We start from the raw sequence: 56519 nt of genomic DNA, 5'->3' as shown, positions 1-56519 counted from the left end.
CATTTCAGCAGTGTCCGCGACTGCGTACTGGCACAGGTTCCGTCCGCGATCTGCCAGGACGCTTTCGATGATGCCCGCGAGCGTGGAGAGCTGATAGCGCCGCGTTATCTCGACCTGCAACGCTGTGAAGACGACTTCTTCGCGGGCAACTGCATGGTGTCCAGAGACAACCGCGCCTACGTGCCGATTGCCAAGGGCCTCGCCCTGACCACCCAGCGCACGGTGCCGGTTCAGCCCGAAGACGAACAACCCGAGCAGGCCAGCTCCAGCAGTTCGGGTGGTGGTGGTGGTGGTGGTGGTGGTGGTGGTGGTGGTGGTGGTGGTGGTGGTGGTGGTGGTCACTCCTATGGCGCCCGCGCAGGTTCCAGCTTCTGGCGCTGGATCGGCCTGGATTCCACGCCCGAGCCGCGCTATTTCAGCGAGACGCTGTACAAGGAGCGTGACGGTCGGGGCGGCTCGCAACTGAGCACCCTCAGCCAGCAGGTGGAGGCCGGCAAGACCTTCTCCGGCGCCAACGGTGGACGCTTCGGCATTTCCAGCCCGGACCACTTCACCAGCGCCGGCAATCCCCTGGCCGGTGCCCATGAAGTGGTCAGTCGTGGCGGCTTCGGTTCCTCCAGCCGCAGCAGTTGGAGCTTCGGTTCTTGAAGCGCATCGCCAGCACCCCGCGCGCGGATTGGCAGGCCACGGCTCAGCAGTTGGGCTTTGCCTTCCACACTTTCGACGGCGAGCCGTACTGGGACGAGTCGGCCTACTACCGCTTCAGCCTGCGGCAGATCGAGGACGACCTGGAAGACCCGACCCGGGAACTGCACGAGCTGTGCATGGCCCTGGTGGCCGAAGTGGTGGACAGCGAAGCCTTGCTGGAGCGCCTGGCGATCCCTGCGGCCTTTCATGAGTTGATCCGCCAGTCGTGGAAGCAGGGCGACCCCCATCTCTACGGGCGCATGGACCTGTGCTACGACGGCACGGGCCCGGCCAAGCTGCTGGAAACCAACTACGACACGCCAACGTCGTTGTATGAGGCGAGTTTCTTTCAGTACGTCTGGCTTGAGCAGCAGTTGCAGCGCGGGCAGTTGCCGGCTGGCTGCGATCAGTTCAACAGCATCGAGGACAAGCTGCTGCAGGCCTTTGTCCAGGGCGGCTTCAAGTCGCCGATGCACTTCGCCTCGGTGCGGGATTCGCTGGAGGATCGCGGCACCGTCGAATACCTGCGCGACATTGCCCGTCAGGCGGGCCTGGGCACGCGCCTGATCAATATCGAGGACATCGGCCTGAATGCCGGTGGGCGTTTCGTCGACCTGCTGGAGATGCCCATCGACAGCCTGTTCAAGCTCTATCCCTGGGAACAGCTGTTCACCGAAGCCTATGGCCCGGCGCTTGCCGGCAGCGGCACGCAGTTTGTCGAGCCGCCGTGGAAGGCGATTCTTTCCAACAAGGGCGCGCTGGCCCTGCTCTGGGAACGGCACGCGGGGCACCCGAACCTGCTGCCGGCGTTCATCGACGACGATCCCACTGCCAGCCTGGGCCCGGGTTGGGTGCGCAAGCCGTTCTTTTCCCGAGAGGGCGCCAATGTGGAAATCTGCACCGAGGGCGGTGAGCGCCTGATCGAGGCCGGGCCCTATGGCGGGCCGTGCATCCGCCAGCGGTTTCATCCGCTGCCGGTGTTTGCCGGCAATCACACGGTGATTGGCAGTTGGGTGATTGGCGATCAGCCGGCGGGGATTGGCATTCGCGAGGACAACTCGCCGATCACCAAGGACAGCAGTCGTTTCCTGCCCCACGTGATCAGCGATTGATCAGCGGCGTTCGTCCAGCAGTTCGCTGATGCGCTGGTCCTTGTCGGTCCACAGCCGGTTGACCCAGTCCTGCACCTGCTGGCGGAACGCCGGGTCGTTTTCGTAATCGCCGTGCCACAGCGCCGGGTCCAGCTCGCGGGTGCGGATGTCGATGATCACCTTGGGCACGCTGCCGCTGATCAGGTCCCAGAAACCGGGAATGCGTTGCTGGGGATAAACCACGGTCACGTCCAGCACCGCGTCCAGCTGTTCGCCCAGGGCCGCGAGGACGAAGGCCACGCCGCCGGCCTTGGGCTTGAGCAGGTGCTGGAAGGGCGAGTCTTGCTGCTGGCGCTTGGCCTCGGTGAAGCGGGTGCCTTCCAGGTAGTTGACCACGGTCACCGGCTGGCGCTTGAACAGCTCGCAGGCGGCCTTGGTGATCTCCAGGTCCTTGCCTTGCAGCTCCGGGTGCCTGGCCAGGAACGCCTTGCTGTAGCGCTTCATGAAGGGGTAGTCCAGGGCCCACCAGGCCAGACCGAGGAAGGGCACCCAGATCAGCTCCTTCTTGAGGAAGAACTTGAAGAACGGCGTGCGCCGGTTGAGGGTCTGGATCAGCGCCGGGATGTCGACCCAGGACTGGTGGTTGCTCACCACCAGGTAGGAGGTGTCGACCCGCAGGCCTTCGCCGCCGCGAATGTCCCAGCGGGTCGGGATGCACAGGGCGAAGATCAGCTTGTCGATCTCGGCCCAGGTCTCGGCGATCCACATCACCGCGGCCGAGGCGTAATCGCGCAGGCGCCCCGGCAGGACCAGCTTGAGCAAGGCAAACACCATCAGCGGGCCGAACAGCACCAGGGTGTTGAGCAGCAGGAGCAGGGTGACGAAACAGCCGGTGAGCAGGCGGCGCATAAGGCACTCTTTGCAATCTTTTGGGCGCGCCATGATAAGCAGCTTCGGTGGGCAGGCCAAATTCAAGTGTGCTGACGAATGTTTCACTTGGGGGCGGGTAGGGTGTTGGGCAGGCCGGGCCTCTTCGCCGGCAAGCCGGCTCCTGCGGGGCAGCGGTAGAACCAATTCGTTGGCTGCGGTCTAAAATCCCGCTGCCCCTCTCTTCAAGGAATCCACTGTCGTGAAATCTGTCCTTGCTCTTGTTTCGCTGTTGGCGCTGCCGGTGATGGCCGCCGAGCCGACCCTGTATGGCCGTTACGAATACATCCGCCTGCCGGAAATCGGCGAAACCCTGCAGGCCAAGATGGACACCGGGGCCCTGACCGCGTCGCTGTCGGCCAAGGATATCCAGACCTTTACCCGCGACGGGGAAGACTGGGTGCGTTTCCGCCTGGCGACCAAGGATGCCGGGAACAAGGTCTACGAGCACAAGGTGGCGCGGATCAGCAAGATCAAGAGCCGCGCCGACGAGGGCGATGAGGCTGAAGAACCGCAGTCGGCCAAGCGCCCGGTGGTGGAGCTGGAGATGTGCCTGGGCAACGTCAAGCGCACGGTGGAGGTCAACCTCACCGACCGCAGCAGCTTCAACTATCCGCTGCTGATCGGTGCCAAGGCGCTGCGGGAATTCGGTGCGGCGGTGAACCCGGCGCGGCGCTACACCGCGGATAAACCCGACTGCTGATTGACGGCTTACCAGGCATCCGGCACCGTTCGCCCACTGAATTTGCGTGCTTGGATGCCATGCCCCATATCCTGATTGTCGAAGACGAAGCGGCCATTGCCGACACCCTGATCTTTGCCCTGCAAGGCGAAGGTTTCACCACCACCTGGCTGAGCCTGGGGCGTGCAGCCCTGGACTATCAGCAGGCAACCCCGGCGGACCTGATCATCCTCGATATCGGCCTGCCGGATATCAGCGGCTTCGAAACCTGCAAGCAGCTGCGGCGCTTCAGCGAGGTGCCGGTGATGTTCCTCAGCGCCCGGGACGGTGAGATCGACCGGGTGGTGGGCCTGGAAATCGGCGCCGACGATTATGTGGTCAAGCCCTTCAGCCCGCGGGAAGTGGCGGCGCGGGTCAAGGCGATCCTCAAGCGCATGACCCCGCGAGCGGCTCCGGAGGCAGCCCCGGCGCTGTTCGTCATCGACGCCGAGCGGGTGCAGATCAGTTACCGGGCCCAGCCCCTGAGCCTGACCCGGCATGAGTTCCGCCTGCTGCAATGCCTGCTGGAGCAGCCTGAGCGGGTGTTCAGCCGCGAGCAGTTGCTCGATGCCCTGGGGGTGGTGGCGGACGTGGGCTACGAGCGCAATATCGACAGCCACATCAAGAGCCTGCGGGCCAAGCTGCGCCTGGTGGCGGCCGAGGCCGAGCCGATCCAGACCCATCGCGGCCTGGGCTACAGCTACAGCCCGAGCCACGCCTGATGACCTTGGGCATCCGCATCTTCCTGGTCTATTTGCTGTTCATCAGCCTGACCGGCTATTTCGTGCTGAGCACGGTGATGAAGGAGATCCGCCCCGGCGTGCGCCAGTCCACCGAGGAAACCCTGGTGGACACCGCCAACCTGCTGGCGGAGATCCTGCGAGACGACTTCAAGGCCGGCACCCTCAGCGAGAACCGCTGGCCGCAATTGCTGCGGGCCTACGGCGAGCGGCAACCGGCGGCGACCATCTGGGGCCTGCCGAAGAATCAGGTCAACCACCGCATCTACGTCACCGATGCCAAGGGCATCGTGGTCCTGGACTCCAGTGGCCTGGCGGTGGGCCAGGACTATTCGCGCTGGAACGACGTGTACCTGACCCTGCGCGGCCAATATGGCGCGCGTTCGTCGCGCTCGCTGGCCGACGATCCCAATTCCTCGGTGATGCACGTGGGCGCGCCGATCCGCGACAACGGCCAGATCATCGGCGTGGTCACCGTGGCCAAGCCCAACAGTTCCCTGCAGCCCTACGTCGACCGTACCGAACGCCGCCTGCTGTGGTACGGCGCCGGGCTGATTGCCATGGGCCTGCTGTTTGGCGCCTTGCTGTCCTGGTGGCTGAGCGCGGCGCTGCGGCGCATGACCGCCTATGCCCTGGCAGTGAGTGAAGGGCGCCGGGCCGAGCTGCCGCACTATCGCGGTGGCGAGCTGGAACAGTTGGCAACGGCGGTGGAACGCATGCGCACCCAGCTCGAAGGCAAGGCTTATGTCGAGCGCTACGTGCACACCCTGACCCACGAACTGAAGAGCCCCCTGGCGGCGATTCGCGGGGCGGCGGAACTGCTGCAGAGCGAGATGCCCCTGGAGCAGCGCCAGCGCTTCGTCGGCAATATCGACAGTGAAAGCGCGCGCATGCAGCAGTTGATCGAACGCCTGTTGAACCTGGCACAAGTGGAGCAGCGCCAGGGCCTGGAAGAGCGGGTCAGCGTGCCCCTGGTGCCGCTGTGCAAGGAGCTGCTGAACAGCCAGCACGGGCGTATCGAAGGCAAGCAGCTGCAGGTGCAACTGCGGGTGCCGGCGGACCTGGCCTGGTCCGGCGAGCCGTTCCTGCTGCGCCAGGCCCTGGGCAACCTGCTGACCAATGCCCTGGATTTCAGCCCCGTGGGTGGCCTGTTGCGCTGCTCGGCGCAGCGGGTGGAGGACGGCGTTGAACTGGTGCTGTTCAACCAGGGCGAGCCGATTCCGGACTATGCCCTGCCGCGCCTGTGCGAGCGTTTCTATTCCCTGCCGCGCCCGGACAGCGGGCGCAAGAGCACCGGCCTGGGGCTGAATTTCGTCGAGGAAGTGGTGCAACTGCATGGCGGCCAGATGCGCATTGAGAACGTCGCGGGTGGGGTGCAGGTGACCTTGCGGCTGCCCTGAGCGGGGATTCTCCACAGAGTCTCCACATTGCCCCCATAAAACCCCCATGCCCGGGTTCCAGACTCTCGCCCATTCCAACTGGGAGAGCCTCATGAACCGTAACCTGACCTTCAAACTCGGGGCCATTGGCCTGTTGATCGTGCTGTTGCTGATACCGCTGCTGATGATCAGCGGCCTGATCGGCGAGCGCCAGAGCCTGCGCGATGGCGTGCTCGAGGATATCGCCCGCAGCTCCAGCACCCAGCAGCAGATCAGCGGCCCGGTGATGGTGGTGGACTACCGCAAGACCGTGCGCACCTGGAAAACCGACGACAAGACCAAGAAGCGCTACCAGGAAACCAGCGAGCAACAGGGACGGCTGTTCTTCCTGCCCGAGCATTTCGAACTGGACAGCAAGGCCCAGACCGAGCTGCGCGCCCGGGGGATCTACGAGGCGCGGCTGTTCCACGCCGACAACCACATCAGCGGCCACTTTGCGGTGCCCGAGCAATACGGCATCAAGGAGGATTTTGCGGATTACCAGTTCGACCAGCCGTTCCTGGCGGTGGGCATCAGCGATATCCGCGGCATCGAAAACGCCCTGCAACTGCAGCTCAACGGCCAGACCCTGGACTTTGCCCCCGGCACTTTTGTCAGCTGGCTGGACGAAGGCGTGCACGTGCTGCTGCCGCCCCTGGACCTGAAGAAGAACACTCGCCTGGACTTCGCCTTCGACCTGCGCCTGCAGGGCACCGGCCAGTTGCAGGTGCTGCCGGTGGGCAAGACCAGCAAGGTGCTGCTGACGGCCAACTGGCCGCACCCGAGCTTTGTCGGCAACTACCTGCCGGTGCAGCGTGAAGTCACCGAGCAGGGCTTTTCGGCGCTCTGGCAGACCTCGTTCTTCTCCACCAACCTGGAACAGGCCATGGAGCGCTGCGCCTACAGCAGCCAATGCCAGGACTTCAACAGCCGCAGCTTTGGCGTGAGCTTCATCGACCCGGTGGACCAGTACCTGAAAAGCGACCGGGCGATCAAATACGCGCTGCTGTTCATCGGCCTGACCTTTGCCGGCTTCTTTCTCTTCGAGGTGCTCAAGAGCCTGTCGGTGCACCCGATCCAGTACGCCCTGGTGGGCGTGGCACTGGCGTTCTTCTACCTGTTGCTGCTGTCGCTGTCGGAGCACCTGGGTTTCGAACTGGCCTACGGCGTGTCGGCGGCGGCCTGTGTCGGCTTGATCGGTTTCTATGTCAGCCATGTGCTGCACAGCTGGCGTAACGGCGCAGTGTTCGCGCTCTCGCTGGCGGCCTTGTACGGCTTGCTCTATGGCCTGCTCAGCGCCGAGGACTATGCGCTGCTGATGGGCTCGCTGTTGCTGTTTGGCCTGTTGGGCGTGTTCATGGTGCTGACCCGCAAGCTGGACTGGTATGGCCTGGGCCAGAGCAAGACCCCGGCGCCCCTGCAGTTCGACCTGGAGGCCATCCATGAGTAAGTCACTGGGCTTGCGTGAGGACCAGCGTCAGCGCGAGCGCCTGACGCAGCGGATTGGCCAGTTGTTTCCACCGGAGGCGTGGTGGCGGGTGCGCCAGCAAGCTGCTCCCCGTGCTACAGGAGCCGGCTTGCCGGCGAACAGGGCCGAGCGCCTGACCGATTAGAGCGGCGGTCGGGTCTCCAGCATCGACGGCCGCTGACTGACCTCGAAGTACCAGGCCGCGAGCCCGGGCTGTTGCTGGCGCCACTCCAGGTCCGGATGGCGGAAGTCCAGGTAAGCCAGGGCACAGGCGACGCTGATGGCGGCCACGTCGAAGTGGCTGGCCAGCTCGGCCAGCGCCTGCGCCTCAAGCACTGCCAGGGCCCGTCGGATCTTGTCGCGCTGGCCTTCGAGCCACGGCGCCCAGTGGTGTTCCGGTGGCCGCAGGGTCAGCTCGTAACGCACCAGCACTGCCGCCTCCAGGATCCCGTCGGCCAGGGCCGCCAGGGTCAGGCGCCGCCAGCGGGCCGAACCCTCTTGGGGAATCAGTGGGTTGCCGACATGTTGCTGGTCCAGGTACTCGAGGATCACCCGGCTGTCGTAGAGCACCTGGCCGTTGGCCAGGCGCAGGGCAGGAATCTTGCCCAGGGGGTTGTCCTGGTTCAGCGCGTTGTCCGGGTTTACCGGGGTCAGTTGGCAGGCTTGCAGGGCCACACGGTCGAGCTGCCCGGTTTCGTGCAGCAGCACCATGATTTTGCGTACGTAAGGTGATGCCCGGTTGTGGAACAGCGTCATGCTTGGGGTAGACATGAATATTCCTCGCGGTTGGGAACGGAGCACAGGCTCGCGGCCCGAGGATCTTAGCGCAGCCTGTGGCACTGGCCACAGGGGCGGCACAAGGGACAGACAAGGAGCGATGAATGCGCAGGTCCTATCTTTTGCACGGGCTGTACAGTCTGGCCCTGACCCTGTTGGGTGGGCTGGCGGTGTACCTGGCCCTGCAGTACGAGTTCCGCCGCAAGGGCGAGGGTGAGCCTGAGCTGATCATGGCGTTTGCCTACATGGCCTGGTACTGGGCGCTGCCGGCGCTGGCCCTGCCGGCCCTGGGGTGTGGGCTGCTGGGCCTGCGTGGCCCAGAGCCGGTGACCCGGCCCTGGCGCTGGAGCCTGGCGGCGAGCTATGTGCCGCTGCTGGGGCTGGCGCTGTTTTGCGTACTGGTCGCGGCTGAGGCGCTGCTGGAAAACCGCGTGTTCATTCCGGTGCTGCTGATCAGCCTGGGGCTGTCGGTGTATCTGTGGCGCGGTTTCCCCTCGGCAGCCGTCAAGCCGCTCGCCCGCGGCTGAACAAGCCCCGCAGGGCGATCAGCGCCGGCAGGCCCAGGCCGAGCCAGCTCAGGCTGTCCCAGATCCCATCCCCCAGCAGCGCCGCGAACAGGCCGCCGGCGCTGAGCAGGGCCAGGGCCAGCGGCGCCCTGAAGACTTTCCAGAAGTTCGATTGCCGGGGCTTCATGGGCGCACCTGCGCAACCGACTTCGCAGCACGCCGCCGGACTGTCCACAGGTACAGGCCACTGCCCAGGACAATGATGGTCAGCCCATCCATGGTTGCCCACAGCACCTTCATCGGCATGCCGCCGTAGTCACCGAAGTGCAGCGGCTGGGACATGCCCATGGCATCCATGTACCAGGGGCGCGTGCCCACGGCGGTGACCTGCAGGGTGCTGGCGTCGATCAGCACCGGGGTCAGCAGGTGCGAAGTCAGGTGGCTGCTGCCCTTGAGGAACACCGCGTAGTGGTGCTCGCTGGAGAAGCGCGTACCGGGGAAGGCGATGAAGTCCGGCTGCATGCCTGGGGCGGCTTCCCGGGCGATGTCCAGCAGGCGGCTGGCGGGAGCCAGCGCGGTCAGGGGCGGGGCGTCGCGGTAGGGTGCGACCATGGCGCTGAGGCTGTCGTTGCGCCAGGCGGCGATGATCAGGTCGGCGCAGGCGCTGATGACCCCGGTCACCCCCACCACCAGGGCCCAGGTCAGGGTGACCACGCCAATCAGGTTGTGCAGGTCGAGCCAGCGCAGGCGGCTGGATTTGTCCTGGCGCACGCTGGCGAATTTCAAGCGGCGCATGAACGGCAGATAGAGCACGGTGCCAGAGATGATCGCCAGCACGAAGAGGATGCCCATGAAGGCCAGCAGCAGCTTGCCCGGCAGCCCGGCGAACATGTCCACATGCAGGCGCAGCATGACCATCATCAGCCCGCCGTTGGCCGAGGGCATGGCCACGGCTTCGCCGGTGCGGGCGTCGAGCATGAAGGTGTGGGAGGAATTGGGCTCGGTGCCGGCGGTCTTGGCCATGATCGCCATCACACCGTTGGGCTCGTCTTCGTCCCAGCCGAAGTACTGCATGACTTCCCCCGGGCGGTGAGCTTCGGCGGCCTTGACCAGCTGTTGCAGGTCCAGGCGCGGGGTGTCGGCGGGCAGCTCCCGCAGTTGTGGCGCGTCACCCAGCAGGTGGTCGATCTCGTGGTGGAAGATCAGCGGCAGGCCGGTGAGCGCGAGCAGCAGCAGAAATACCGTGCAGATCAGGCTGGTCCAGGTGTGGATAAAGGACCAGCGGCGGATTGTCTTGCTTTTCATTTCTTAGCCTTCAGGCACACCAAGGCCGTCCTTGTCGGACGGCCTGGTTGTTAATTCAGCCGATTACCATTGATAGGTGGCGCTGGCGACCACGCTGCGCTGATCGCCGAAATAGCAGTAGGAACCATCGCAGGTGGACAGGTAGTCCTTGTCGAACAGGTTGGTGGCGTTGAGTTTCAGCGACGCCCCTTTGAGGCTGTTGTCCAGGCGACCGAGGTCGTAATGCACGGCAGCGTCGAACACCGTGTAGGCGTCGGCCTTGCCCAGCCAGGTGTTGGCCTGGTCGCCATAGGTATTGCCGGTGTAGCGGGCGCCGGCACCGATGCCGAAACCGTCGAGTACGCCGGAGTGCCAGGTGTAGTCCGTCCACAGGGAGGCTTGCTGGTTGGGCATCAGCTGCAGGCGGTTGCCTTTGTGGATGCCTTTTTGTACCTCGGACTTGGCCAGGGTGTAGGCCGCGATGACCTTGAGGTTTTCGGTCACGTCAGACACGGCTTCCAGTTCCAGGCCTTTGACCTTCACTTCGCCAGTCTGGTTGGTGATCGATTCGCCTCCTGCCCCGATGCTGGTGACCAGGACATTCTTCTGGGTCAGGTCGTAGACCGCCGCACTCAGCAGCGTGTTCGAACCCGGTGGTTGATACTTGATGCCCAGCTCCCACTGGCTACCTTCCGTGGGTTTATACGATTCGGTCGGTGAAACGCTGGCGTTGCTCGCTGGCTGGAAGGATTCGGCGTAGGAAATGTACGGCACGACACCTGAGTCGAACACATAGCTGAGCGCCGCATTGCCACTGAAGTTCTTGCTGCGATCAGTGTTGGTCGCGTCTTTCTTGTTGAGGTAGGTGGTGCCTTGGTGCACCCAGTCCTCACGGCCACCCAGGGTCAGGCGCCAGTTGTCCAGGGCCATCTGGTCCTGGACGTAGAGGCCGGTCTGAATGGTTTTCTGGTCGTAGTCGTAGTAAGCGTCGGTGCGCGACGGACGAACAATCGGCTGGCCATAGACCGGGTTGAAGATATTGGTTTTGCCCCCGTCGCCATAGATCGACAGGTACGAAGTGCTGGTGCGCTGGTGGTCCAGGCCGATGAGCACGGTGTGGTCGATGTCGCCGGTGGCGAAGTTGGCCTGGAAGTTGTTGTCGACCGCGAACTGGCCGATGTCTTCGTTGACGTTGGTCGAGGTCCGGCTGATGTTGCCCGCCGCATCAGCCGGGGAGTAGGCATAGGAACCCACGGTCAACTGCTGGAAGGACAGCTCCGATTTGGTGTAGCGCAGGTTCTGACGGAACTGCCATACATCGTTGAAGCGGTGCTCGAAGGCGTAGCCCAGGGCGTAGTAGGTGCGGTCGTAGAACTCGTAGTCCGGGTCACCCAGGTTCTTGTGATGGGAGACCTCGCCCAGTGGCGACTTGATCTTGGTGCCCTGGATCGGCATGAACTGGCTGGTGGCACCGGTATCGTCGCGGGTGAACTGCGTGAGCAGGGTCAGCTTGGTATCGGTATCGATGTTCCAGGTCAGGCTGGGGGCAATGTTGTAGCGCTTGTTGTCGATGTGGTCGACCTGGGTGCCGGCATCGCGCACCACGCCGCTGAGCCCATAGAGGAACTGGCCTTCGTCGTCGATCTTGCCGGTGCTGGCGAAGTTGATCTGGCGGTAGTTGTCGCTGCCGTACTGGATCTGCACGGCATGGCTGGTGTCTGCGCTGGGGCGGCGGCTGACCATGTCCAGCAGGCCACCCGGCGGGGTCTGGCCATACACCGAGGACGCCGGGCCGCGCAGCAGGGCCAGGCGGTCGAGGTTCCAGGTTTCCGCTTTCGGGTTGGCATACACACCGCGGGGCAGGGGCAAGCCGTCGAGGAACTGTGTGGGTTCGAAGCCCCGTACACGCATCCAGTCATAGCGGGTGTCGCTGCCGTAGCTGGCAGAAACAATCCCGGGCATGTAACGCACGGCATCGTCGAGGTTCTGGACGTTGCGGTCTTCCATCTGCTGGCGGGTAGCGACGGAAATCGAGCGCGGAGCCTCAACCAGCGAGGTGTCGGTCTTGGTGCCGGCGGCGGTACGTGTGGCGAGGTAACCGTCGACCGGGCCCCAGGCACTCTCGCCAGCCAGCTGGCCAGTGATATTGGTTTCCGGCAAGGTCACCACGCCTTCCGGTGCCGCCACCAGGCTGTAGGTGCCGGCGCTGCTGTGCTCCAGTTGCAAGCCGGTGCCGCGCAGGGCTTCGCGCAAGGCGCCCGGGGCGTCGAACTGGCCATTGACTGGAGCCGAGGTCTTGCCCGCCGCCAGGGCCGGATTCAGGCTCAGGGCCAGGCCAGCCTGACTGGCAATCTGGTTCAGGGTGCTGGCCAGGGGCGCTGCTGGCAGGTTGTAGGCGCGCACGCTGCTGGCCTGTTCGGCGGCCATCAGCGCTGGGCTGGTCAGGGGGGCGCTGAGCGCGATGGCAACGGCCAAGAGACTGGGGCGCAACAGAGTGTCTAGCGGGCGGTACATACGGCGGCTCCTGAATGGAAATGTTTCGCAATTGCCTAGGTGCCGGACGAGATTGGAAAAGTGATAGGGCAGATTGAAAATAATTTAGATTTAGATTGATTGAGGTTAATTCGCTGGCAAGCCAGCTCCTACGGGATCGGTGTAGGAGCGGGCTTGCTGGCGAAGGCCACGACACCGACCTCAGCGCTTGGCGTCAGCCTTGGCCACCACCGTCACCCACCAGTCGGTGTGCCGCTCGATCTTCACGGGCAGGGTCGGCAGCAGGGCATTGAGGGCCAGGTCGGTGTCCTGCAACGGGAAGCTGCCGGTGATCCGCAGGTCGGCCACTTCCGGTGCCACGCCCAGGTGACCGCGGCGATAACGGCCCAGCTCAGCGATCAGGTCACCGAGGCGGGCGTTGTCCACCACCAACATGCCTCGGGTCCAGGCATCGGCGCCCAGGTTCAGCGCCTGCAGCGGCCCGAGACCGTCGCGGCGCATCAGCACTTGTTGGCCTTCCTTGAACACCTGCTCGTCCTGGCCGGCTTCCGGCCGTGCCGCCACCGCCGATTGCAGCACGCCGAGGCGGGTGCCCTGGTCTTCACGCTTGACCAGGAAGCGCGTACCCAGGGCACGCATCCGGCCGTCGCGGGTTTCGACGATGAAGGGGCGACTGTCGTTGTGCCCGGTCTCGATGAGGATTTCGCCTTCCTGGAGAACGATTCGGCGCTGCTTCTCATCGAAGCGCACATCCAGCGCACTGTGGGTATTGAGGTTGATCATCGTGCCGTCTGTCAGGCGTAGGGTGCGCTGCTCACCGGTGGCGGTGCGCTGGTCGGCCAGCCAGTAGTCCACCGGCAGGTAGCGCTCGCTGGCAAACAGCGCCAGCCCCGCCACCAGCACCACGCTGGCGACTCCGCGTCCCATTTTGCGCACGCGCCGGCGCAGGCCTTCGCGAGATTGCACCAAGGCATTGCGGGCCGGGCCGGCCGCCACGCTAAAGCGCTGGTCGAGCATGCCCAACTGGCGCCAGGCGCGGGCGTGTTCTTCATGGGCGGCATGCCATTTGGCGAACTCTTCGCGCTCCACGGCACTGGCGCCGCCGTCCAGGGACAGTTGCCAGGCAATGGCGGCGTCCAGCACCCGGGCGGACACCGGCTTGGAGCTGATGGGGGTCATACCGGCTCCCCGTACAGGGCGATGTAGCACTGGCGGATGCCCTGGGCCAGGTACTGACGCACCCGTGGCACCGAGACACCCAGGCGTTCGGCGATCTCGGCGTGGCTCAGGCCGTCGAGGCGGTTATAGAGGAAGGCCATGCGCGCCTTGCTGGAGAGTTTGCCCAACAGGCGGTCGATGGCCTTGAGGTCTTCGAGGATCATCTGCTGCTCTTCCGGCGACGGTTGTTCGCCTTCGGGGATCAACATCAGTTCACTGAGGTAGGCCTGTTCCAGGGCGGCGCGGCGGAAGTAGTCGAACAGCAGGCCCTTGGCGATGGCCACCAGAAAGGCCCTGGGTTCCCGTGGAGCCTTGAGTTCATCGCGGCCCAGCAGGCGCACGAAGGTGTCCTGGCTCAGGTCCTCGGCCCGTTGAGCGCAGGCAACGTTGCGCCGCAGCCAGGCCAATAGCCAACGGCGATGGTCGCGATACAACGCACCAACCAGCTCATTGTGGGGGCTTTGGACTGACGACAACGGGGCTCACCGATCGAGAAGTTTAAAATAACGAGAACTATTCGCGATTGTGGCAGAGGCGAAACACAGGCGCAATTGGCGCTGGTCGGCTGCTCTTTCCCGAGGGTTGCACGCTTTTTTCTGATGTGGCGAGGGAGCCTGTGCCCTCGCTACGGTCAATTGCCGCGGATCAGAACGAGTGTGCCTGCTGGCGGCGTTTCCATTGGCTGAGGCGCTGTTGCAGGTTCAGCGGGCTGTCAATCTGCTGCTGGCGGGCACGGTTGAACAGGATCAGTGCCAGCTCTGCGGTGGCCAGGGCGTCGGCCGCTGCGTGGTGACGCTCGGCCACTTGCAGCTTGAACACGTTGATCCAGTCATCCAGGCCGGCCTCACGGAAAGCGGCCTTGGGACAGAGCATGGGCGCCATGTCCGCCACGTCGAGGAAACTGTGCTGCAGGCGATAGCCCAGGCTGTCCTTGAGTGCCCGACCGAGCATGTGCTGGTCGAAGGGGGCATGAAACGCCAGGAGCGGGCTGTCACCGACGAACTCCATGAAGTCCAGCAGAGCCTCCACCGGATCGCAGCCGGCGGCGATGGCGCTGGGCCCCAGGCCATGGATCAGCACGCTGGGGCTGAGCTTGTGGCCTTCACGCTGCAGGGTGCGTTCGAACTGCTGGCTGAAGTCGATGGCACCGTCCTCGATCACCACCGCGCCGATGGACAGCACCTGATCGCGGTTGAGGTTGAGGCCGGTGGTTTCCAGGTCCACCACCACCCAGCGTTGCTCTCGCAGGCTGCACTCACCCAGCTCGGTGAACGCGGGCAGGCGGTCGCGGCGTTGTTGCTGTTGGGCCGTCAGGACGCTGACGGCGGGACGGAACCAGGCAAACAGGCTCATGACTGATAGCTCATAACTGGTAGCGCAGGGCCAGGCTGCTTTGCAGGCGCTGGGCCTGGCGCAGGGACTCGCGCAGGATGCGTCGGTCCAGGTGATTGAGGCTGTCGGGGTCGACCCGATTGGAATAGGGCTGGTTCTCCCGGGTCTGGCGTTGATGTTGCTGCATGCGGGTCTGCTGGATGAAGTGGTAGGCCTCTTCATAAGCGGCGCCGTCCAGGGGCTCGATGACCTGCTTGGACACCAGCTGGCGCAGACGCTCCAGGGTGTTGATGGCGCCGATGCCGTTGGCCAGGGCCAGCAGCCGGGCGCCATCGACGAAGGGGGTGAGGCCCTGGACCTTGAGGTCGAGGGTGGCTTTTTCGCCGTTCTTTTTGGCCAGGACGAATTCGCGGAAGCGGCCCACGGGCGGGCGCTGGCGCAAGGCGTTTTCCGCCAGCATGCGCTGGAACAGACGGTTGTCGCCGACTTGGTCGAGGATGGCCCGGCGCAGTTGTTCGGCGCCTTGTTCATCGCCCCAGACCACCCGCAGATCGAAATAGATGCTCGAACCCAGCAGGTTCTCCGGCGTTGCCTCGCGGATGAAGGCGGCAAAGCGTCGGGCCCATTCGGCTCGGGACAGGCACAGCTCGGGGTTGCCGGCCATGATGTTGCCCTTGCACAGGGTAAAGCCGCACAGCGCCAGGCTCTGGTTGATCTGCTGGGCGATGGGCAGCAGCTTGCCGCGGATCTCGGCGGCGTGGGCCGCGTCTCGGGCCTCGAACAGGATGCCGTTGTCCTGGTCGGTGTGCAGGGTCTGTTCGCGCCGGCCTTCGCTGCCGAAGCACAACCAGCTGAAGGGCACGCCGGGGTCGCCCTTGTCCGCCAGGGTCAACTCGATCACCCGGCATACGGTGTGATCGTTGAGCAGGGTGATGATGTGGGTGATCTGGGTCGACGACGCACCGTGGGCCAGCATGCGCTCCACCAGTTGGCCGATCTCGCCTCGCAGCGCCACCAGGTGTTCCACCCGGGGAGCATTGCGGATGGTTCGCGCCAGGTGCACCAGATCGACCCGTTGCAGGGAAAACAGGTCGCGCTCGGAGACCACGCCGCACAGGCGCTGGTCTTTCACCAGGCAGACGTGGGCGATATGGCGCTCGGTCATGGCGATGGCGGCGTCGAAGGCACTGTGGTCCGGGCTGAGGAAGAAAGGGGCCTGGGTCATGTGCTGTTCGATGGGCTGGTTGAGGTCCTGGGTGCGGTCGGCGACGACCTGGCGCAGGTCCCTCAGGGTGAAGATCCCCAGGGGCGCCTTGTGCTCGTCCACCACCACGATGCTGCCTACTTGTTGCTCATGCATCAGCGCCACGGCCTCACGCAGCGGCATCTGTGGGGCGCAGGCGACCGGATGACGCATGGCCAGTTCGCCCAGGCGGGTGTTCAGCGAGTATTGGGTGCCAAGGGTTTCCACGGCCTTTTGCTTGACCTGCTGATTGACCTGATCCAGCAGGCTGCTGACCCCGCGCAAGGCGAAATCGCGGAACTCGTCGGACAAGGCGAAGAGTTTGATGAAGGCGCTCTTGTTCAATTGCAAGCAGAAGGTGTCTTCGGCGGCCCGGTGTTCGGTGCGGGTGGCGCGTTCGCCCAGCAGTGCAGCCAGGGGAAAACATTCGCCGGTGGTGATTTCGAAGGTGGTTTCGGTGCTGCCCTTGGCGGCGTGGGTGCGTTCGCCCACCACGCGTCCCTGCTTGACGATATAGAAGTGCTCAACCGGGCCGTCGGCGGGCTTGATGATGCTGTCGCCGGGCCCGTAGAAACGCAGCTGGCATTGTTCCACCAGATAGGCCAGGTGGAGGTTTTCCATCTGGTTGAAGGGCGGGAACCGCTGCAGGAACTGCACGGTCCCCTGGATGTTCTGCAACACCGCGGTCTTCCCTGCCTGGGTGAAGGCGTCCGCTTTACTCATAACGATTACCGCAGTCTTTTTGGATTTGTTGTGGTCGGATCACGGCAATGGTCGGACTCCCAGCGCGAGGTGCCCATTGGACGTAAGTCTAGGTAGCGGCCGGAGCCCGGACATTTGGCTTTGAGCGGCGTTTAATCAATGCAAAAAAGCTCTGATCAAGGCTCTTGGCAATTTTTCCGACGAAGTGCACATTGGAGGTCTGCTTAGCGATGTCTGACCAATGTGCTAGGGGATTGATCTGTTCATGTAGAGAAATGTATGCCCGACCACGATATTTTGAGTGACGCCGAGCGCGAGGCGCTGAGTGCAGTCATGCTGGAGCCGGATCTGCCGGCCCAGCGGGTATTGATTGCCGATGACGACAAGGATGCACGGGAACTGCTGGCGGAAATTCTTGGCCTGGATGGTATCCGTTGCATCACGGCTGCCAGCGGCAAGGCCGCTCTTGAATTACTCGAATCGAACAAGTCCATCGGCCTGCTGATCACCGATCTGCGCATGGCGCCCTGCAGTGGTCTTGACCTGATTCGCCAGGTGCGGGAATCGGAACGGGCGGCGCTGCCGATCATCATCATTTCCGGTGACGCCGATGTGCGCGACGCCATCGCTGCCATGCACTTGAGCGTGGTGGACTTCCTGCTCAAACCCATCGACACCGGCAAGTTGCTGGCCCTGGTCAAACACGAACTGGGTGTCATTCACTGAGCTGCAAGCGCCGAGTCAGGGCGACACACTAAAAAGCCCCGGCGGACCGGGGCTTTTTGTCTGTTGCCAGGCGTGCTTACAGGCCGTTCTTGGCCTTGAACTCGCGACGACGACGGTGCAATACCGGCTCGGTGTAGCCGTTAGGCTGCTTGGTGCCTTCGATCACCAGCTCCAGGGCGGCCTGGAAGGCGATGTTGCTGTCGAAGTCCGGAGCCAGCGGGCGGTACAGCGGGTCACCGGCGTTCTGCCGGTCGACCACCGGGGCCATGCGCTTGAGGCTTTCCAGCACCTGCGCCTGGGTGACCACACCGTGGCGCAGCCAGTTGGCGATGTGCTGGCTGGAGATGCGCAGGGTGGCGCGGTCTTCCATCAGGCCAACGTCGTTGATGTCCGGCACTTTCGAGCAACCCACGCCCTGGTCGATCCAGCGCACCACGTAACCGAGAATGCCCTGGGCGTTGTTGTCCAGTTCGTTCTTGATCTGCTCGGCCGACCAGTTGGTGTCGCTGGCCAGAGGGATGGTCAGGATGTCGTCCACCGAAGCGCGGGCACGCTTGGCCAGTTCGGCCTGCCGGGCGAACACGTCGACCTTGTGGTAGTGCAGTACGTGCAGGGCGGCGGCGGTCGGCGACGGCACCCAGGCGGTGTTGGCACCGGCCAGCGGGTGGGCGATCTTCTGTTCGAGCATGGCGGCCATCAGGTCCGGCATGGCCCACATGCCCTTGCCGATCTGCGCACGGCCTTGCAGGCCGGTGGACAGGCCGATATCGACGTTCCAGTTCTCGTAGGCGCCGATCCATTTCTCGGCCTTCATGTCGGCCTTGCGCACCATGGCGCCGGCTTCCATGGAGGTGTGGATCTCGTCACCGGTGCGGTCGAGGAAGCCGGTGTTGATGAACACCACGCGCTCGCTGGCCGCCTTGATGCAGGCCTTGAGGTTGACCGTGGTGCGGCGCTCCTCGTCCATGATCCCGACTTTCAGGGTATTGCGCGGCAGGTTCAGCACCTCTTCGATGCGGCCGAACAGTTCGTTGGTGAACGCGGCTTCTTCAGGGCCGTGCATCTTCGGCTTGACGATGTATACCGAGCCGGTGCGGCTGTTCTTGCGCGAGGTGTTGCCGTTGAGGTTGTGGATCGCCGCGAGGCTGGTGACCAGGCCGTCGAGGATGCCTTCCGGCACTTCGTTGCCATGCTTGTCGAGGATCGCGTCGATGGTCATCAAGTGGCCGACGTTACGCACGAACAGCAGCGAACGGCCGTGCAGCTTCACCGGCTCACCGTTGACGCCGGTGTACTCGAGGTCGGCATTCATGGTGCGGGTAAAGGACTTGCCGCCCTTGGAAACCTCTTCCGCCAGGTCGCCCTTCATCAGGCCGAGCCAGTTGCGGTAGATCACCACTTTGTCGTCGGCATCAACCGCGGCAACCGAGTCTTCGCAGTCCATGATGGTGGTCAGGGCCGCTTCCATCAGCAGGTCCTTGACCCCGGCGGCGTCGGTCTGGCCGACCGGGCTTGCGGCGTCGATCTGGATCTCGAAGTGCAGGCCGTTGTGCTTGAGCAGGATCGCGGTAGGAGCTGCGGCGTCGCCCTGGTAGCCGATCAGTTGCGCGTCGTTGCGCAGGCCGCTGTTGCTGCCGCCCTTGAGGCCCACCACCAGCTTGCCGCCGACGATCTTGTAGCTCACGGAGTCCACGTGGGAGCCGGCGGTCAGTGGCGCCGATTCATCGAGGAAGGCGCGGGCGAAGGCGATGACCTTGTCGCCGCGAACCTTGTTGTAGCCTTTGCCTTTTTCCGCGCCATCGGCTTCGCTGATGGCGTCGGTGCCGTACAGCGCGTCGTACAGCGAGCCCCAGCGGGCGTTGGAGGCGTTGAGGGCGAAGCGCGCGTTCATCACCGGCACTACCAACTGCGGGCCGGCCATGTGGGCTATTTCTTCATCGACGTTCTGGGTGCTGGCCTGGAAGTCAGCCGCTTCTGGCAGCAGGTAGCCGATGTCTTGCAGGAAGGCTTTGTAGGCCACGGCATCGTGTGCCTGGCCGGCACGGGACTGGTGCCAGGCATCGATCCGCGCCTGGAAATCATCGCGTTTGGCGAGTAGGGCTTTGTTCTTCGGCGCCAGGTCGTGGATGACCTTGTCGGCACCGGCCCAGAATGCGTCGGCGGTGAGGCCGGTACCGGGAATGGCTTCGTTGTTCACGAAGTCGAACAGGACTCTGGCGACCTGCAGGCCACCGACTTGAACGTGTTCAGTCATTGCTTGCCTCACTCTGCTCAGCTATTTCGCTTTTCAGCTCTTCAAATTAACAATGAAGCCGGCGGCCATTTAAAGCACAACCCTGTTCACCAGTACATGCCATTGCTGGCGGCTGGGTGCTTCCAATCAACGGCGGAGCCTTGCTGATGGGCGGTTGCGAGGGTTGCGATCAGGCCTTGGCAGACATCGTTCCAACGTTATGTAGTGCGCGCTGCGGCATACTACATGATGAATTGCGCTTGTGAAAATTAGACTAAATACGTCGTTCCGCGACTTAAGAATGCAGTGCGGTCACGCTGGGGAACGTGATGTTCTCAAAAAAGCTGGTGGATTGTTCCATATAAATACAAAAAGTTGTACACGATTTGTGTTTTGCCCTGCGCGCCCACGTAGGAGCCGGATTGCCGGCGAATGGGCCTTCGGGGGTTGCGTCGGCCTTGCGGGCACTTTCGCTGGCAAGCCAGCGCCTACGCAAGCTGCTGCGATGTGGGTTGGAAGGCGCGGGGAATGAGGCTGCCTATAATTGCTCTTTCATCAAGCAAAGAGGGCTGCGCCATGGACCATCTCGTTCTCACGGTTTTCGCCCCGGACAAGGCCGGACAGGTCGAGCGTATTGCCCAGTGCATCGCCGAGCACGGCGGCAACTGGCTGGAAAGCCGTCTGTCGCGCATGGCGGGGCAGTTTGCCGGCATCTTGCGGGTCGGGGTCCCGGCCGAGGCCTACGATGAGCTGGTGGATGCCTTGCAGGGGCTCTCCGCCCAGGGCATCCGGGTATTGATCGCCGAAAGCGGCATCGAGCAGTCCTGCACCTGGAAGCCCATCGCCATGGAGCTGGTGGGCAATGATCGTCCGGGAATCGTCCGGGATATCACCCGCTTGCTGGCGGAGCAGGGGGTCAACCTCGAACGGCTGGTGACCGAGGTGCGCCCAGCGCCCATGAGCAGCGAGCCGTTGTTTCATGCCGAGGCGATTCTGGCGGTGCCCCTGACGTTGTCCCTGGAGGTATTGCAGTCGCGCCTGGAAACCCTGGCCGACGATCTGATGGTGGAGTTGGTGCTGCGCAGCGAGGTCTGAACACCGTCCCGCAGGTTATCCCAGTAATCCGTGCATGCGCCTGTGGATAACCTGTAGAGACCTGTCGCCAGCCCAGTGCAGCCGCGGCTTAGCCCGCTCTGATCAAAAAACCAGCAGTTTCAAGGGCTTGTGCACAAACGGCGGGGATCAGGTTGTGGATAACCTTGGGAAGAACCGCTGCAGGCCACGAATGGCCTGGCCTGCAGGGCGTTGTACGTTTATTGATCAGCGGCGGCCGCGCAGGCTGAGCCAGGCATCGACGCTGTACACCGCCAGGCCGGCCCAGATGAACATGAACGCCAGCAAGGTGCTGGAGGACAGGTGTTCGCCAAACAGCAGCACCGCTTGCAGCAGCACCAGGGTTGGCGCCAGGTACTGAAGGAAGCCCAGGGTGGTGTAGGGCAAGTGTCGAGCCGCGGCGTTGAAGCACACCAGCGGGATCAGCGTGACCGGGCCGGCGGCTACCAGCCACCAGGCTTCGGAGCTGGTCCAGAAGGCGGCATGGGCACTGCTGGCTTCGGGGTGCAGGAGCAGCCAGGCCATGGCGATGGGCACCAGCATCCAGGTTTCCACCACCAGCCCGGGCAAGGCCTTGACCGGGGCCTGTTTACGGATCAGGCCATAGAAGCCGAAGCTCAGGGCCAGTATCAGTGAGACCCAGGGCAAACTGCCTACTTGCCACACTTGCTGGGCCACGCCCACCGCCGCCAGGATCACCGCCAGCCACTGCATGCGCCGCAGGCGTTCGCCAAGAATCAGCATGCCCAGCAGCACATTGATCAGGGGATTGATGTAGTAGCCCAGGCTGGCCTCAAGCATGCGCCCATTGTTCACGGCCCAGACATAGGTCAGCCAGTTGCCGGCGATCAGGGTGCCACTCAGGGCCAGGATGGCCAGGCGCCTGGGGTTTTCTCGCAGCTCGCGCCACCAGCCGGGATGTTTCCATACCATCAGCAACACAGCGCCGAACAGCGCCGACCAGAGTACCCGGTGGACGATGATTTCCACGGCCGGAACGCTGGCGATGGCTTTGAAGTAGATCGGAAACAGACCCCAGATGATGTAGGCGGTCAGGCCCAGGATGTACCCGCGACGCGGGTTGGCGGCTTGCATGCAGAGTCCTTGCTTAGGCAGCTAACGAAGACGGGATTGTAAGGACAATTGTCAGGACATGTCCTGACTTTTGCGCCGCCCGTTTCTGTGGGGGAGGGCTGGTAGGCAATGGCGAACTTACGGGCCTCTTCGCTGGCGAGCCAGCTCCTACGGTTGGCGTTGTATCGAGGCGGATTCTTGTAGGAGCCGGCTTGCCGGCGAAGGCGACCGCATGGGCCTCTTCGCTGCCAAGCCAGCGCCTGCAGGCAGGGTCAGAACAGTTTGAGAGGTTCTTCGTTGAGGGCCGCCAGCTGTTCGCGCAGGGCCAGGACCTGATCCCCCCAGTAACGTTCGCTGCCGAACCAGGGGAAGCTGTGGGGAAAGGCCGGATCGTCCCAGCGTCGTGCCAGCCAGGCGCTGTAGTGCATCAGGCGCAGGGCTCGCAGCGGTTCGATCAGGGCCAGTTCCCGCGGGTCGAAATCATGGAACTCGCTGTAGCCGTCCATCAGTTCGGAGAGCTGGCTGAGGCACTCCTGGCGGTCGCCGGCCAGCATCATCCACAGGTCCTGCACCGCCGGGCCCATGCGGCAGTCGTCCAGGTCGACGATATGGAACATCTCGTCGCGGCACATCATGTTGCCGGGGTGGCAATCGCCGTGCATGCGGATGTTCTGGTGCGGGGTGGCCTGGTAGACCTCTTCCACCCGCTTGAGCAGGTCCCGGGCCACGGACTCGTAGGCCGGTAGCAGGCTCTTGGGAATGAAGTTGCCTTGCAGCAGGGTCGCCAGTGAGTCATGACCGAAGTTCTTCACGCCCAGGACTTCGCGGTGCTCGAAGGGGCGGGTGGCGCCCACGGCATGCAGGCGACCGAGCAATTGCCCGAGGCGATAGAGTTGATCCAGGTTGCCCGGTTCGGGCGCGCGCCCGCCACGTCGGGGAAACAGGGCGAAGCGAAAGCCCGCATGCTCGAACAGGCTGGCACCGTCGTGGATGATCGGTGCGACCACCGGCACATCGCACTCGGCGAGTTCGAAGGTGAAGCGGTGTTCTTCCAGGATCGCTTCGTTGGTCCAGCGCTGGGGGCGGTAGAACTTGGCGATCAGCGGTTCGCCTTCGTCGATGCCGACTTGATAGACGCGATTTTCGTAGCTGTTGAGCGCCAGCACGCGGGCGTCGCTGAGAAAACCGATGCTTTCAACGGCGTCCAGAACCAGGTCGGGGGTCAGTGTTTCAAACGGGTGCGACATGCTTACTCCTGCGCGCAGCAGGCTGCCGCGTCCGGCCAAGCATGGTAACGCAGACGGGGAGCCAGCGGGGGAGGGTTTGCTGGTGGTTCGGCTGGGCGCCAGGTTGGCCGGCGAGCCGGCTGCTACGGACGTAGGAGCCGGTTGGGCGCGGGGCGGGTTCAGGCGCCGATGATGCCGCCGTCTTCCCGGGTGATAGCCATCACCGAGGAGCGCGGCTTGCCGTTGGGCAGGTGCTCGGGGAAGGTTGAGCCACCGGTTTCTCCCGGGTGCTGGATGCCGACGAACAGGGTCTTCTGGTCCGGGGCGAAGGCGATCCCGGTGACTTCGCAGCCCACAGGTCCGACCATGAAACGACGGATTTCACCGCTGTCCGGGTCGGCGCAGAGCATCTGGTTATTGCCCATGCCGGCAAAATCGCCGCTGTTGCTGTAGTCGCCGTCGGTGAGGATCCACAGGCGTCCGGCTTGGTCGAAACCCAGGCCGTCGGGGCTGTTGAACATGTTCTCTGGGGTGATGTTGGAGGAGCCGCCCTTGGGCTGGCCGGCATGCACAGCGGGGTTGCCGGCGACCACGAACAGGTCCCAGGAAAAACTCATCGCGCCATGATCGTCGCCGCCGGTGCGCCAGCGCAGGATCTGTCCGTAGACATTCTTCTCCCGCGGGTTGGGGCCACCTGCTGGCTGGCCGTCTTCGCCACGCTTGGCGTTGTTGGTCAGGGTGCAATAGACCTGGCCGTCCTTGGGACTGACCACAATCCATTCCGGGCGGTCCATGCGCGTGGCCTGGACCACGCTGGCCGCCAGGCGTGCCTGGATCAGTACCTGGGCCTGGTCGGCGAAGCCGCTGCTGGCGTCGATGCCGTTCTTGCCGTGAGTCAACTCGATCCACTGGCCCTGGCCCTTGGGACGGTCCGGGTTGCCGTCGCCGGCATCGAAGCGCGCCACGTACAGGGTGCCGTGGTCCAGCAGGTCGCGGTTGGCCTTGGGGTTGCGGTGGTTGATCTTGTCGCGGCTGATGAACTTGTAGATGAATTCCCCGCGCTCATCGTCGCCCATGTAGACCACGGCGCGGCCGTCGCGTGTTTGCGCCAGGGCCGCGTTTTCATGCTTGAAGCGGCCCAGGGCGGTGCGTTTGACCGGGGTCGATTGCGGGTCGAAGGGATCGATTTCCACCACCCAGCCGTGACGGTTGAGCTCGTTGGGATTCTTGGCCAGGTCGAAACGCGGATCGTGGGGGTGCCAGTTGATGTCCTTGCTGGTCACCACCGCGCCGTAGCGTTTCTGCGCGGCGTCGAACTTCTGCTCGGGATTGCTGCTGCCGAAGCAGTCGGTGAAGTTCTCTTCGCAGGTCAGGTAGGTGCCCCAGGGGGTCTTGCCGTTGGCGCAGTTCTGAAAGGTGCCCAGGACTTTCCTGCCCTTGGGGTCGGCAGCGGTCTTGAGCAGGTCGTGACCGGCGGCAGGGCCGCTGAGGCGGATTGGCGTGTTGCCGTGGATGCGCCGGTTGTAGCGTGAACCCTGGACGAACTGCCACTGGCCGTTCTTGCGCTGCACTTCGATGACCGACACCCCTTCGCTGGCCTGGGCCTTGCGCACGTCCTCGGCCGATTGCGGCTGGCCGCCGTGGGAATAGAGGTAGCGGTAGTTGGTGTATTCGTTGTTGATCGCCATCAGTGCCCGGTGCTTGTCGTCCGGGAAGGCGAACAGGCTCATGCCGTCGTTGTTGTCGCCAAACTGCACTTCCTGGGCCTGGGCGGTGCCATTGCCGCTGGGGTCGAAGGCCGGCCCGTTCTTGGTCAGCGGCTGGCCCCAACTGATCAGTACCGAGGATTTGTAGCCCGCCGGCAGGGTGATGTTGTCGCTGGTGGCGGCGGCAATGCCGGCAAAACCCAGCAGCTGGCTGTTGCCGGCGCTGACACTGGTGGCCAGGGCGCTGCGGCCGAGCAGTCCGCCACCGAGAAACAGGGCGGCGCCGCACAGGGCACCGGCACCGATGAAACCCCGGCGGCTGAGGCCGACCATCTGTTCCAGGTCGGTGGGTTGGTCTTCTTCTAACAGGCTCATAGCAGGCTCCCTGCGGGTTTTTGCAGCCACCTTAATGAGCGCCTATGACGAATATGTTGCAGCCTGAAGTCGTCGCACTCCGCTTACAGCGGGGTGCCGAGCAGGACATGGGAGGCAGAGAACTGCACCTGGACCGGTTTGCCCTCTGTCATTTCCAGCGTCTTGAGCCGGTGCGGCTCGGCCAGGGCGCAGAGGGTCTGGCCGTTGGGCAGGGTGATGCGCACCTCGCAGGGGCCGTCTTCGGCGTCGAGAATCTGCTCGACGGTCCCGCTCAGGCAATTGTGTCCAGTTGTTACTTGGGCGTCGGCAGGGTGCAGGTCCAGCCAGCCGGCCTTGATCAAGGCCACCACTTCAGTGCCGGTTTCCAGTTCCAGGCGCTGGGTGCTGTCGTGGGTGATCTGCGCTTTGAGGAGCAGGCCTCCTGGCAGTTCCAGGCTGATCAGGTCATTGCAGCCTAGAGGTGCGATCTCGCGGATCTTGCCGTGCAGCTGGTTGCGGGCACTGGTGCGCAGCATCAGGCGCCCCAGCAGATCGAGATCGCTGGCATCTTCTGCGGCTTCCAGCACTTGGGCCTGCAGTGCTTGCAGGCGTTGGTAAAGCCGCAACACGCGTTCGCCCTCGGCGGAGAGTTTGGCCCCGCCACCGCCCTTGCCGCCGACGTTGCGCTCTACCAGCGGGCGCTGAGCCAGGTTGTTGAGCTCATCGATGGCATCCCAGGCGGCCTTGTAGCTCAGGCCGGCGCTTTTGGCCGCGCGGGTGATGGAACCCTGTTCGGCAATGTGTTGCAGCAGGGCGATGCGTTGCGGGCGGCGGGCGATGTGCTGGGTCAACAGAGTGGGCAAGGACATGGCAGGGACGCTTTGGGCACTGAAGATGGACAGGGAGTTTGCGGTTTGAGCGATGAGAGTCAAGTCAGTCGGGGGTGGCGGGTCTTGCGGTTCGGGCCAGGCAATAGACATCCACTTGACGGGCGCCGGCATTGATCAGCAACCGGGCCAGGGCCTGGGCAGTGGCACCTGTGGTGAGGACGTCGTCCACCAGGGCCAGGTGGCGGCCGGCCACAGGCGCGTCGGCGGCGAGGGCGAAGGCCTGGCGCAGGTTGCGCTGACGGGCACGTGCCCCCAGGCCTTGTTGTGCCGGGGTGTCCTGGGTGCGCAGCAGCAGAAGGGGCTCCACCGCCAGTTGCAGGTGTTCTCCCAGCCACTGGGCCAGCATGCCGGCCTGGTTGAAGCCTCGCTGGCGCAGGCGTCGACGGGACAGCGGCACCGGCAGCAGGCAGTCTGGCCGGGGCAGGCCTTCATCGTAGCGATAGTGAAGGAATTGGCTGAGAAGTTCGGCCATCAGTCGGCCAAAAGGCCACTTTTCATGATGTTTGAAACGACTGATCAGGCTGTCCACCGGAAAATCGTAACGCCAGGGGGCGATGACCCGTCGAAACGCGGGGAGACGTTGCAGGCACTGGCCACAGGTCAGGCTGGCGGCGGGCAGGGGCAGGGCGCAGACCGAGCATTGGGCGCCGAGCCAGGGCAGTTCGTCCTGACATGAACTGCACAGGGCCAGGGCTGAATCGCTGGGTTCATCGCAAAGCAAACAGAGTTGTTTGTTTTTTGACCAGATGTAAACTGGTCCTTTGTATTTGGGTTGACAGTGCATGGCTCTTCCTTAAATATGCCGAACATCCGTGTTGCGGCTGTGGACTTTCCCTGTCCTGCGCCGCTTGCCAAGCATAATCAAGGAATCGCCCATGAGCGCCAGCACCACCGCTACCCTGCGTCATGACTGGACTTTGGCTGAAGTCAAAGCCCTGTTCGTCCAGCCATTCAATGACTTGCTGTTCCAGGCGCAGACGGTGCACCGCGCGCATTTCGATGCCAATCGGGTCCAGGTTTCGACCCTGCTGTCGATCAAGACCGGCGCCTGCCCGGAAGATTGCAAATATTGTCCGCAGTCCGGCCACTACAACACCGGCCTGGAAAAGGAAAAGCTCCTCGAAGTGCAGAAGGTGCTGGAGGAGGCCGCTCGGGCCAAGGCCATCGGCTCTACGCGTTTCTGCATGGGCGCCGCCTGGAAGCACCCTTCGGCCAAGGACATGCCCTATGTGCTGGAGATGGTCAAAGGCGTGAAGGCCATGGGCCTGGAAACCTGCATGACCCTGGGCCGTCTCGATCAGGACCAGACCGAGGCCCTGGCCAAGGCCGGCCTGGACTACTACAACCATAACCTCGACACCTCGCCGGAGTTCTACGGCAGCATCATCACCACCCGCACCTACAGCGAGCGCCTGCAAACCCTGGCCTACGTGCGTGACGCCGGGATGAAGATCTGTTCCGGCGGCATTCTCGGCATGGGCGAGTCCCTGGACGACCGCGCCGGCCTGCTGATCCAGCTGGCCAACCTGCCGGAGCACCCGGAGTCGGTACCGATCAACATGCTGGTGAAGGTGGCCGGCACGCCGCTGGAAAACGCTGAGGACGTGGACCCATTCGACTTTATCCGCATGCTCGCCGTGGCACGGATCCTCATGCCGCAATCCCACGTGCGCCTGTCCGCCGGCCGCGAAGCAATGAACGAGCAGATGCAGGCCCTGGCCTTCTTCGCCGGTGCCAATTCGATTTTCTACGGCGACAAGCTGCTGACCACCGCCAACCCGCAGGCCGACAAGGACATGCAGTTGTTCGCGCGCCTGGGCATCCAGCCCGAAGCCCGGGAAGAGCACGCCGACGAAGTGCATCAGGCGGCCATCGAGCAGGCCCTGGTGGAGCAGAAGAGCAGCGAGCAGTTCTACAACGCTGCCGTCTGACCTCCTGTGGTAGGAGCCGGCTGACCGGCGAACCCCGTGAACGGCGCAAGTGCGACGGGTTTCGCGTCGTCTGTTTCGCTGGCAAGCCAGCTCCTACGGGTAATGTGTCTGTGAGCCAATATCGAGGCCAGCATGTCTTTTGATCTCGCAGCACGGCTTGCAGCCCGTCGTGCTGAACATCTGTATCGCCAGCGTCCGCTGCTGGAAAGCCCTCAGGGGCCGCAAGTGGTGGTGGACGGCCAGCCATTGCTGGCTTTCTGCAATAACGACTACCTGGGCCTGGCCAATCACCCGCAGGTGATCGAAGCCTGGCGCGCTGGTGCCAGCCGCTGGGGCGTGGGCGGCGGCGCTTCCCATCTGGTGATCGGTCACAGCGCTCCTCATCACGCTTTGGAAGAAGCCCTGGCCGAGTTCACGGGGCGCCCGCGGGCGTTGCTGTTTACCACGGGCTACATGGCCAATCTCGGTGCGGTCACGGCGTTGCTCGGGCAGGGTGACACGGTGCTGGAAGACCGTCTCAACCACGCTTCCCTGCTGGATGCCGGCCTGCTCTCTGGTGCGCGCTTCAATCGCTATCTGCACAACGATGCAGGGAGCCTGGTCAAACGCCTGGAGAAGGCCACTGGCAACACCCTGGTGGTCACTGATGGGGTGTTCAGTATGGACGGCGATGTCGCCGACCTGCCGGCCCTGGCCCGGGAAACCAAGGCCCGCGGTGCCTGGCTGATGGTGGACGATGCCCATGGCTTTGGTCCGCTAGGGGCCAACGGTGCCGGGTTGGTGGAACACTTCGGCCTGGGGCTGGATGAAGTGCCGGTGCTGGTGGGCACCTTGGGCAAGGCCTTCGGTACCGCTGGGGCCTTTGTCGCCGGTAGTGAGGAGTTGATCGAAACACTGATCCAGTTCGCCCGGCCCTACATCTATACCACCAGCCAACCGCCGGCACTGGCCTGCGCCACGCGCAAGAGCCTGGAGTTGCTACGCAGCGAGCACTGGCGGCGTGAGCACCTGGCGAATCTGATTCGTCAGTTCCGGCTGGGGGCCGAGCAGATTGGCTTGGAGCTGATGGACAGCTTTACCCCGATCCAGCCAATCATGGTGGGCGACAGTGCCCGGGCCATGGAGTTGTCACGGATGCTCCGTTCGCGGGGGATCATGGTTACCGCCATCCGTCCGCCGACCGTGCCGGCCGGTAGTGCGCGGCTGCGGGTGACGTTGTCCGCCGCCCACAGCGAAGCGCAGGTCCAGCTATTGTTAAGCGCGTTGGCGGATTGTTTCAGTGAACTGCAAACGAGGCCTAGCCATGCGTGATCGACTGATCCTGTTGCCGGGCTGGGGGCTGGGGGTGTCGCCCCTGGAACCTTTGGCTGCCGCTTTGCAGGGGCTGGATGAACACTTGCGGGTGGAGATCGAGCCCCTGCCGGAGCTGACGTCCAGCGATCTGCAGGCATGGCTGGACGAGCTCGACGATGCGCTGCCGGATGACGCCTGGCTGGGGGGCTGGTCCCTGGGCGGCATGCTCGCCGCGGAGTTGGCGGCCCGACGCGGCGAGCGCTGCTGCGGTTTGTTGACCCTGGCCAGCAATCCCAGCTTCGTTGCTCACGAGCAATGGTCCAGTGCCATGGCCGCTGAGACCTTTGACGGCTTCCTGGCCGGCTGCGCCGCTGATCCGCGCACCACCCTCAAGCGCTTTTCCCTGCTGTGTGCCCAGGGCGCCGTCGATCCCCGCGGCTTGTCGCGGATGCTGCTGGGCGGGGCGCCGGCGACGCCGGGTGCGGTGCTGATGGCGGGTCTGGAGTTGTTGGCGCAGTTGGATACGCGCGAAGCCTTGCTGGCTTTTCGTGGCCCGCAGTTGCACCTGTTCGCCGGGCTGGATGCCCTGGTGCCTGCCGAGGCGGCCGCCGAGTTGCTGGTATTGCTGCCGGATATAGAAGTTGGCCTGATCGAGCAGGCCAGCCACGGTTTTCTTCTGGAGGACCCCCACGGAGTGGCAGGGGCGATCCAGGCTTTTTTGCATGAGTCCGGCGATGACTGATTTGTCTGTTCCTGTCTTACCCGCAGGCCTGCCTGACAAGCGTCAGGTGGCGGCTTCGTTTTCCCGCGCCGCAGCCAGTTACGACAGCGTTGCCGAGTTGCAGCGCACGGTCGGCCAGCAATTGCTGAGCCGTTTGCCTGAAGGCTGGACGCCTGCGCGCTGGCTGGACCTGGGCTGTGGTACGGGGCATTTCAGTCGAGTGCTGGGGGCACGCTTCGCCGGCAGTCAGGGGCTGGCCCTGGATATTGCCGAGGGCATGCTCAAGCACGCGCGGCCCCAGGGTGGCGCCGAGCACTTTTTCGCTGGAGATGCTGAGCGCCTGCCGTTGCAGGGCAGCAGCTGCGAGCTGATTTTCTCCAGCCTGGCGGTGCAGTGGTGTGCCGACTTTGCTGCCGTGCTCAGTGAAGCCCAGCGGGTGCTCAAGCCGGGCGGTGTGCTGGCTTTTGCCAGTCTGTGCGTCGGCACTTTGCAGGAGCTGCGTGAGAGCTGGGGGCGGGTCGATGGGCAGGTCCACGTCAATCGCTTTCGTGAGTTCGCACGCTATCGCCACTTGTGCGATGCCAGTGGTTTGCATGTACGTAGCCTGGAGAGCGTTCCCCATGTTCTGCATTACCCGGATGTGCGTAGTCTGACCCATGAGTTGAAAGCCTTGGGTGCACACAATCTGAATCCAGGTCGTCCCGGCGGCCTCACCGGACGCGCGCGTATCGCCGGGTTGATCGAGGCTTACGAGGGGTTTCGTCAGCCCCAGGGGCTGCCGGCGACCTATCAGGTGGTGTATGCCGTGTTGGAGAAACCGCTATGAGTGCTGCCTATTTCATTACTGGCACCGACACCGATGTGGGTAAAACCACCATTGCCGCGGGACTGTTGCATGCGGCGCGGCTGGCCGGGCTGAGTACCGCGGCAGGCAAACCTGTGGCTTCCGGGTGCGAGTTGAGCGCCAAGGGCCTGCGCAATGCCGATGCTCTGGCATTGCTGGCGCAGTCGTCGTTGCCGTTGAGCTATGAAGAGGTCAATCCGGTCGCCTTCGAGCCGCCCATCGCACCGCATCTGGCGGCACGAGAGGCCGGGGTGGCATTGACGGTGCAGTCATTGCTGACGCCCATGCGCCACATTCTGGCCAAGGGGGCGGATTTCACCCTGATCGAAGGCGCGGGTGGCTGGCGAGTGCCCCTGGCGGATCAGGACAACCTGTCGGATCTGGCCATGGCGCTGGGCTTACCGGTGATTCTGGTGGTGGGCGTAAGACTGGGCTGCATCAATCATGCGTTGTTGACGGCCGAGGCCATTGCTCAGGACGGTCTGCAACTGGCGGGCTGGGTGGCCAATATCATCGATCCCAAGACCTCTCGTCTGGAAGAAAACCTCGCGACTTTGGCGGAGCGCCTGCCTGCGCCGTGCCTGGGCCGAGTACCGCGACTCAAGTCAGCCAGTGCCGAGGCAGTGGCCGAACATCTGCAGTTGGATCTGCTGGACTAGATTTTGCCTATGGCAAGGCATATTGCCATTAGTGTTTTTGACGGGTGTTTTTTTGACAGGTCTGCTTCAATAACACCTGTCATTCATTTTCAAGGTCGAGTTCTCTTATGGAAATTTCCGGGAACAGCGCTTTCTACGCCGGACTGAACGCGATTCAGACTGGGCAGAATCGTGTCGATCAAGGTTCCAGCCAGATCGCCAGCAGCGCCGTTGAGCGCTCTGCCGACAGCCAGGCGTCGGCGGATTCGGTCAATCGCCTACGGGGCGTGGACCGCAGCCAGAGTTCGGACCTGGCCAGCAGCATGGTCGAGATGTCCATGGGCAAGGTCCAGGTGGAACTGGGCGTCAAAGTTGCCAAGGCCTCTGATGAGGTACTCGGTACCCTGATCGATACCTACGCTTGATCACTCTGCACTAAAGCCCGCTTCTCTCACGCGAGGCGGGCGTTTGCTCATGCCTTTCCCTTCTGTGGTTCCTCTTCTTCATTTCTTTGTGTAACTGATCGTCGGCGAGCCGGCTTCTACACTTCACGGCAGCGCTGTGGGTATTTGCCTGCGCGTGCATTTTGTTTCGATGACGAAAGGCATGGGAGCGACGCTTGACAAGATTTGGGCCTAAACGTATGTTTCAAACACCTGTTTGACCGCTATAAAAAATCTACGCGGTTGTTCATTCCCGGTTACATCAGCAGAGGTTTATCGCTATGCCTGACTACAAGGCCCCCTTGCGTGATATTCGCTTCGTTCGTGACGAACTGCTCGGCTATGAGGCGCACTATCAGAGCCTCCCGGCTTGCCAGGACGCCACTCCGGACATGGTTGACGCCATTCTCGAGGAAGGTGCGAAGTTTTGTGAGCAGGTACTGGCGCCGCTGAACCGTGTGGGCGACCAGGAAGGTTGCACCTGGAGTGAATCCGGCGTTAAGACCCCGACTGGCTTCAAAGAGGCCTACAAGCAATTCGTTGAAGGCGGCTGGCCAAGCCTGGCTCACGACGTCGCGCACGGTGGTCAGGGCCTGCCTGAATCCCTGGGCCTGGCAGTCAGCGAAATGGTCGGCGAAGCCAACTGGTCGTGGGGCATGTACCCAGGCTTGTCCCACGGCGCGATGAATACGATTTCCGAGCACGGTACTCCTGAGCAGCAAGAGGCTTACCTGACCAAGCTGGTGTCCGGCGAGTGGACCGGCACCATGTGCCTGACCGAGCCGCACTGCGGCACCGACCTGGGCATGCTGCGCACCAAGGCCGAACCTCAGGCTGATGGTTCCTACAAGGTCACTGGCACCAAGATCTTCATCTCCGCCGGTGAACACGACATGGCCGACAACATCGTCCATATCGTTCTGGCCCGTCTGCCGGACGCACCGGCCGGCACCAAAGGCATTTCGCTGTTTATCGTGCCCAAGTTCCTGCCTAACGCTGACGGCAGTGTCGGCCAGCGCAACGCGGTCAGCTGCGGTTCCCTGGAACACAAGATGGGCATCCACGGTAACGCCACCTGCGTGATGAACTTCGACGCGGCCACCGGTTTCCTCATCGGCCCGGCGAACAAAGGCCTGAACTGCATGTTCACCTTTATGAACACCGCGCGTCTGGGCACCGCTCTGCAGGGCCTGGCCCACGCCGAGATCGGCTTCCAGGGTGGCCTGAAATACGCTCGCGACCGTCTGCAAATGCGCTCCCTGACTGGCCCGAAAGCGCCGGACAAGGCCGCGGACCCGATCATCGTGCACCCTGACGTACGTCGCATGCTGCTGACCATGAAAGCCTTCGCCGAAGGTAACCGGGCGATGGTGTACTTCACTGCCAAGCAGGTCGACATCGTCAAATACGGTGTGGACGAAGAAGAGAAGAAGAAAGCCGATGCACTGCTGGCTTTCATGACTCCGATCGCCAAGGCATTCATGACCGAAGTCGGCTTCGAGTCCGCCAACCACGGTGTGCAGATCTACGGTGGCCACGGTTTTATCGCCGAGTGGGGCATGGAGCAGAACGTTCGCGACAGCCGTATCTCGATGTTGTACGAAGGCACCACTGGCATCCAGGCTTTGGACCTGCTGGGCCGCAAAGTGCTCATGACTCAGGGCGAGGCCCTCAAGGGTTTCACCAAGATCGTCCACAAGTTCTGCCAGAACAACGAAGGCAGCGAAGCCGTTAAGGAATTCGTCGCTCCGCTGGCGGCACTGAACAAGGAGTGGGGCGAGCTGACCATGAAAGTGGGCATGGCCGCGATGAAGGACCGTGAAGAAGTGGGCGCTGCTTCGGTGGACTACCTGATGTATTCCGGTTATGCCTGCCTGGCCTACTTCTGGGCCGACATGGCCCGTCTGGCGGCTGAAAAGCTGGCAGCCGGCACTACCGAAGAGGCTTTCTACACGGCCAAGTTGCAGACTGCGCGCTTCTACTTCCAGCGCATCCTGCCGCGCACCCGCACTCACGTTGCAACCATGCTGTCGGGCGCCAACAACCTGATGGACATGAAGGAAGAGGACTTCGGCCTGGCCTACTAAGCCTTACCGGACCTTTCAGGAAGCCGTTCGCCCTCCGGGTCGAGCGGCTTTTTGTGTCTGCAGAATCTTCATGAAAATTCCCGACTAAATCGCTAAGCAGAAGCGATTTCCTGCCGTTAAAGAGATGGCAATGTGATGTCTGTCACACCGCGTGTGCTTAACTTCAATAAATGAAGGCACAATGCCATCTATTGATCAGCCGGGTCGGAGTTTTACCCTTGCCGCGTTCTTCCGCTGTACGTTTCAGTCATTTCCTACCGTCTTTGCTGCTTTTGCTTGCGGGGCTGGCGGCCGCTTACGTCAAGGACCTCAACGTCTTCTTCACTTCGCTGTTCAATGTGCTACCAACGCTGGTGCTGTTGCTTGGCGGAGCCTATTGCGCTGTGTACCGGCGCCAGCGTGAACTGTTTTTGATGGTCACGGTGTACATCGCCTATTTTCTGCTGGATACCCAAACCGATTTCTACCGGGATAACGGCAGGGTCCGCGAAGATGCCGCGGTGGTATTCCACCTTTGCTGCCTTTTGCTCCCCTTGTTGTTTGGCCTGTTCGCAGCCTGGCAGGAGCGTACCCACCTGTTTCAGGACATGGTTGCGCGTTTTGCCGTGTTATTGGCGTTTGGCAGCGTCGCCCTGGGCCTGGAGCAGAGTTACCCACAGGCGTTGCTGAACTGGCTGGCAGAGATCCGTTGGCCGGCTTTGCATGGCAGTTGGATGAGTCTGATCCAGTTGTCTTATCCGGTATTCTTCGCGGCATTCCTGCTGCTGGCGATCCAGTACTGGCGCAGTCCGCGACCGCTGCACGCAGCGCAGTTGGTGGGCTTGCTGGGTTTGTTCTGGATGCTGCCCAAGACGTTCATCCTGCCATTCACCCTGAACATCATGTGCAGTCAGGTCATGTTGATGATTGCTGCGGCGGTGGCCCATGAGGCTTACCAGATGGCGTTCCGTGACGAGTTGACCGGCTTGCCGGGGCGCCGGGCGCTCAATGAGCGCATGCAGCGTCTGGGTCGCAATTATGTGCTGGCCATGACTGACGTCGATCACTTCAAGAAATTCAACGACACCCACGGTCACGATGTCGGGGATCAGGTGCTGCGTCTGGTGGCCAGCAAGCTGTCAAAAGTCACTGGTGGTGGGCGCGCCTATCGTTACGGAGGGGAAGAGTTTGCCGTGGTATTTGCCGGCAAGACCCTGGACGAGTGCATGCCGCACCTGGAGATGATTCGCGAGATCATCGCTACCTACAACATTCAGTTGCGCAATCAGGACAACCGCCCCCAGGACGACCAGCAAGGCCGCCAGCGCCGCGGCGTTGCAGCGGCATCCAGTGTTTCGGTGACCATCAGCATCGGTGTCGCCGAGCGACTGATGGAGCACCGGACCCCCGAAGAAGTGCTCAAGTCCGCCGACCAGGCGCTCTACAGTGCCAAGGGTGCGGGGCGTAACTGTGTCATGGCCTTCGGGCAGAATCGCCGTGGCGCAGTGCGCATGGATACGGCTGCGGGTTGAGTGATGATGGCGCATTCAGCGACTTGAACGTCATTGGCAGGCTGAGGACGGCGGCAGTAGGTTGGAGAAACCTGCTGCCGGAGAAATCATCATGCCCGAGTATCAAGCTCCCCTGCGCGACATGCGCTTCCTGATCGATCATGTCTTCGACTTTCATGGCAGTTACGCCGCACTGGGAGCCAGCGATGCCAGCCCGGACATGGTCAGCGCGATCCTCGAGGAAGGGGCGAAGTTCTGCGAGAACGTCCTGGCTCCGCTGAACCGCTCCGGTGACGAGGAAGGCTGCCATTTCGACAATGGCGTAGTGACCACCCCCAAGGGTTTCAAACAGGCTTTCGCCCAATACGTCGAAGGCGGTTGGCATGGCTTGGCCGCCGATCCTGCCTATGGCGGCCAGGGGCTGCCCCATTCCCTGGGGCTGGTGATCAGCGAGATGGTGGGCTCCAGCAACACTTCCTGGGGCATGTACCCGGGGCTGACCCATGGTGCGATGTCGGCGATTCATGCCCATGGCACCGACGAACAGAAGCTGCTGTACCTGAACAAACTCATCGCCGGGCAGTGGACCGGCACCATGTGCCTGACCGAAGCCCATTGCGGTACCGACCTGGGCCTGATCAAGACCCGAGCGGTGCCCCAGGCCGATGGCAGTTATGCGTTATCGGGGAGCAAGATTTTCATCTCTGCCGGCGAGCACGACCTGAGTGAAAACATCATTCACCTGGTGTTGGCCAAACTGCCGGACGCACCGGCCGGGACCAAAGGCATTTCCCTGTTCATCGTGCCCAAGTTCCTGCCGGACGCAGCAGGTGAGGTCGGCGAGCGCAACGGAGTGAGTTGCGGCTCCGTCGAGCACAAGATGGGAATCAAGGCTTCGGCTACCTGTGTACTGAACTTCGACGGCGCCAAGGGCTTCCTGATCGGCGAGGCCAATAAAGGCCTGAACTGCATGTTCACCATGATGAATCACGCGCGCCTGGGCACCGGAATGCAGGGGCTGTGCCTGGGGGAGGCGAGCTTTCAAGGTGCGATCAAGTACGCCAACGATCGTTTGCAGATGCGCGCTCTGACCGGGCCCAAGGCGCCGGACAAGGCGGCTGACCCGATCATCGTCCACCCCGATGTACGGCGCATGCTGCTGACCATGAAGGCGTTCAATGAAGGCAACCGGGCCCTGGCCTATTTCACCGCCCAATTGCTGGATGTGGCTCATCTGAGCGCCGATCCGGCCCAGCGTCAGGACGCCGAGAACCTCCTGGCGTTCCTGACTCCGATCTGCAAGGCCTTCATGACCGAGACGGGCCTTGAGGTGACCAACCACGGCATGCAGGTGTTTGGCGGTCACGGCTACATTCGTGAGTGGGGCATGGAGCAACTGGTGCGCGATTGTCGTATCGCCCTGATCTATGAGGGCACCAACGGCATCCAGGCTCTGGACTTGCTGGGCCGCAAGGTGCTGGGCAGCCAGGGCAAGCTGTTACTGGGGTTTACCAAGATCGTTCATAAGTTCTGTGGGGCACATGCCGAGCATCCGCAGCTCAAGGCCTACATCGCGCAACTGGATGGCTTGAACCGTCAATGGGGCGAGTTGACCACCCGGGTGGGCATGGCCGCCATGAAAAATCCGGATGAAGTGGGGGCCGCAGCCCTGGATTACTTGATGTACAGCGGCTACATCGTTCTGGCCTATCTCTGGCTGCGTATGGCCCTGGTGGCACAGCAACAACTCGATGCAGGTGAAGGCGACGGCGATTTCGCCACCGCCAAGCTGGCCACCTGTGCGTTTTACTTCAAGCGACTGCTGCCACGTACCGGCGCCCATCTGGCGGCAATCGAAGCTGGCGGTGATTGCCTGATGAGCCTGCCGGCGCAGATGTTCGCTTTGTAAGTACGCTGATGTGCCCTGGACAAGGCCCGCTTCTCGCGGGCTTTTTCTTGTGGTTATTTGGTTGTGACTAAAATTAACAATAAAGTCATGAGTTGACCCTATGTGTCGCAAAAGTTGTTCGGTTACACTCGACTTTTCGTAAATGGGCCCGTTCCGGCCCGCTTGTTTAGATCTTGCGAGGTTTGCCATGGCTGACTACAAAGCGCCCCTGCGCGATATGCGCTTCGTCCTCAATGAAGTCTTCGAGGTCGCCAAACTCTGGGCTCAACTGCCAGCTCTGGCCGAGACTGTGGACGCCGAGACTGTTGAGGCGATTCTGGAGGAAGCGGGCAAAGTCACCGCCCGCAGCATCGCTCCGCTGAGTCGCGGTGCCGACGAGGAAGGCTGTCATTGGAACGATACCGTCGTAACCACTCCCCAAGGATTCACCCAGGCTTATCAGACCTACGCCGAAGGCGGTTGGGTCGGCGTGGGCGGTGATCCCGAGTTCGGCGGCATGGGCATGCCCAAGGCGGTATCCGCCCAGGTCGAGGAAATGGTCAACTCCGCGAGTCTGGCATTTGGCCTGTATCCGATGCTGACGGCGGGAGCTTGCCTGTCGATCAATGCCCACGCCAGCGAAGAGCTGAAAGCCACTTACCTGCCAAACATGTACGCCGGTGTCTGGGCCGGTTCCATGTGCCTGACCGAGCCCCATGCCGGCACCGACCTGGGCATCATCCGTACCAAGGCCGAACCTCAGGCTGACGGTTCCTATGCCATCAGCGGGACCAAGATCTTCATTACCGGTGGTGAGCACGACCTGACGGAAAACATCATTCACCTGGTGCTGGCCAAACTGCCGGATGCGCCGGCCGGGCCCAAGGGGATCTCCCTGTTTCTGGTGCCCAAGTTCATGGTCAACGCCGACGGCAGCCTGGGTGAACGCAATCCGGTGAGTTGCGGCTCGATCGAACACAAGATGGGTATCCAGGCCTCGGCCACTTGTGTGATGAACTTCGATCAAGCGATAGGTTATCTGGTGGGCGAGCCGAACAAGGGCTTGGCAGCGATGTTCACCATGATGAACTACGAGCGCCTGGGTGTCGGTATCCAGGGCCTGGCCACCGGTGAGCGCTCCTATCAGAACGCGGTGGAGTATGCCCGTGACCGCCTGCAGAGTCGTTCACCGACCGGGCCGCAAGCCAAGGACAAGGTAGCCGATCCGATCATCGTGCACCCGGACGTGCGGCGCATGTTGCTGACCATGAAGGCGGCCAACGAAGGTGGCCGGGCATTCTCCACCTATGTGGCGATGCAACTGGATACCGCCAAATTCAGCGAAGATGCCGAGACCCGCACGCGCGCGGAAAGTCTGGTGGCTTTGCTGACTCCCGTGGCCAAGGCGTTCCTTACCGACCTGGGTCTGGAAACCACGGTTCATGGCCAGCAGATTTTTGGCGGCCACGGCTACATTCGCGAATGGGGCCAGGAGCAATTGGTGCGCGACGTGCGGATCACCCAGATCTACGAAGGCACCAACGGTATCCAGGCCCTGGACCTGGTGGGGCGCAAGATCGTCGGTAGCGGTGGGGCGTTCTACCGTCTGTTCGCTGATGAAATTCGCCATTTCACCGCCACAGCCGATGCGCAACTGGGCGAGTTCACCCTGCCTTTGAACGCGGCTCTGGACAATCTGGACGAGCTGACCGCCTGGCTGTTGGATCGGGCCATCAGTAACCCCAACGAAATCGGCGCGGCTTCGGTGGAGTATCTGCAGGTCTTTGGCTACACCGCCTACGCCTACATGTGGGCCCTGATGGCCAAGGCGGCGCTGGGCAAGGAGCAGGAAGAGGACTTCTACGCCAGTAAACTGGGAACCGCGCGGTTCTATTTCGCCCGTTTGCTGCCGCGTATCCACTCCCTGGCCGCCTCGGTGAAAGCGGGTAGTGAATCGCTGTTCCTGTTGCAGGCGGAGCAGTTTTAATCGGGAGAACCTTTGTAAGTCATCTCTTACATAACGTGCTGCTGATCGTCCATATCGGTAGATGACGGCTGAGGCTAATCTACTTCACATGGACGTCGCGCAGGAAGCGCAAAGCAACAACACGGACACGTAGGATTCCGCCAGGATGGTGGAGTGAAAAGGATGTCAGGGAAACAGTCTGCAAAACCCCGCTTCGGCGGGGTTTTCTTTTGTCCGGATTTTTTATTTTGGCGACGTCAACCCAGGATTTCTGGCACCGCAGTGCCGCCCAAGCGCCCGTCTTGGGTGTTCATCGAATCCTCCAATAACGTACGCAGCAGTTCCAGCGTTCCTTGCTGACGCTGCAGATCGCGACACACCAATCCGACTTTCAACGGCACCCTGGGCTCGCTCAGCGGTTTCCACAGCAGTTCCCTGTTGCTGTGCTGTTGTTGCGAGCGCCCTGGAAGTACGGTGGCCAGTCGGGTATGAGGCAGGCTGTCGAGAATACCGGCCATATTGTTCAACTCCGCTTGCACCTGGGGGCGCCGTCCCAGGTTGGCCAGCTGCGCTTGCCAGATCTGGCGGATCTGAAACTCTTCGCCCAACAGCAGCATCGGCAACTCCGCTGCCTGGCTCATGGAGACCTTCTTGAATTCGCGCAGCGGATGCTGTTCGGGGATGACCAGTGTCAGCTCATCTTCGTACAGCGGGACACCATGCAAGCCGGGTTGGCGTGGTGGCAGGTAGCTGATGCCGATGTCCAACGTGCCATTAAGCAACCGTCGTTCGATTTCCAGACCGGTCAATTCGTAGATCTGCACCACCAGGTGGGGCTGGGCCTTGCGCACTCGTTCGAGCATCTGCGGCACCAGGCTGCTATGCACCGTTTGCAGTACGCCGATGGCCAGGGTACGCAGGGCCTGGCCCTTGAAGTTGCGCAGGGCCTCACGGGCTTGTTGCAGGCCATCGAGCAGGGGCAGGGCGTGATTGTAGAGAGTATGGGCGGCCAGGGTCGGCAACAGGCGCTTGCTGCTGCGTTCAAACAGGCTGACGTCGAGGTTCTGCTCTAACTGACGGATCTGCTGGGAGAGTGCCGGTTGTGAGATCGACAGGCGCTCGGCAGCACGGCCCACGTGACCTTCTTCATACACCGCGACGAAATAACGCAGTTGCTTGAAATCCATAAGTATTTCTTATCGAAAAAGCTTAAAAAACGAAATGGCCGTAAGCCCGCAAGGCGCCTAGTCTAGCGCCTATTCACAGGGCTTACAGGGCCAAGACGCGCGATGAATACCGTTTACGTCGATGGTGTTTACATAGGCAAGGCAAAAAATCTCGGCCAGGGTCTGGTCATCGATACCGACAAGTACCCGGTTGCAAACCGTCTCTGGTTATGGACACAAGGCCTGGGCAGCGATGAACAGGGTGATCCGCGCTTTCATACTGGCCCAGAACGAGCCCTGCACCACTATCCCGCAGAGCATTACGCCCACTGGCGCAAACGTTATCCACAGTTCGACTGGTCGGCTCCGGCCTTTGGTGAAAATCTCTCGACACGTGGCCTGACCGAAGAACAGGTGTGCCTGGGGGACATGTTCCGTTGGGGTGGCGCGCTGTTGCAGATCAGCCAGCCCCGTTCTCCTTGCTATCGCTTGAGCCAGCGTTGGGGCCTGGTGAATCTGCCCCAGCAAGCCCAGGACAATGGACGCTGTGGCTGGTTCTACCGGGTGCTCAAGCCCGGCTTTGTCCAGGCGGACGAACCCTTCGAACTGATCCAGCGCAGTTATCCCGGCCTGACCGTAGCCTGGGCCCTTCGCTGTTTTTTCCAGGAGCCTCTGGAGCATAAAGGCTTGAAAATGTTGATTGATTGTCCGGCACTGTCCTCGCGCTGGCGCGATATCGCTATCAAGCGTATGCGTACCGGCTGCGTCGAGGATTGGTCTTCACGCCTGCTGGGCCTGCCATTGGAGGGGCTGCGGGCATGAATCTGTTCAATCTGCGCCGCACTCCGCCAAGCCTGGAGGATCTGGCTATCGAGCCCTGTGCGACCGCCTCGGACGATGCCAGCGCCAGTGAGTGCCTGATGCCCAGTGTGCAGCGCCCCCAGCCGGTGTTCGTTCGTGGCCAGGGCTCCTGGTTGTGGGACAGCAATGACCGCACCTACCTGGATTTCACCCAGGCCGGGGCGGCCAACAGCCTGGGCCACAGTCCTTCGGTACTGGTCAACGCCATCGCTGCCCAGGCCCAGTCGCTGATCAATCCCGGGTCGGGTTTCTATAACCGCGGCATGCTCAGGCTTGCCGACCGGCTGTGCCGTAGTACCGGTAGCGACCAGGCCTATCTGTTGAGTAGTGGCAGCGAGGCCTGCGAGGCGGCGATCAAGCTGGCACGCAAGTGGGGTCAACTGCATCGCGGCGGCGCGGCGGGCATCATCACTGCCAGCCGCAGTTGCCATGGCCGCGGTTTTGCCGCGTTATCAGCCGCGGGCGGTGGCTCCCCAGGCAATCGTTTCGAACCTCAACTGCCAGGCTTCAGCCAGGTGCCATTCAATGATCTGCCTGCTTTGCATGCGGCGGTGGATGCTCAGACCGTGGCCATCATGCTGGAGCCGATCCAGGGGGAGGCCGGGGTCATTCCGGCGACAGAACACTACCTCAAAGGGGTGGAGCGCCTGTGTCGTGAGCTGGGCATTCTGCTGATCCTCGATGAGGTCCAGACCGGCATCGGCCGCTGCGGCACCCTCTTGGCCGAGCAGTTGTACGGCGTGCGCGCCGACATCATCACCTTGGGCAAGGGCCTCGGCGGCGGCGTGCCCCTGGCGGCGTTGCTGGCGCGGGGCAAGGCCTGTTGTTTCGAGCAGGGCGAGCTGGATGGCACCCACCACGGCAATGCATTGATGACCTCCGCCGGCCTGGCCGTGCTGGACAGTCTGCAGGAGCATGGTTTTCTGCAGCAGGTGCGCAGCAACGGGCAGTACCTGGGGCAGCAGTTGACCCAACTGGCGGCCCGTTACGCCCACGGCGAGGTACGAGGGCATGGGTTGTTCTGGGGCATGAGCCTGGCGGACGACTCAGCGCAGGCGGTGCTCAAGGCGGCGTTGCACGAGGGCCTGTTGCTCAGTGCTGTGCAATCGGATTGCTTGCGCTTCACCCCGGCCCTGAGTGTCAGCAAGGGCAATATCGATGAAATGCTCCTGCGCCTGGCCCGGGCCTTTTCCCGCGTGCGGACCGCGCAATTGCAATGCCGCAAGGGAGTAGCCGTGTGAAATCTGGCTGATCCTGGGGCATTCGCTGACGCTCAGTCCCGAGCACATCCGACTTTACGTTGACTGAATTCCTGAACCGTCTCGCGGTATAACGCGTCGCCCCGTGTCCGATTTTTCGCACGGGGCGTTTTTTTGTCTCCGTACCGTCAGGAGGACAATGATTGCGCTGAACCCTGGCACGCGGCCAGGGTCGATTGCAGGTGAGGCTCAGCCGAGCCCGACTTCTATCAGGAGCTGCCTTATGGACTTGATTCGCATCATCTTCGCCATTCTCTTGCCGCCCTTGGGGGTCTTTCTGCAAGTGGGCTTTGGCGGCGCTTTCTGGCTGAACATCCTGCTGACGCTGTGCGGATACATCCCCGGTATCGTGCACGCGGTGTACATCATCGCCAAACGCTGATTATCCAAGCTGCCCGTTCCAACGGAACGGGCAGCACCCGCTTAGCATTGCGCTTGCAGCACCTTCTGATAAAACCGCCATTCCTGTTCCAGTGCGTGAGCCTGATTGTCCGCCTTGCGAAAGCCGTGGCGTTCATCCGGGTAATAGTGGGCCTCGGCAGCAATGCCCTGATCCTGGAGCGCTTTGAGCATGTCGCGGGTCTGCTGGGGCACCACCACGGCGTCCAACTCACCCTGGAAAAACACCACGGGCACGCTGATGTTGCTGGCGTACAGCAGTGGCGTGCGCTCCTGATAGCGCTCGTTGTCCTGCTCTGGATCGCCAATCAGCCAGTCCAGATAGTCCCCTTCGAATTTGTGCGTGGAGCGGGTCAGGGCAATGGGATCGCTGACCCCGTACAGGCTGGCGCCGGCACAGAAGACCTTGGCGAAGGCCAGGGCGCAGAGGGTGGTGTAGCCTCCGGCGCTGCCGCCACGGATGAACGCCAGTCTTGGGTCGATCAGCCCTTGTTGCTCCAGATAGGACACCACCGCACAGGCATCTTCCACGTCCACTTCGCCCCAGCGCTGATGCAGGGCCTGGCGATAGGCCCGGCCATAACCGGTGCTGCCCCGGTAGTTCAGGTCGGCCACGGCAAAGCCGCGCTGGGTCCAGAACTGGATACGCGGGTCCAGGATCGGATAGCAGGCGGAGGTGGGACCGCCGTGAATGAACACCACCAGAGGCGGTCGGTTGACCCCATTCATGGCCGGGTAGAAGAAGCCATGGGCCTGTCCTTCGCCACTGGGATAGCACAGGGTTTGTGGTCGGCTGATGCGCTCCGTCGGTAGCGGCGCGACACCGCCGGCCAACACCTGCACCTGCTGGGTTTCACGTTCGATGGCGAGGATGGCCGAGGGACTGACGGGGGACGCGGCGATGCAATACAGGTAGTGCTGATCCAGCGCCAAGCCGCGAAAGCGACTGTAGTTGCCGCTGAAGTCCTGTTGCGAACCGTCGGCGTGACGCAGTCCGAGACGGCCAAACCCTTCCTCGGTCCAACTGCCGAACCAGGAGTCCCCACCAAGGGGCATCCAGGTGCGACACCCCAACTGCCAGGGGGCCGGGGCATGATCAGCTGCGGCACAGGGCAGCGGCCGCAAGCCGCTGTCCGACTCGGCCCAGGGTTGCCAGAAACCCTGGCGATCCGTGAGGCAATAGAGTTGGTTGTGCTGATCGAAGCGCGGTTGCTGCAGGGACTCTTCCTGGCCATCGCCCGCCATGCAACGGGGGGCGCCCCAGGTGCCGTCGGCCAGGCGTTCGGCGAGCATCAGGCGAGTGCTGGTCCAGGGCTGATGGGGGCGATCCCATTCGATCCAGGCCAGACGTTGGCCATTGGGGCTCAAGGTCGGCGCGGCATAGAAGTCGGCCCCGGCGGCGAGCAGGCGGCGCTGGCCGCTATGGATGTCGATGGCCACCAGCCGGTGCTCGTTGGCGCACTCTTCCACGGCCAGTACTTGATCGGCGTGCGCATGCAGGTCCCCGTAGCGGCAGTCGCCCCGGGTCAGGGCCACTGGCGCACCCTCTTTCAGGGACTGCCGATACAGTTGCTGGTCCGTTTCATTGACGAACAGCAGGACGTCGCCGCTGAGGCAGAAGGCACCTCCGCCGTATTCATAGACGCGGCTGCGGACGCTGAAGCCCGGCGGCGTCAGGCAGCGGGCCTGGCCTTGCTGCCAATGCCAGATGCGGCAGCTGGCGTCCGCAGGACGGTATTCATTCCAGAACACCCCATCGGGTGTCAGTTGCAGCTCGGCAAAATCGATCCCGGCGGTGGTGGCCTGGTTGGCGCTGAAGGGCTTAACCCTTGGCGATGAGGCGTGAGTTTCGTTCATTGCGAAAGGCCAGTTGTTCAATGGTTTGGGTGGCCGTTTCGGATTCTTCGCGGGCCTTGAGAATCATCCCGTGGTGTTCCGATTTACTGCACACCGGGTCGGCATTGCTGGCGTCCCCCGTGAGCATGAAGGCTTGGCAGCGGCAGCCGCCGAAGTCCTTTTCTTTCTCGTCGCAGGAGCGACATGGCTCCGGCATCCAATCGTAACCGCGAAAGCGGTTGAAGCCGAAGGAGTCGTACCAGATGTGCTGCATGCTGTGGTCGCGCACATTGGGGAATTGCACCGGCATTTGCCGCGCGCCGTGACAGGGCAGGGCGGTGCCGTCCGGGGTGACGGTGAGGAAAATGCTGCCCCAGCCGTTCATGCAGGCCTTGGGGCGTTCTTCGTAGTAGTCCGGGGTGACGAAAATCAGCTTGCAGGGATGCCCTTGGGCTTCCAGCTTGGCGCGGTATTGGTTGGTGATGTGCTCCGCGCGCACCAGTTGCTCCCGGGTGGGCAGCAGGCCGACGCGGTTGAGCTGGGCCCAGCCGTAGAACTGGCAGGTGGCGAGTTCGACGAAGTCGGCTTCCAGGGCGATGCATAGCTCGATGATGCGGTCGATCTTGTCGATGTTGTGCCGGTGGGTGACGAAGTTCAGCACCATCGGATAGCCGTGAGCCTTGACCGCGCGGGCCATCTCCAGCTTCTGGGCGAAGGCTTTCTTGGAGCCGGCCAGCAGGTTGTTCACCTGTTCGTCGCTGGCCTGGAAGCTGATCTGGATATGGTCCAGGCCGGCTTTCTTGAAGTCGCTGATCTTCTGCTCGGTCAGGCCGATGCCGGAGGTGATCAAGTTGGTATAGAAGCCCAGCTTGCGCGCCTCGCCGATCAACTCGGCGAGGTCCTGGCGCACCAGCGGTTCGCCGCCTGAGAAGCCCAACTGCGCCGCGCCCATCTCCCGCGCTTCACGGAATACCTTGATCCATTGTTCGGTGCTCAGCTCCTTGCCCTGCTCGGCAAAGTCCAGCGGATTGGAACAGTAGGGGCATTGCAGTGGGCAGCGATAAGTCAGCTCGGCCAGCAGCCACAGTGGCAGGCCGACTTCCGGTTTGTCAGGCAGCGGCACCGACTCAGCCGAGTTCGATCCAGTGCTGGGCACGGGCGACCTCCATGAACTGCTCAATATCGTCACCGAGCTCGGCCACTCCGGGGAACTGTACTTCCAACGCCTGGATGATCGCCGCCACGTCACGCTCGCCGTCGATCAGGCCGCCGATCAGTGCGGCACTGTCGTTGAGCTTGATCATGCCTTCCGGGTAGAGCAATACATGGCCTTTTTGTGCCGGCTCGTACTGGAAGCGGTAACCGGGACGCCAGCGTGGGGTTTTGCTGCGGTCGAAACTCATAGGGTGATCCCCTTATGCCAGACCCGCTGATCGGTGACGCTGTGATAGGGCGGGCGGTTCAATTCATAGGCCATGCTCATGGCGTCGAGCATGCTCCAAAGGATGTCCAGTTTGAACTGGAGAATTTCCAGCATGCGTTCCTGACCGGCACGGGTGGTGTAGTGCTGCAGGGTGATGGCCAGACCGTGTTCCACATCGCGCCGGGCCTGGCCCAGGCGGGTGCGGAAGTACTCGTAGCCGGTCGGGTCGATCCAGGGATAGTGCTGGGGCCAGCTGTCCAGGCGCGATTGGTGGATCTGCGGGGCGAACAGTTCGGTCAGCGAGCTGCTGGCGGCTTCCTGCCAGCTGGCGCGGCGGGCGAAGTTGACGTAGGCGTCCACGGCAAAACGTACGCCGGGCAGCACCAGCTCCTGGGAGCGCAGTTGGTCCGGGTCCAGGCCCACGGCCTGGCCCAGGCGCAGCCAGGCTTCGATACCACCGTCTTCACCCGGGGCACCGTCATGGTCCAGCAGGCGCTGGATCCACTCGCGGCGAATGTCCCGGTCCGGGCAGTTGGCGAGGATCGCCGCATCCTTCATGGGGATGTTCACCTGGTAGTAGAAGCGGTTGGCGACCCAGCCCTGGATCTGTTCGCGGCTCGCCCGGCCTTCATACATCGCCACGTGATAGGGGTGATGGATGTGGTAGTAGGCGCCCTTGGCGCGCAGCGCCTGCTCGAATTCGGCGGGGGACAGCGGGGTGTCGGTCATGTGTGTTCTCCGGGGGGCTGCCCTTTCGCGGGCAAGCCCGCCCCTACGCAAAGGGGCCAAGGCTCTTGGGTCGAGCTTGTGGGCGATACGGCCTACAGCTCAATACTCATTCCGTCGTAAGCCACTTCCACCTTTCGGCGTACCAGTTCGGCACGTTCGGCGGAGTCTTCGTCGAGGATCGGGTTGGTGTTGTTAATGTGGATCAGCACCTTGCGCTGGCGGGGCAGCTGTTCCAGCACTTCGAGCATGCCTCCCGGGCCGTTCTGGGCCAGGTGACCCATTTCCCGGCCGGTGCGGGTACCGACGCCACGACGCTGCATTTCATCGTCTTCCCACAGGGTGCCGTCCAGCAGCAGGCAGTCGCTGGCGGACATGATTTTCAGCAGCGGCGCGTCCACCTTACCCAGGCCCGGCGCGTAGAAGAGCTTACCGCCGCTGCGCAGGTCTTCGACGATCAGGCCGATGTTGTCGCCTGGGTGCGGATCGAAACGATGGGGCGAATAGGGCGGTGCAGCACTGCGCAAAGGCAGTGGGGTGAAGCGCAGGTTGGGGCAGGCCGGAACCGTGAAGCTCTGGTCGAGCTCGATGCGGTTCCAGTCCAGGCCGCCGTTCCAGTGGCTGAGCATTTTGAACAGGGGGAAACCGGTGCTCAGGTCTTCGTGGACCATGTCGGTGCACCAGACCTGATGCGGGCAGCCTTCGCGCAGGCTGAGCAGGCCGGTGGTGTGATCGATCTGGCTGTCCATGAGGATGATGGCGCTGATCCCGCTGTCGCGCAGTGCACGGCCCGGTTGCATGGGGGCAAAACCCTGCAGTTGGGCGCGGATGTCCGGGGAGGCATTGCACAGTACCCAGTTCACCCCGTCATCGGAAATCGCGATGGACGACTGGGTACGAGCCTGGGCCCGCAGGCTGCCGTCGCGAAACCCTGCGCAGTTCACGCAGTTGCAGTTCCACTGCGGAAAACCACCGCCGGCGGCGGAACCTAGAATCTGGACAAACATGGACGCTCCCAGGGAAAAAAGACGTAGAACTGAAAATAAAAACGCCCCGGACGGACCGAGGCGTTGCGCTGCGTTTTCTGGCCAGAGGCAGAAATCAGCGGCTGGCGAAGTACATGGTGACTTCGAAGCCGATACGCAGGTCGGTGTAAGCAGGTTTGGACCAGGTCATAAAAATGCTCCTTTGAGGTGGGTGGGACGGGTATTGCCTATACATATAGTCCACCTCCGGCGGGAGATGTTCAGATGCTTAGGGGGCTATCTTACTAAATTCCCACAAAAGGTTGCCCGCAATTCTGAAGAAAGCTCGTTGCAGCACCGGTAATGATCATTCTGCCGCTTGCCAGGGCGCTCCTGGTCAAGGCCCGTTGGCCAGTACTGTCCAGCCGCCTGTCGCCGAATGCAGGGCCATGGCGGCCTGGGTCACGGCTGAGGGCGTGAGGGCCAGGATGCTGTCGTGCAGCCGCTCCAGGTAATCCGACGGATGGCCGGCCAGCTTCGCCTGCCACAGCAGTTCAGCGGCTTGCTCCAGGGGCAGGAGCGAGGCTTGGAACTGTTGAGCCAGAGCCTGTCGCTGTTCGTTCCAGAGCGGCTCGTCGAGCGCCTGGAGCTGTTCCGGCAACTGCAGAAGGAATTGTTCCAGGTGCTGAAGTATTTCCGTGAGCGTCGCCTTGGGCGATTGCACGCCGAACAGCAGGCCGGTCTGGCCATTACGTTGGCGAATGGCGCTGAACACCGCGTAACCCAACTGCAACTCCACCCGCAGGCGCTGATAGAACGGCGTCTGGCAGAGTTGGCCCAGCAGGCGCCAGGCCGCTTCATCGGCAAGGCGGGTGCCGGGCGTTGGGCAGAACAGCAGCAGGGCCTGTTCGCTGGATGCCCCGGGGTACGTCTGCCAACGATAGGCGGTGTCTGGCGGTGAGGGTTGGCACAGGGCCGTATCTGCTGTTCCCGGCATCTTTTGCAGCGCTTGACCAAGGGCTTCCTGAGTGCCGGCTGACAGCGCCAAGGCCAGGCCATCCCATCGAGCACCAGCCCACAGGGCTTGCAGGGATTGAGGGTGTGCAACTGTCGGCTCGCTGGGTTGTGGTTGCTCGATGAAGGCCTTGAGCAACTGACGGATCGGCATCAAGGGGGCATCGTCTGTCGTAGCTGCGCTCTGCAGCCAGAACGATTCGGCGGGCTGGTTCAGTTGCTTCAGCGCCTGCTGCAGCACTGCGGGCATGGGTTGCTGCAGGCCACTGAGTTTCAGCAACCAATCGGCGCCACGGGTGGTGAAGCTCAGTGCTACTCCAGCCTGAGCGGCATCGCTGCGCAAGGGCGCCAGGCTATGCAGGAGGCGCTCGTGCACACCAGCTGGGGCGGGTGAAGCCAGGCGCCAGCGCAGAATCAAGGTCCCTTCGCGGCTATCCGCAGGCAGGGCCTGGCTGATGTTCAACGCCGAGTTCTCTCGCCGGCTTCGCGAGCGATCCTGGGCGAAGGTGCGTAGTCCTCGGTGCGCGCTGGTCTGCCCGCGAATCAGTCCTGCCCGCGGTGCTTCAGCCGTGCTGCGCAGAAAAGGGTTACCCGGTGGCAGGCGCCACTCATGGCTGAAGTTATCCACAGCCTGCGGTTGCAACTGTGCGAGCAGCACCCTGAGGGCCTCGAGTCCTTGCGCATCCAGCTCGCCGACGGTCTGCCGGCTGTCCCGCTGGGCCAACTCCAGGGCGCTGCCGACCTGCTGCTGGCGTTGTTGCAGCAAGGCATATTCTGTCCGCAGCGCTGGCCAATCGTCCTGGGCGCTGAAGAAACTCAGCCAATCTGCCAGCAGTTCGCGGACCTGGGCCGGGGCCGTCGCCTCTGTTGTGCTCAGGTTCAATTGCAGATGCAGCAAGGCCTGACCGGCAAACTCGTATAGCGTCTGTGCCTTGAGGCTCTGGGCCAGTTGGCGTTGCTGGAGTCCGGCAAGCAGCCCGCCCGGCTTGGCCGATTGCAGCCAGGTGCAGAGAAAGTCCAGGGCGGGCGCTGCGCTCTCGGGCAGTTGTTCCAGGGTGAACAGCAGGTCCAGACGGTGAGCATCGAGCTGCTGATAAGTGCCGATGCCGGTAGTCGACAGCGCAGGAGGCACGCTCTGCTCAAGGCGCTGGCCTTTCGGTAGATCTGCACCATAGCGTGTGGCCAGGGCGCGGAGTTCTTCCAGAGACTGTGGCCCGGCGAGGCTCAGGGTCATTTGCCCGGCTTGGTAAAAGTCTTGGTGAAATTGCTGCAGCGCTTGCTGAAAAGCCTGGCTGGGCAGGTTGAGGCTGTAGCGGTTGCCAGCATGGAAGGCACGCAGCGGGTGAGCAGCGGACAGGCCATCGAACAGCGCGAACTGGCGTTGCGCCGCCCCATCCCGGGACCAGGCGATAAATTCCGCATGCAGCACTTCTCGCTCCCGACGCTGGTCTTCAAGACTCATCCGCGGTCGGGCGAGCATGTCGCATAGACGCTCCAGGCCACCGGCCAGGGCGCTGACCGGCAGCTCGAAAAAGAACTCGGTCGCGCGCTCACAAGTCTTGGCGTTCAGTTGTCCTCCCTGGCCCCGCACATAGGCCATCAATCCCTGTTCGGCGGGAAAGCGCTCGGTGCCGAGAAACAGCAGGTGCTCCAGGAAGTGCGCCAGCCCCGGCCAGGCCAGTGGTACATCGTGGCTGCCGGCCGATACCCGCAGTGCGGCGGCGCAACGTTTCAAATGAGGGGCATGACGCAAGGACACCCGCAGGCCGTTGGCCAGGGTTTCCATGTGAGGCAGAGGGTGGTTCAGCGCGGGCATGAGCACTTCCAGAACAGAGAGGCGCTCATGCTAGCGGATATCCCCGGATCAGCGCTTGCTCAGGTCGTCGTAAAGCTCGGGACGGCGATCGGCAAGATAGTGGTTCAGTGCCCGGGACTCGTGCATCAGCTGACGATCCAGGGTGCCGATGATCAGGGCCTCGTCCAGTCCGGCCAGGGCGATCCGGCTGCCATCGGGGGCGGCGATGCTGCTCTGGCCGCAGTAGCGGATCTGATCTTCCCGGCCGCAGTAGTTGGCGTAGGCCACGTAACACTGGTTCTCGAAGGCCCTGGCGCGAATGGTCACATCGGCGACGAAGTCGTAGGGAATCATGTTCGCCGTCGGCACCAGGATCAGCTCGGCACCGGCCAGGGCCAGACGCCGGGCGTTCTCCGGAAACTCGATGTCGTAGCAGATCAGGAAACCGAGCTTCCAGCCGTTGAGCTCCACCAGGGGGAAGTCATCTGCGCCGGCGCTGAACATCGAGTGATCAAGGTCACCGAACAGATGGGTCTTGCGGTAGTTGCACAGGCGCTGGCCGTGGGCGTCGATCAGTTGCACGGCGTTGTAGATCTGCCCGTCGGCGCTGCGTTCCGGATAGCCATAGAGAATCGCCGTACCCGCCGCTTGAGCGATAGCGGCGATGTGCTGGGCCGAGGGGCCATCCTGGGCCTCGGCCAGAGCGCCGACTGCTTCCACACCGATGTTGTAGCCGCTGAGGAACATTTCCGGCAGCACCAGCAGATCGGCATCGGTGGCCTCCATGGCCACCTGATGCAAGCGTTGCAGATTGGCCGTCACGTCCAACGGCAATGGCGGGCACTGATACAGGGCGACACGCATGGTCCTCACTCCTCTGACTGGCTGACCGGGCACTGTAGCCGATGTCTCGTGTTCGGCGTACGGTCCGGCGCCGAGCCCCAAGGAGCTCTCGCCGGTATTCGCTGCAGCCGCGGTCAGTATTGTTCAATCCGCCAGGGCGATAGGCCCGATCTCATGGAACACATCCCCTGGCCCCGGGTTCTCGGCATGGGTAGCGCCGCCGAAGTGTTTCATGATCCCCCACACGGCGTTGAGCGACGTTTGCACCGCGCCCTCGACCCAGGCCGGGGTCCAGGACACATCGTCACCTGCGATGAAAATGCCGCGCTGTTCGGCAGGCATGTCGTCCTGCATGAAGTGCGCGTACATCCGCTGGTTGTAGCGGTAGTGGCCCGGCAATGCGCCCTTGAAGGCGCCGAGGAAGTGCGGATCGGCTTCCCAGGACACGGTGATCGGATCGCCGATGATGCGGCTGGCGATGTCCACTTTGGGGTAGATCTTTTTCAGTGCGTCCAGGGCCAGTTTCACGCGCTTTTCCACGGGCTGCGGGAGCATCTTCAGGGCATCGCTCATCCACGAGTAGGACAGGCAGATCACCCCCGGCTTGTCGTCGCCGTTGTCGAACAGGTAGGTGCCGCGGGTCAGGCGGTCGGTGAGGGTCATGCTCATCAGGTCGCGGCCGGTTTCCGGGTCCTTGTCCTTCCAGAACGGCCGGTCGACCATGACGAAGGTCTTCGACGACTGCATGTAGCGGGTGCGGTCCAGGGCCATCCACATCTTCTGCGAGAACAGCGACTCTTCGCATTCGATCTGGGTGGTCAGCAGCCAGCTCTGGCAGGTGGTCAGGACCGCTGCGTATTCCCGGGTATCGCCCCAGTTGTCGGTGACGCTGAAGCGGCCGTCGGCGGCCCGGGCAATGCGCTTGACTCCGGTGCGTGGCGCGCCATGGTGCAGCGAGCTGAGGCTGGTGCCGGCCGGCCAGTGGGCGCAACGCTCCGGCACGTGGCGCCAGATGCCCAGGGGCACCTGTTCGACGCCGCCGACCACCAGATGCTGGTGATCGTCGCAGTTGGTCATCACCACGCGGAAGATTTCCAGCATCGAGTTGGGGAAGTCCGAGTCCCAGCCGCCGGTGCCGAAGCCCACCTGGCCGAACACTTCGCGGTGATGGAACGACAGCTTGGCGAAGGCCTTGGAGGTGGCGACGAAGTCGTAGAACGTGCGGTCGTCCCACAGCGGCACCAGGGTGTTCCACAACTCTTTGAGGCGCGGCACATCGCGATCGCGAATGGCTTGCTGGATCTCGCTGAAGCGCGAGCCGTCCTCCAGGGCGTCGGCCCAGGCGTCGGCGACTTCCTGGAACAAGGCCGGTAGGTCAGCCAGTTTTTGTGCGTAGTGGGTCTGGCCTTCCAGATCGATGACCGTGCTGCCCGACGCTGGGGTCAGCGGGTTGGGGAAGGGCTTGGTTTCAAGGCCGAGCTTGTCGACGTAGTGATAGAAGGCCGTGGACGACACCGGAAAGCGCATGCCGCCCAGCTCGGCGATGATCCCTTCGGCACCTTCGAAGGCCTGGGAGCGCAGGCGGCCGCCCATCTTCGACGCTTCATAGACCACCGGCTTGAGGCCCAGCTTCATCAGTTCGTAGGCGGCGACCAGGCCGGCGATACCGGCGCCGACAATGGCCACTTCGGTGCCGTGCTGGGCTTCGGGGATGCTGCCCAGGCCGGCGGGATGCTCGATCCAGTCGTCGAAGGCGAAAGGGAAATCCGGGCCGAAAATGGTGATCGGCTTCTTACCGTCTGCAGGATGGCGATTGTTCTTGTTCATGGCTGACCTTGGCGGGCGGCTCAGCAGAGTGCTGAGTATAGGAAAAGATGGCAGCCATTCTAGAGAGGGTGAAACACGTAAATAAGACGCAAACTGTCGTCGTTATGCATTGTTATTTATCAATATGACGAATAGATGATTCAGATTGACGGCGGAGTGCTATCGGCTGCGGCGCGTCAGAGCGCATGGCCGCGATCGATCTTGCTGCTGAGGATGATCGAGGTGGTGGTCTTTTCCACGCCGTCGACGCTGCCGATCTGGTCCAGCAACTGGTCCAGCTGTTCCGGCGAGTCGGTGCGCAGCCAGGCCACGTAATCGAACTCACCGCTCACCGCGCACAGTTGCTGGACCTGAGCCATGCCACTCAGGCGGCGCAGCACTTCCTTGCCGGAGCGCGGCTGGACCTTGATGCCCACATACGCCTGCAAGCCGCCGTCGACCACCCTCTGGCCCAGGCGCACGCCATAGCCGGTGATGACCCGGGTCTTTTCCAGGCGCGCCAGGCGCGAGGTCACGGTGGTGCGGGCGATACCCAACTGCCGGGCCAGCATGGCCACGCTCTCGCGGGCGTTGATCTGCAGGGCGGCGATCAACTGACGGTCGACTTCATCAAGAACGGGAGGGCGGCTATCGGACAAGATGGGCTCCAGCACGGCTATCGAGGGAGCGAGCATGTTACAGCCTCGGGCAAACCCTGGCTGCTGCTGCCGATTGTCTGTTCGGATCGGGGGCTGATCTTTGGCGATCGGGACTTTTTTTGAAACAAATAGCCTGCGACAAGTTGTCATAAGTAACCAGTTAGTACATTCTCGCGACCTGGTTTTACAGATGGCAGAGGTTTGACATGAAAAACACGGGGGCTGCCACCGGCAGCCGATGGCTCCTGATGGGGCTGGGCGTTCTGATTGCCCTGATCGGGCTCGGCCTGGCGGGGGGCGGTGGCTATCTCCTGAGTCTGGGAGGCAGCGCCTACTTCTTGTTGATGGGCCTGGCGATGCTGGTGTCCGGCGTGCTGATCGCCCGGGCGAATCCCCGTGGTGCAAGGCTGTACGGCGTGGCCCTGGTGCTGACTGCGATCTGGGCGGTCTGGGATGCGGGCCTGGAATACTGGCCGCTGGTTTCGCGGGTGCTGACCTTTGCCGTGATCGGCCTGGTGGTGGCGCTGATCTACCCGACCCTGGTGCGCGCCTCCGGTGCTCGCCCCGGGCGTGGGGCCTATGGCTTGGCGGGGCTGCTGGGCGTTGGCGTAGTGGCGACCCTGGCCTACATGTTCGTGCCGACCCATGTGGTCAAGGCGGACAAGGTGCCGGCGATCCAGCCAGTGGCACCGGGCACTGAACAGAAAGACTGGGCCCATTGGGGCAACACCACAGCGGGTAACCGTTTTGCCGCCCTGGACCAGATCAACAAGGGCAATATCGGCCAACTGCAAGTGGCCTGGACCTTTCGCACCGGTGACCTGCCTGAAAGCAACGGTGCCGGTGCCGAAGACCAGAACACTCCACTGCAGATCGGCGATACCGTCTACACCTGCACCGCCTACGGCAAGGTGTTCGCCCTGGACGCCGACACCGGCGCCGAGCGCTGGAAGTTCGACCCCAAAGGCTACGCGCCCAACTGGCAGCGTTGCCGTGGCTTGGGCTATTTCGACGCCTCGGCCGCCGCGGTAACCGCGTCCTCGACGCCTGCTGCTCCTGCGGCTTGCACCAGGCGCCTGTTCCTGCCGACCGGCGATGCGCGCCTGATTGCGCTCGATGCTGAAACCGGCAAGCCTTGTGAAGACTTCGGCCACCAGGGCACGGTCGACCTGAAAACCGACATGGGCGAGATCAAGCCGGGTTACTACCAGCAAACCTCGACGCCTCTGGTGGCGGGCACTGTAGTGATCGTGGGCGGCCGGGTGGCGGATAACTTCTCCACGGGCGAACCGCCAGGCGTGGTGCGGGCTTTTGATGTGCGCAGCGGCGAGCTGATGTGGGCCTGGGACCCGGGCAACCCGGCCACCACCAAACGTCCGCCGGCGGGTGAAACCTATACCCGTGGCACCCCGAACGTCTGGTCGGCGATGTCCTATGACGCCAAGCTGGGCCTGGTGTACCTGCCCACCGGCAACGCCACGCCGGATTTCTTCGGCGGTCAGCGCAGCGAGTTCGATGACCAGTGGAGCTCCTCGGTCGTCGCCCTCGACGTGAAGACCGGCCAGGTGCGCTGGCATTTCCAGACCACCCACCATGACCTCTGGGATTTCGACCTGCCGGCGCAGCCGCTGCTGTACGACATTCCGGACGACAAGGGCGGCGTGCAACCGGCATTGGCCCAGGTCACCAAACAGGGCGAGATCTTCCTGCTCAACCGCGAAACCGGCAAGCCGATTGCCCGGGTCGAAGAGCGGCCGGTGCCCCAGGGCAATGTGCCGGGTGAGCGTTACTCGCCGACCCAGCCGTTCTCGGTGGAGATGCCATCCATTGGCAACCAGACCCTGACCGAATCCGATATGTGGGGCGCAACGCCCTTCGACCAACTGATGTGCCGCATTCAGTTCAAGGGCATGCGCCATGAAGGTGTGTACACCCCGCCTGGCCTGGATCACGCACTGCAGTTCCCAGGCTCCCTGGGAGGCATGAACTGGGGCAGCGTGTCGGTGGATCCGACCAGCCACTACATGTTCGTCAACGACATGCGCCTGGGTCTGGCCAACTACATGATCCCTCGGGATCAGATCGCCGCCGGTGCCAGTGGTATCGAAATGGGCGTAGTGCCCCAGGAAGGCACGCCGTTCGGCGCCATGCGTCAGCGTTTCCTCTCGGCTGTTGGTATTCCTTGTCAGAAGCCGCCGTTCGGCACCATGTCGGCCATTGATCTGAAGACCAAGAAATTGGTGTGGCAGGTGCCTGTGGGCACTGTGCAGGACACAGGTCCGCTGGGGATTCGCATGCACCTGCCGATCCCGATTGGCATGCCGACTCTGGGCGCGTCCCTGGCGACCCAATCCGGCCTGTTGTTCTTCGCTGGCACCCAGGACTTCTACCTGCGGGCCTTCGATACCGGCAATGGCAACGAAATCTGGAAGGCGCGCTTGCCGGTCGGTAGTCAGTCGGGACCGATGACATACGTTTCGCCCAAGACCGGGCGCCAGTACATCCTGCTGACGGCGGGCGGTGCTCGTCAGTCGACG

Annotated in this window: 50 protein-coding genes (2 of these 50 running past the window's edge); 24 read left to right on the top strand and 26 right to left on the bottom strand. The window is 62.9% G+C overall.

Features of this window, described 5'->3' with window-relative positions; all coding sequences use genetic code 11:
- Both ACMGF8_RS02295 and ACMGF8_RS02290 read left to right on the top strand, forming a co-directional pair.
- On the top strand, positions 1 to 648 hold the 3' portion of the coding sequence (locus ACMGF8_RS02295; protein ID WP_416758567.1) for a DUF1190 domain-containing protein. Its footprint begins 108 nt before the window's first position; 648 of the gene's 756 nt are visible here — the last part of the coding sequence; its start codon lies off the left edge, out of view; the stop codon is at positions 646 to 648.
- On the top strand, positions 645 to 1799 hold the full coding sequence (locus ACMGF8_RS02290) for a glutathionylspermidine synthase family protein (protein ID WP_102861977.1): 1155 nt from the start codon (positions 645 to 647) through the stop codon (positions 1797 to 1799). Before ACMGF8_RS02295 ends, ACMGF8_RS02290 begins: the two co-directional genes overlap by 4 nt.
- Here ACMGF8_RS02290 and ACMGF8_RS02285 read toward each other — a convergent pair whose 3' ends face one another.
- Positions 1800 to 2687 (bottom strand): acyltransferase, encoded by an 888-nt coding sequence (locus tag ACMGF8_RS02285; protein ID WP_416758564.1) that lies wholly within the window; start codon positions 2685 to 2687, stop codon positions 1800 to 1802. It lies immediately after the preceding gene.
- A 220-nt stretch (positions 2688 to 2907) separates the two neighbouring features.
- Between ACMGF8_RS02285 and ACMGF8_RS02280 the strand changes: the two genes are divergently transcribed.
- The 5 genes from ACMGF8_RS02280 to ACMGF8_RS02260 all read left to right on the top strand — a co-directional run bounded on the left by ACMGF8_RS02280 (position 2908) and on the right by ACMGF8_RS02260 (position 7197).
- On the top strand, positions 2908 to 3408 hold the full coding sequence (locus tag ACMGF8_RS02280) for an ATP-dependent zinc protease (RefSeq protein WP_102861975.1): 501 nt from the start codon (positions 2908 to 2910) through the stop codon (positions 3406 to 3408).
- Between the two features lie 59 nt (positions 3409 to 3467).
- Positions 3468 to 4148, top strand: a complete 681-nt coding sequence (gene creB / locus ACMGF8_RS02275) for a two-component system response regulator CreB (protein WP_102862525.1) — start codon at positions 3468 to 3470, stop codon at positions 4146 to 4148.
- Entirely contained in the window at positions 4148 to 5566 is a 1419-nt protein-coding gene (gene creC, locus ACMGF8_RS02270) for a two-component system sensor histidine kinase CreC (RefSeq protein WP_102861974.1), read from the top strand. The genes creB and creC overlap by 1 nt, the downstream gene beginning before the upstream one ends.
- Before the next feature lie 91 nt (positions 5567 to 5657).
- Entirely contained in the window at positions 5658 to 7034 is a 1377-nt protein-coding gene (gene creD, locus ACMGF8_RS02265) for a cell envelope integrity protein CreD (RefSeq protein ID WP_060844811.1), read from the top strand.
- Entirely contained in the window at positions 7027 to 7197 is a 171-nt protein-coding gene (locus tag ACMGF8_RS02260) for a hypothetical protein (RefSeq protein WP_170002889.1), read from the top strand. Before creD ends, ACMGF8_RS02260 begins: the two co-directional genes overlap by 8 nt.
- On the opposite strand, the gene ACMGF8_RS02255 is transcribed toward ACMGF8_RS02260, so the two are convergent.
- Positions 7194 to 7823 (bottom strand): glutathione S-transferase, encoded by a 630-nt coding sequence (locus ACMGF8_RS02255; protein ID WP_102861972.1) that lies wholly within the window; start codon positions 7821 to 7823, stop codon positions 7194 to 7196. The two genes, ACMGF8_RS02260 and ACMGF8_RS02255, sit on opposite strands and share 4 nt — an antisense overlap.
- A gap of 110 nt (positions 7824 to 7933) precedes the next feature.
- Here ACMGF8_RS02255 and ACMGF8_RS02250 point away from each other — a divergent pair, with 110 nt between their 5' ends.
- Positions 7934 to 8356, top strand: a complete 423-nt coding sequence (locus ACMGF8_RS02250) for a hypothetical protein (protein WP_102861971.1) — start codon at positions 7934 to 7936, stop codon at positions 8354 to 8356.
- Here ACMGF8_RS02250 and ACMGF8_RS02245 read toward each other — a convergent pair.
- The 7 genes from ACMGF8_RS02245 to ACMGF8_RS02215 all read right to left on the bottom strand — a co-directional run bounded on the left by ACMGF8_RS02245 (position 8334) and on the right by ACMGF8_RS02215 (position 16628).
- Positions 8334 to 8522 carry a hypothetical protein gene (locus tag ACMGF8_RS02245; RefSeq protein ID WP_102861970.1) on the bottom strand — a complete coding sequence of 63 codons (189 nt, stop codon included), beginning with the start codon at positions 8520 to 8522 and terminating at the stop codon, positions 8334 to 8336. The two genes, ACMGF8_RS02250 and ACMGF8_RS02245, sit on opposite strands and share 23 nt — an antisense overlap.
- Entirely contained in the window at positions 8519 to 9640 is a 1122-nt protein-coding gene (locus ACMGF8_RS02240; RefSeq protein WP_416758560.1) for a PepSY-associated TM helix domain-containing protein, read from the bottom strand. Before ACMGF8_RS02240 ends, ACMGF8_RS02245 begins: the two co-directional genes overlap by 4 nt.
- 63 nt (positions 9641 to 9703) lie before the next feature.
- Positions 9704 to 12133 carry a TonB-dependent siderophore receptor gene (locus tag ACMGF8_RS02235; RefSeq protein ID WP_102861968.1) on the bottom strand — a complete coding sequence of 810 codons (2430 nt, stop codon included), beginning with the start codon at positions 12131 to 12133 and terminating at the stop codon, positions 9704 to 9706.
- Between the two features lie 180 nt (positions 12134 to 12313).
- Positions 12314 to 13291 (bottom strand): FecR domain-containing protein, encoded by a 978-nt coding sequence (locus ACMGF8_RS02230; RefSeq protein WP_416758557.1) that lies wholly within the window; start codon positions 13289 to 13291, stop codon positions 12314 to 12316.
- Positions 13288 to 13806 (bottom strand): RNA polymerase sigma factor, encoded by a 519-nt coding sequence (locus tag ACMGF8_RS02225; RefSeq protein ID WP_102861966.1) that lies wholly within the window; start codon positions 13804 to 13806, stop codon positions 13288 to 13290. Before ACMGF8_RS02225 ends, ACMGF8_RS02230 begins: the two co-directional genes overlap by 4 nt.
- Positions 13807 to 13975: 169 nt before the next feature.
- Positions 13976 to 14683, bottom strand: coding sequence for a PolC-type DNA polymerase III (locus tag ACMGF8_RS02220; RefSeq protein WP_115581090.1), 708 nt, complete (start codon positions 14681 to 14683; stop codon positions 13976 to 13978).
- A gap of 10 nt (positions 14684 to 14693) precedes the next feature.
- Complete coding sequence (locus ACMGF8_RS02215) at positions 14694 to 16628, bottom strand: putative nucleotidyltransferase substrate binding domain-containing protein (RefSeq protein WP_284450953.1); 1935 nt, start codon at positions 16626 to 16628, stop codon at positions 14694 to 14696.
- A 258-nt stretch (positions 16629 to 16886) separates the two neighbouring features.
- On the opposite strand from ACMGF8_RS02215, the gene ACMGF8_RS02210 reads away from it, so the two are divergent.
- Positions 16887 to 17333 carry a response regulator gene (locus ACMGF8_RS02210; protein WP_102861963.1) on the top strand — a complete coding sequence of 149 codons (447 nt, stop codon included), beginning with the start codon at positions 16887 to 16889 and terminating at the stop codon, positions 17331 to 17333.
- A gap of 76 nt (positions 17334 to 17409) precedes the next feature.
- Here the strand turns inward: ACMGF8_RS02210 and ACMGF8_RS02205 are convergent, their stop codons facing one another.
- Complete coding sequence (locus ACMGF8_RS02205; protein ID WP_416758554.1) at positions 17410 to 19587, bottom strand: malate synthase G; 2178 nt, start codon at positions 19585 to 19587, stop codon at positions 17410 to 17412.
- 555 nt (positions 19588 to 20142) lie between these two features.
- Here ACMGF8_RS02205 and ACMGF8_RS02200 point away from each other — a divergent pair.
- Positions 20143 to 20661: a glycine cleavage system protein R gene (locus tag ACMGF8_RS02200; protein WP_016964741.1), complete on the top strand. Its 519-nt coding sequence runs from the start codon at positions 20143 to 20145 to the stop codon at positions 20659 to 20661.
- Between the two features lie 225 nt (positions 20662 to 20886).
- Here the strand turns inward: ACMGF8_RS02200 and rarD are convergent, their stop codons facing one another.
- The 5 genes from rarD to ACMGF8_RS02175 form a co-directional block, all read right to left on the bottom strand.
- A complete protein-coding gene (rarD, locus tag ACMGF8_RS02195) occupies positions 20887 to 21774 on the bottom strand; it encodes an EamA family transporter RarD (RefSeq protein ID WP_115581087.1) in 888 nt (295 codons plus the stop codon).
- Between the two features lie 251 nt (positions 21775 to 22025).
- Positions 22026 to 23000 (bottom strand): serine/threonine protein kinase, encoded by a 975-nt coding sequence (locus ACMGF8_RS02190; protein ID WP_416758551.1) that lies wholly within the window; start codon positions 22998 to 23000, stop codon positions 22026 to 22028.
- A 158-nt stretch (positions 23001 to 23158) separates the two neighbouring features.
- Positions 23159 to 25060 (bottom strand): PhoX family protein, encoded by a 1902-nt coding sequence (locus ACMGF8_RS02185; RefSeq protein ID WP_170002873.1) that lies wholly within the window; start codon positions 25058 to 25060, stop codon positions 23159 to 23161.
- A gap of 83 nt (positions 25061 to 25143) precedes the next feature.
- The gene (locus ACMGF8_RS02180; protein ID WP_416758549.1) at positions 25144 to 25908 is read right to left on the bottom strand and encodes a TOBE domain-containing protein; all 765 of its coding nucleotides are present in this window, start codon (positions 25906 to 25908) and stop codon (positions 25144 to 25146) included.
- A 64-nt stretch (positions 25909 to 25972) separates the two neighbouring features.
- Positions 25973 to 26713 (bottom strand): ComF family protein, encoded by a 741-nt coding sequence (locus ACMGF8_RS02175; protein ID WP_416758547.1) that lies wholly within the window; start codon positions 26711 to 26713, stop codon positions 25973 to 25975.
- A gap of 91 nt (positions 26714 to 26804) precedes the next feature.
- Here ACMGF8_RS02175 and bioB point away from each other — a divergent pair, with 91 nt between their 5' ends.
- The 10 genes from bioB (at position 26805) to ACMGF8_RS02125 (ending at position 39251) form a co-directional block, all read left to right on the top strand.
- A complete protein-coding gene (gene bioB / locus ACMGF8_RS02170; RefSeq protein WP_102861956.1) occupies positions 26805 to 27860 on the top strand; it encodes a biotin synthase BioB in 1056 nt (351 codons plus the stop codon).
- A 132-nt stretch (positions 27861 to 27992) separates the two neighbouring features.
- Entirely contained in the window at positions 27993 to 29171 is a 1179-nt protein-coding gene (bioF, locus tag ACMGF8_RS02165) for an 8-amino-7-oxononanoate synthase (RefSeq protein ID WP_102861955.1), read from the top strand.
- A complete protein-coding gene (locus ACMGF8_RS02160) occupies positions 29164 to 29895 on the top strand; it encodes an alpha/beta fold hydrolase (protein ID WP_102861954.1) in 732 nt (243 codons plus the stop codon). Before bioF ends, ACMGF8_RS02160 begins: the two co-directional genes overlap by 8 nt.
- On the top strand, positions 29888 to 30700 hold the full coding sequence (bioC, locus tag ACMGF8_RS02155; protein WP_416758544.1) for a malonyl-ACP O-methyltransferase BioC: 813 nt from the start codon (positions 29888 to 29890) through the stop codon (positions 30698 to 30700). The genes ACMGF8_RS02160 and bioC overlap by 8 nt, the downstream gene beginning before the upstream one ends.
- Complete coding sequence (bioD, locus tag ACMGF8_RS02150; protein ID WP_102861952.1) at positions 30697 to 31377, top strand: dethiobiotin synthase; 681 nt, start codon at positions 30697 to 30699, stop codon at positions 31375 to 31377. Before bioC ends, bioD begins: the two co-directional genes overlap by 4 nt.
- Positions 31378 to 31484: 107 nt before the next feature.
- A complete protein-coding gene (locus ACMGF8_RS02145) occupies positions 31485 to 31781 on the top strand; it encodes a pyrroloquinoline quinone biosynthesis protein PqqE (protein ID WP_102861951.1) in 297 nt (98 codons plus the stop codon).
- A 299-nt stretch (positions 31782 to 32080) separates the two neighbouring features.
- On the top strand, positions 32081 to 33886 hold the full coding sequence (locus ACMGF8_RS02140) for a phenylacyl-CoA dehydrogenase (protein ID WP_416758541.1): 1806 nt from the start codon (positions 32081 to 32083) through the stop codon (positions 33884 to 33886).
- A gap of 218 nt (positions 33887 to 34104) precedes the next feature.
- Complete coding sequence (locus tag ACMGF8_RS02135) at positions 34105 to 35397, top strand: GGDEF domain-containing protein (protein WP_102861949.1); 1293 nt, start codon at positions 34105 to 34107, stop codon at positions 35395 to 35397.
- Between the two features lie 91 nt (positions 35398 to 35488).
- The gene (locus tag ACMGF8_RS02130; protein WP_416758539.1) at positions 35489 to 37285 is read left to right on the top strand and encodes an acyl-CoA dehydrogenase C-terminal domain-containing protein; all 1797 of its coding nucleotides are present in this window, start codon (positions 35489 to 35491) and stop codon (positions 37283 to 37285) included.
- Positions 37286 to 37472: 187 nt separating this feature from the next.
- The gene (locus ACMGF8_RS02125) at positions 37473 to 39251 is read left to right on the top strand and encodes an acyl-CoA dehydrogenase C-terminal domain-containing protein (protein WP_102861947.1); all 1779 of its coding nucleotides are present in this window, start codon (positions 37473 to 37475) and stop codon (positions 39249 to 39251) included.
- Between the two features lie 236 nt (positions 39252 to 39487).
- Here ACMGF8_RS02125 and ACMGF8_RS02120 read toward each other — a convergent pair whose 3' ends face one another.
- Entirely contained in the window at positions 39488 to 40417 is a 930-nt protein-coding gene (locus tag ACMGF8_RS02120) for a LysR family transcriptional regulator (protein WP_102861946.1), read from the bottom strand.
- A 102-nt stretch (positions 40418 to 40519) separates the two neighbouring features.
- Between ACMGF8_RS02120 and ACMGF8_RS02115 the strand changes: the two genes are divergently transcribed.
- From ACMGF8_RS02115 to ACMGF8_RS02105, 3 genes are all read left to right on the top strand, one after another.
- On the top strand, positions 40520 to 41218 hold the full coding sequence (locus ACMGF8_RS02115; protein ID WP_416758536.1) for an MOSC domain-containing protein: 699 nt from the start codon (positions 40520 to 40522) through the stop codon (positions 41216 to 41218).
- A complete protein-coding gene (locus tag ACMGF8_RS02110) occupies positions 41215 to 42498 on the top strand; it encodes an aspartate aminotransferase family protein (RefSeq protein WP_416758534.1) in 1284 nt (427 codons plus the stop codon). The genes ACMGF8_RS02115 and ACMGF8_RS02110 overlap by 4 nt, the downstream gene beginning before the upstream one ends.
- A gap of 241 nt (positions 42499 to 42739) precedes the next feature.
- Positions 42740 to 42898 (top strand): YqaE/Pmp3 family membrane protein, encoded by a 159-nt coding sequence (locus tag ACMGF8_RS02105; protein WP_011063854.1) that lies wholly within the window; start codon positions 42740 to 42742, stop codon positions 42896 to 42898.
- Between the two features lie 41 nt (positions 42899 to 42939).
- Here ACMGF8_RS02105 and ACMGF8_RS02100 read toward each other — a convergent pair whose 3' ends face one another.
- The 10 genes from ACMGF8_RS02100 to ACMGF8_RS02055 all read right to left on the bottom strand — a co-directional run bounded on the left by ACMGF8_RS02100 (position 42940) and on the right by ACMGF8_RS02055 (position 53982).
- Complete coding sequence (locus ACMGF8_RS02100; RefSeq protein ID WP_416758532.1) at positions 42940 to 44772, bottom strand: prolyl oligopeptidase family serine peptidase; 1833 nt, start codon at positions 44770 to 44772, stop codon at positions 42940 to 42942.
- Entirely contained in the window at positions 44738 to 45907 is a 1170-nt protein-coding gene (gene pqqE, locus ACMGF8_RS02095; protein ID WP_102861942.1) for a pyrroloquinoline quinone biosynthesis protein PqqE, read from the bottom strand. Before pqqE ends, ACMGF8_RS02100 begins: the two co-directional genes overlap by 35 nt.
- On the bottom strand, positions 45879 to 46154 hold the full coding sequence (gene pqqD, locus ACMGF8_RS02090) for a pyrroloquinoline quinone biosynthesis peptide chaperone PqqD (protein ID WP_102861941.1): 276 nt from the start codon (positions 46152 to 46154) through the stop codon (positions 45879 to 45881). The genes pqqE and pqqD overlap by 29 nt, the downstream gene beginning before the upstream one ends.
- Positions 46151 to 46903 (bottom strand): pyrroloquinoline-quinone synthase PqqC, encoded by a 753-nt coding sequence (pqqC, locus tag ACMGF8_RS02085; protein WP_102861940.1) that lies wholly within the window; start codon positions 46901 to 46903, stop codon positions 46151 to 46153. Before pqqC ends, pqqD begins: the two co-directional genes overlap by 4 nt.
- A gap of 92 nt (positions 46904 to 46995) precedes the next feature.
- A complete protein-coding gene (gene pqqB / locus ACMGF8_RS02080) occupies positions 46996 to 47907 on the bottom strand; it encodes a pyrroloquinoline quinone biosynthesis protein PqqB (RefSeq protein WP_416758529.1) in 912 nt (303 codons plus the stop codon).
- 94 nt (positions 47908 to 48001) lie between these two features.
- Positions 48002 to 48076, bottom strand: a complete 75-nt coding sequence (pqqA, locus tag ACMGF8_RS02075) for a pyrroloquinoline quinone precursor peptide PqqA (protein WP_003194766.1) — start codon at positions 48074 to 48076, stop codon at positions 48002 to 48004.
- Positions 48077 to 48262: 186 nt separating this feature from the next.
- Complete coding sequence (pqqF, locus tag ACMGF8_RS02070) at positions 48263 to 50695, bottom strand: pyrroloquinoline quinone biosynthesis protein PqqF (protein WP_416758527.1); 2433 nt, start codon at positions 50693 to 50695, stop codon at positions 48263 to 48265.
- Between the two features lie 48 nt (positions 50696 to 50743).
- Entirely contained in the window at positions 50744 to 51538 is a 795-nt protein-coding gene (locus ACMGF8_RS02065) for a carbon-nitrogen hydrolase family protein (RefSeq protein WP_102861937.1), read from the bottom strand.
- Positions 51539 to 51661: 123 nt separating this feature from the next.
- Entirely contained in the window at positions 51662 to 53344 is a 1683-nt protein-coding gene (locus tag ACMGF8_RS02060; RefSeq protein ID WP_102861936.1) for a flavin monoamine oxidase family protein, read from the bottom strand.
- 176 nt (positions 53345 to 53520) lie between these two features.
- Positions 53521 to 53982: an Lrp/AsnC family transcriptional regulator gene (locus ACMGF8_RS02055; protein ID WP_011063845.1), complete on the bottom strand. Its 462-nt coding sequence runs from the start codon at positions 53980 to 53982 to the stop codon at positions 53521 to 53523.
- Between the two features lie 206 nt (positions 53983 to 54188).
- On the opposite strand from ACMGF8_RS02055, the gene ACMGF8_RS02050 reads away from it, so the two are divergent.
- Positions 54189 to 56519, top strand: partial view of a glucose/quinate/shikimate family membrane-bound PQQ-dependent dehydrogenase gene (locus tag ACMGF8_RS02050; protein ID WP_416758523.1) — the 5' portion only. 42 nt of this gene lie beyond the right edge of the window; the window shows 2331 of its 2373 coding nt (coding positions 1–2331); it begins with the start codon at positions 54189 to 54191; its stop codon lies beyond the right edge, outside the window.

Source organism: Pseudomonas sp. BNK-7, from assembly GCF_048072025.1.
Classification (GTDB): Bacteria; Pseudomonadota; Gammaproteobacteria; order Pseudomonadales; family Pseudomonadaceae; genus Aquipseudomonas; species Aquipseudomonas danubii.
The sequence above is the reverse complement of the archived record's forward strand: the minus strand, read 5'-3'. Positions and strand labels throughout refer to the sequence as shown.

Excerpts from the sequence above, each read along its gene's own strand:
- ACMGF8_RS02255 (WP_102861972.1), bottom strand. The coding sequence starts at position 7,823 with ATGTCTACCCCAAGCATGACGCTGTTCCACAACCGGGCATCACCTTAC.
- ACMGF8_RS02175 (WP_416758547.1), bottom strand. The coding sequence starts at position 26,713 with ATGCACTGTCAACCCAAATACAAAGGACCAGTTTACATCTGGTCAAAA.
- ACMGF8_RS02205 (WP_416758554.1), bottom strand. The coding sequence starts at position 19,587 with ATGACTGAACACGTTCAAGTCGGTGGCCTGCAGGTCGCCAGAGTCCTG.
- ACMGF8_RS02250 (WP_102861971.1), top strand. The coding sequence starts at position 7,934 with ATGCGCAGGTCCTATCTTTTGCACGGGCTGTACAGTCTGGCCCTGACC.
- ACMGF8_RS02235 (WP_102861968.1), bottom strand. The coding sequence starts at position 12,133 with ATGTACCGCCCGCTAGACACTCTGTTGCGCCCCAGTCTCTTGGCCGTT.
- ACMGF8_RS02285 (WP_416758564.1), bottom strand. The coding sequence starts at position 2,687 with ATGCGCCGCCTGCTCACCGGCTGTTTCGTCACCCTGCTCCTGCTGCTC.
- pqqC (WP_102861940.1), bottom strand. The coding sequence starts at position 46,903 with ATGACCGACACCCCGCTGTCCCCCGCCGAATTCGAGCAGGCGCTGCGC.
- ACMGF8_RS02100 (WP_416758532.1), bottom strand. The coding sequence starts at position 44,772 with ATGAACGAAACTCACGCCTCATCGCCAAGGGTTAAGCCCTTCAGCGCC.
- bioD (WP_102861952.1), top strand. The coding sequence starts at position 30,697 with ATGAGTGCTGCCTATTTCATTACTGGCACCGACACCGATGTGGGTAAA.
- ACMGF8_RS02245 (WP_102861970.1), bottom strand. The coding sequence starts at position 8,522 with ATGAAGCCCCGGCAATCGAACTTCTGGAAAGTCTTCAGGGCGCCGCTG.
- creD (WP_060844811.1), top strand. The coding sequence starts at position 5,658 with ATGAACCGTAACCTGACCTTCAAACTCGGGGCCATTGGCCTGTTGATC.
- pqqD (WP_102861941.1), bottom strand. The coding sequence starts at position 46,154 with ATGAGTTTCGACCGCAGCAAAACCCCACGCTGGCGTCCCGGTTACCGC.
- ACMGF8_RS02185 (WP_170002873.1), bottom strand. The coding sequence starts at position 25,060 with ATGAGCCTGTTAGAAGAAGACCAACCCACCGACCTGGAACAGATGGTC.
- ACMGF8_RS02110 (WP_416758534.1), top strand. The coding sequence starts at position 41,215 with ATGAATCTGTTCAATCTGCGCCGCACTCCGCCAAGCCTGGAGGATCTG.
- creC (WP_102861974.1), top strand. The coding sequence starts at position 4,148 with ATGACCTTGGGCATCCGCATCTTCCTGGTCTATTTGCTGTTCATCAGC.
- ACMGF8_RS02220 (WP_115581090.1), bottom strand. The coding sequence starts at position 14,683 with ATGAGCCTGTTTGCCTGGTTCCGTCCCGCCGTCAGCGTCCTGACGGCC.
- ACMGF8_RS02105 (WP_011063854.1), top strand. The coding sequence starts at position 42,740 with ATGGACTTGATTCGCATCATCTTCGCCATTCTCTTGCCGCCCTTGGGG.
- ACMGF8_RS02140 (WP_416758541.1), top strand. The coding sequence starts at position 32,081 with ATGCCTGACTACAAGGCCCCCTTGCGTGATATTCGCTTCGTTCGTGAC.
- ACMGF8_RS02260 (WP_170002889.1), top strand. The coding sequence starts at position 7,027 with ATGAGTAAGTCACTGGGCTTGCGTGAGGACCAGCGTCAGCGCGAGCGC.
- pqqB (WP_416758529.1), bottom strand. The coding sequence starts at position 47,907 with ATGTTTGTCCAGATTCTAGGTTCCGCCGCCGGCGGTGGTTTTCCGCAG.
- creB (WP_102862525.1), top strand. The coding sequence starts at position 3,468 with ATGCCCCATATCCTGATTGTCGAAGACGAAGCGGCCATTGCCGACACC.
- ACMGF8_RS02240 (WP_416758560.1), bottom strand. The coding sequence starts at position 9,640 with ATGAAAAGCAAGACAATCCGCCGCTGGTCCTTTATCCACACCTGGACC.
- pqqF (WP_416758527.1), bottom strand. The coding sequence starts at position 50,695 with ATGCCCGCGCTGAACCACCCTCTGCCTCACATGGAAACCCTGGCCAAC.
- ACMGF8_RS02215 (WP_284450953.1), bottom strand. The coding sequence starts at position 16,628 with ATGAGTAAAGCGGACGCCTTCACCCAGGCAGGGAAGACCGCGGTGTTG.
- ACMGF8_RS02190 (WP_416758551.1), bottom strand. The coding sequence starts at position 23,000 with ATGTCGCACCCGTTTGAAACACTGACCCCCGACCTGGTTCTGGACGCC.
- bioB (WP_102861956.1), top strand. The coding sequence starts at position 26,805 with ATGAGCGCCAGCACCACCGCTACCCTGCGTCATGACTGGACTTTGGCT.
- ACMGF8_RS02230 (WP_416758557.1), bottom strand. The coding sequence starts at position 13,291 with ATGACCCCCATCAGCTCCAAGCCGGTGTCCGCCCGGGTGCTGGACGCC.
- ACMGF8_RS02120 (WP_102861946.1), bottom strand. The coding sequence starts at position 40,417 with ATGGATTTCAAGCAACTGCGTTATTTCGTCGCGGTGTATGAAGAAGGT.
- ACMGF8_RS02060 (WP_102861936.1), bottom strand. The coding sequence starts at position 53,344 with ATGAACAAGAACAATCGCCATCCTGCAGACGGTAAGAAGCCGATCACC.
- bioF (WP_102861955.1), top strand. The coding sequence starts at position 27,993 with ATGTCTTTTGATCTCGCAGCACGGCTTGCAGCCCGTCGTGCTGAACAT.
- ACMGF8_RS02145 (WP_102861951.1), top strand. The coding sequence starts at position 31,485 with ATGGAAATTTCCGGGAACAGCGCTTTCTACGCCGGACTGAACGCGATT.
- ACMGF8_RS02065 (WP_102861937.1), bottom strand. The coding sequence starts at position 51,538 with ATGCGTGTCGCCCTGTATCAGTGCCCGCCATTGCCGTTGGACGTGACG.
- ACMGF8_RS02115 (WP_416758536.1), top strand. The coding sequence starts at position 40,520 with ATGAATACCGTTTACGTCGATGGTGTTTACATAGGCAAGGCAAAAAAT.
- ACMGF8_RS02180 (WP_416758549.1), bottom strand. The coding sequence starts at position 25,908 with ATGTCCTTGCCCACTCTGTTGACCCAGCACATCGCCCGCCGCCCGCAA.
- ACMGF8_RS02130 (WP_416758539.1), top strand. The coding sequence starts at position 35,489 with ATGCCCGAGTATCAAGCTCCCCTGCGCGACATGCGCTTCCTGATCGAT.
- ACMGF8_RS02200 (WP_016964741.1), top strand. The coding sequence starts at position 20,143 with ATGGACCATCTCGTTCTCACGGTTTTCGCCCCGGACAAGGCCGGACAG.
- ACMGF8_RS02160 (WP_102861954.1), top strand. The coding sequence starts at position 29,164 with ATGCGTGATCGACTGATCCTGTTGCCGGGCTGGGGGCTGGGGGTGTCG.
- ACMGF8_RS02125 (WP_102861947.1), top strand. The coding sequence starts at position 37,473 with ATGGCTGACTACAAAGCGCCCCTGCGCGATATGCGCTTCGTCCTCAAT.
- bioC (WP_416758544.1), top strand. The coding sequence starts at position 29,888 with ATGACTGATTTGTCTGTTCCTGTCTTACCCGCAGGCCTGCCTGACAAG.
- ACMGF8_RS02210 (WP_102861963.1), top strand. The coding sequence starts at position 16,887 with ATGCCCGACCACGATATTTTGAGTGACGCCGAGCGCGAGGCGCTGAGT.
- rarD (WP_115581087.1), bottom strand. The coding sequence starts at position 21,774 with ATGCAAGCCGCCAACCCGCGTCGCGGGTACATCCTGGGCCTGACCGCC.